We start from the raw sequence: 57,671 nt of genomic DNA on the forward strand, positions 1-57,671 counted from the left end.
CATCAAGCGCAAGCATTACCGTGCCTACCTTAAGTCAGCCCGTCAGGGTGATGTCGATGCCTGTAAGGAAATGGCAGAAGAGCTGGCCTTGATCCATGGGCTGCCAACAGATTGCAGTGAAGAAGCCCGTCTGAGAGAGCTGCAAAATGCACTTCTCTGGATCAACTACCGCTACTATCTCGGGCCGTTGTTCTGGTTCGTGGTCTGCGGGCCTTACGGACCGATAGCGTTGGGCGGTTATGCCGTATTGCGGGGTTATCAGACCTGGCTGGCGCGTCACATGCCACCACTGAAACGTTCCCAGTCCGGGGTGGATGCACTGCTGCATATTCTCGACTGGATCCCGGTTCGTCTGGCTGGCGTTGCTTATGCATTGCTTGGTCACGGGGAAAAAGCCTTACCGGCCTGGTTTGCTTCGTTAGGCGATATTCATTCCTCACAATATCAGGTCTTAACACGGCTGGCGCAGTTCTCTCTGGCGCGTGACCCGCATACTGATCCGGTACAGACGCCTCGTGCGGCCGTGAGTCTCGCACGTAAAGTGACGATGATCATTCTGGTGGTTGTGGCACTGCTGACGATTTATGGCACCCTGATTTAGCGCATTTTGCCATCCACTATTTTGTGACGCTTAGCGCATTAAAAAAGCCCGGTACATTTTCATGGTCCGGGCTTTTTGCTTTTTGTCAGTGCTGTTTTTGTAACGTCAGCGGACGGTTATCGGCGGCGGGTTCTCCGAAATCGGGCATGCCATTCTCATCCCAGCGGAAGGTTTTAATGCGCGTATGTCGGTTCGGGTCGTACAGCGGATCACCCTCAATTTCGGTGTAATTGCGGGCGTGATACACCAGCACATCTTCGCCCTGTTCATTACGGGTGAAGCTGTTATGACCAGGGCCGAACTGCCGGTTCTGCGCCTGAGTACTGAATACCGGACGCTGGGATTTATGCCAGCTCGCCGGATCCATCAGGTTGCTGTTGATATCTGCGGTAAGAAGGCCGATACAGTAATTTTCGTCGGTAGCGCTGGCGGAATAGGTGATGAAAATTTTATCACCATGTTTGATCACGGCCGGCCCTTCGTTAACCCAAAAACCGATAGTTTCCCAGTCCAGTTCAGGCTTACTGAGCATGACGGGCGGTGATTTCAGCGTCCACGGGTTTTCCATTTCAGCCAGATACAAATTGGAGTTTCCGCGAATTGTTGGGTCTTTTTGAGCCCACAGATAATAGCTTTTGCCCTGATGCTCAAAATGAGTGGCATCGAGCGAAAAACTGTCAATCGGGGTCTGGATCTGACCTTTCTCCTGCCAGGTTCCGCTGAGCGGATCAGCATCCTCACAAACCAGCGCATACATTCTGTGCTGGAATAAGCCATCGACAATTTCTTGTGACGGGGCGGCCGCATAGTAAATGACCCATTGTCCGTCGATGAAATGCAACTCCGGTGCCCAGATCAGCGCACTCATCGGGCCGGTATCTGGCTTGTGCCAGACGAGGGTAGCCGGAGCTTGAGCAAGCCCTGTCAGCGTTGACGAGCGGCGGATCTCCAGCCGGTCATATTCAGGTACTGATGCGATAAAGTAATAGTTTCCGTCGCTGTGCAGCCAGATATGTGGATCGGCACGTTGCTCAATCAGCGGGTTGGGGTAATTACTCATGTTTCAGCTCCTTGCTGGTCAGGGGGACGCTGATTATTTCTGCGTCTTGTGTATTTTTCGCGTCATGATATTCATTCAGTTCGCGGTAATTACGGCGGCGAATCTCCAGATCTGCCTGAATGGTACGCATGGTTTCGCGGTCAACTTTCAGCAGACGTACAACACCGGCGGTAATGAAATAACCCACGCCCGGAATGACAGTGAATAACAACATAATGCCGTTAATGGCATGGTCGCTTTGCTGTGTTGCGCTGGCATTGTAGCCGTACGCAGAGAGCAGGAAGCCGACCATCGCGCCTGCTACCGCCAGTCCGCATTTCAGGAAGAACAGGTTACCGGAGAAGCTGATGCCGGTGACGCGCTTGCCAGTTTTCCATTCGCCGTAATCGTCAACGTCAGCCATCAGCGACCAGTGTAGCGGGGAAGGGAGTTGGTGCATGATGTTGAGGATAAAGTACGCCACCAGAATAAGTGTCGTGGCGTGCGGGTCGAGGAAATAGAATCCGCAGGAGAAAATGGTCAGGATGATGTTGGCCCAGAAGAACACTTTCAGTTTGCAGTATTTATCTGTCAGTGGTTTTGCCAGCGCGCTGCCGATCATCATGCCCACTACGCCGAGGCTGATAAACATACTGGCAAATGAAGTGGATTTTTCCATCACCCAGGTAACGTAATACATGGTGGCGGCCATACGGATGAAGCCCGGGCACACGTTGCAGAATGTCAGCAGCAGGATGCGTACCCACTGATCGTTTTTCCATACATCCTTAAGGTCAGATTTTAAGGCGTGTTTTGACGGTACTGCGGGCTGGATCCGTTCTTTTACCGAGCTGAAGCAGAACAGGAACATGAACAGCGCGATGATCGCCATCACGCCCATCGACATCTGGTAGCCCTTGGCTTTGTCTGCGCCACCGAAAAAGTCGGCCATCGGCAGCAAGGTGGAAGAGAGGATCAGTGTCGCGATCCCTACCATAAAGAAGCGGTAAGACTGACAGGCAACACGCTCATGCGGGTCGGCAGTAATGACGCCACCGAGCGAGCAATAAGGAATGTTGATGGCCGTGTAAGTCAGTGACATCAGGAAGTAAGTGACAAAGGCATAGATAACTTTGCTGTTGTAACTCCATTCCGGTGTGGTGAACATCAGCACGCTGAACAGTACATACGGCACTGAAACCCACAACAAATACGGGCGGAAACGTCCCCAGCGGGTGGTGGTACGGTCGGCGATCGCCCCCATTATCGGGTCGGTTACCGCGTCGATAACACGCACCGACAACAGCAATATCCCCACCAGCGCGGGGGCTAAACCGAAAACATCGGTGTAAAAATAATTAAGAAACAGCATGATGGCGCCGCCAATCATATTGCAGCCCGCATCCCCCATTCCGTACGCTACTTTCTCTTTAAACGACAGTGCGCCTTCCTTCATGGATGTTCACTCCGGCTATTGGATAAAAGGATTTTGTTAAAAAACTGTTTGATAGCTCAGAGTATTGGTCGGAGTGAGACAGAGTGGTCAGGAGGTAAGAGTCATGAAGATGGACATTTTAGTCATACGGGAGGAAATGTGACCCAGATAACAAATACCCTTCATACTTCGAGCTGCAGGTGCGTTGGCTACGATCTTTCACCCGAATCAATTACCAGAGTAAGTTCATCGGGTTCTCTTGCCTGCCGCCTTCCTGCAACTCGAATTATTTTGGGTATCTCTTAACTATTTAACTTAAGCGTTAACGGATTTCCCGCTTTGCTGATTTTTGATCCAGTAACCGATGCCCAGCACCACCAGCCACACAGGGATCAGCCACACGGAGATCGCCATGCCTGGCGTGATAGCCATGATCACCAGAATTGCTGCCATAAACAGCAGGCAGATATAGTTACCCAGCGGATACAGCAGCGCTTTGAACTTAGGTTCCACGCCTTCACGACGTTTCGCCTGACGGAATTTCATGTGCGCAAGGCTGATCATTGCCCAGTTAATCACCAGTGCAGACACCACCAGGGCCATCAGCAAGCCAAACGCCTCACCCGGCATCAGATAGTTGATCAGAACACACAGCGCTGTGGTGGCAGCAGAAACGAGGATGGAAGCCACCGGAACGCCGCGTTTATCGACATTGAGCAATGCCTTAGGTGCGTTGCCTTGCTGAGCCAGGCCAAACAGCATGCGGCTGTTACAGTAAACACAGCTGTTATAAACCGACAGCGCGGCTGTCAGGATCACCACGTTCAGGGCGTTGGCCACCAGTGCATCTCCCAGGTCATGGAAGATCAGCACAAACGGGCTGGTATCCGGTCCGACACGGGTCCATGGCATCAGCGAAAGCAGTACAGCCAGTGAGCCTACATAGAAAATCAGGATGCGGTAGATAACCTGATTGGTCGCTTTAGGGATGCTGACTTCCGGATTATCCGCTTCAGCAGCAGTAATCCCGACCAGTTCCAGGCCACCAAAGGAAAACATGATGATCGCCATCATCATCACAAGCCCGGTCATGCCGTGAGGCAGGAAACCGCCTTGCTCCCAAAGGTTACGTACTGTTGCCTGCGGGCCTGCCGTATCGCTGAACAGCAACCAGCCACCGAACAGAATCATCGCCACCACGGCAACCACTTTAATGATCGCAAACCAGAACTCCATCTCACCAAACACTTTAACGTTAGTAAGATTGATGGCGTTGATCAGCACGAAGAATACTGCGGCAGAAACCCATGTCGGGATTTCCGGCCACCAGAATTGGATATATTTACCGACGGCAGTGAGTTCGGCCATCGCAACCAGAACATACAGAACCCAGTAGTTCCAGCCGGAAGCAAACCCGGCAAATCCGCCCCAGTATTTGTAAGCAAAGTGGCTGAATGAGCCTGCAACCGGCTCCTCAACAACCATTTCCCCTAACTGACGCATAATTAAGAATGCGATAAAACCCGCAATGGCGTAGCCAAGAATAATCCCCGGCCCCGCGGACTGAATGACGGAAGCGCTGCCCAGAAACAGCCCTGTACCGACGGCCCCGCCTAATGCAATCAACTGAATATGACGGTTTTTGAGGCCGCGCTTCAGCTCATCGCCTTGTTGTTGATCAACCATTTACCTGTCCTCTGTCATAGGGGCAAAACCCATAACATTCTGTGTGTTAGAGAGAATGTAAGGCGATAATTACACTTTTTGTATCTAATTATTTACGGCTGGATTGAGCCTAAAAATCAGGATCATCTACCGTTCGGGCAAGAATAATGTTATGCGGAAAAGTTTGCACGGGGTTTATGCGCCATCCGCATAACAAATAATCAAATTGACCGGAAATTTGTTCTGGATCTCTAAAATGAGATCTCACGCAGCGTAAAAACGATAAATGATAAAAATTTGTTAAAATGTGCGGGGTCGACGCATTTACTGGGTAGCCATATGGACACAAGGTGAATACTTTGTTACTTTACGGCCACGTTTTTTAAATTGGTATTACCAATTGACTCCGGCAACTTACAGAGTCGCTACTCGCAGAGAACCGCACATATATGGCTTACAGCAAAATCCGACAGCCTAAGTTATCCGATGTGATCGAGCAGCAACTTGAGTTTCTGATCCTCGAAGGCACCTTGAGGCCTGGGGAAAAGCTTCCGCCAGAGCGCGAACTGGCCAAACAGTTTGATGTATCGCGACCTTCTCTCAGAGAGGCAATCCAAAGCCTGGAAGGGAAGGGGCTACTCCTGCGCCGTCAGGGTGGTGGCACTTTCGTACAAAGTAACCTGTGGCAAAGCGTGAGTGATCCGCTGGCCGAGTTACTGGCCGACCATCCTGAATCACAATTCGATCTCCTTGAAACACGACATGCCCTTGAAGGGATCGCTGCGTATTACGCGGCGCTTCGTGGCACAGAGGAAGATCTGCAGCGCATTCGCGATTGTCATGTGGTTATTCAGACCGCACAAGACAGCGGAGATCTGGATGCAGAAGCCGATGCGGTTATGCAGTATCAGGTCGCTGTAACAGAAGCAGCCCATAATGTGGTGCTGCTGCACCTGGTCCGCTGTATGGGGCCAATGCTCGAGAAGAATGTTCGACAGAACTTTGAATTGCTTTACTCACGCCGGGAAATGCTGGCGACAGTAAGCAACCACCGCGCCAGTATTTTCGAGGCGATTGTTGCACGGGAACCAGAAATAGCGCGTGCCGCATCTCACCGTCACCTGGCGTTCATTGAAGAAGTTTTGCTGGATCTCAGCAGGGAACACACCCGGCGGGATCGGTCTTTACGACGACTCCAGCAACGAAAAGATGAAAGTTAACCATCAGGGTTAATTTTTAGAGCCCTCATTTGAGGGCTCACGGCAACTACATGACGGGCCTGTCTTCGTGCGCTCTCTTAGCGGCGAAGCGCGTTTTTGAAAGAGTGCAGGAAGACAGGCTCCAGATAAACCAACGTATTAGAGACAGATAAGGAAAAGCACCATGTCAGAACGTGTAAATAATGACGTGGATCCGATCGAAACTCGCGACTGGCTACAAGCGATCGAATCGGTCATCCGTGAAGAAGGTGTTGAGCGTGCACAGTTCCTGATCGATCAGGTTCTCAGTGAAGCGCGTAAGGGCGGCGTAAGCGTCGCTGCTGGCGCAGCCAGCCGTAACTACGTCAATACCATCGCTGTTGAAGACGAACCTGAATACCCGGGTAACCTGGAGCTGGAACGTAATATTCGTACCGCTATCCGCTGGAACGCCATCATGACCGTTCTGCGTGCCTCCAAGAAAGATCTGGAACTCGGTGGTCACATGGCTTCCTTCCAGTCTTCTGCGACTGTTTATGAAGTGTGTTTCAACCACTTCTTCCGCGCGCGCAACGAAAAAGACGGCGGCGATCTGGTGTACTTCCAGGGCCACATTTCTCCGGGCGTATATGCACGTGCTTTCCTTGAAGGCCGTCTGACTGAAGAGCAGATGAACAATTTCCGTCAGGAAGTTCACGGTAAAGGTCTGTCTTCTTATCCGCACCCTAAACTGATGCCTGAATTCTGGCAGTTCCCGACGGTATCGATGGGGTTGGGCCCGATTGGTGCCATCTACCAGGCTAAGTTCCTGAAATATCTGGAACACCGTGGCCTGAAAGATACCTCCGCACAGCGCGTTTACGCATTCCTGGGCGACGGTGAAATGGACGAACCAGAATCCAAAGGTGCGATCACCATCGCGACCCGTGAAAAACTGGATAACCTGTGCTTCATCATCAACTGTAACTTACAGCGTCTTGATGGCCCGGTAACCGGCAACGGTAAAATCATCAACGAACTTGACGGCATCTTCTCAGGCGCTGGCTGGAACGTGATTAAAGTGATCTGGGGCAACCGTTGGGATGAACTGCTGCGTAAAGACACCAGCGGTAAACTGATCCAGCTGATGAACGAAACCGTTGATGGCGACTATCAGACCTTCAAGTCCCGCGACGGTAAATACGTTCGTGACCATTTCTTCGGTAAATACCCTGAAACTGCGGCGCTGGTCAAAGATATGACCGACGACGAAATCTGGGCACTGAACCGTGGTGGTCATGATCCGAAGAAAGTTTTCGCTGCACTGAACAAAGCACAGAATACCAAAGGCCAGCCGACCGTTATCCTTGCGCATACCATTAAAGGTTATGGCATGGGCGACGCTGCCGAAGGTAAAAACATTGCTCACCAGGTGAAGAAAATGAACATGGATGGCGTGCGCTATATCCGTGATCGTTTCAGTGTGCCAGTCACCGATGAAAATCTGGAAAAACTGCCGTACATCACGCTGGAAAAAGACTCTGCAGAATACAAATACCTGCATGAGCGTCGTGCTGCGCTGAAAGGCTACCTGCCGACTCGTCTGCCAAACTTCACTCAGAAGCTGGAAATGCCGAAACTGGAAGACTTCTCACCACTGCTGGAAGAGCAGAAGAAAGAGATCTCTACCACTATCGCCTTCGTCCGTGCCCTGAACGTGATGCTGAAAAACGACTCCATTAAAGACCGTCTGGTCCCGATCATCGCCGATGAAGCGCGTACTTTCGGTATGGAAGGTCTGTTCCGTCAGATTGGTATTTACAGCCCGAACGGTCAGCAATACACCCCGCAGGACCGTGAGCAGGTTGCTTACTATAAAGAAGACGAGAAAGGTCAGATCCTGCAGGAAGGTATCAACGAACTGGGCGCCGCATCTTCATGGCTGGCCGCAGCGACGTCTTACAGCACCAACGATCTGCCAATGATCCCGTTCTACATCTACTACTCTATGTTTGGTTTCCAGCGTATCGGCGACCTGTGCTGGGCAGCGGGTGACCAACAGGCGCGTGGCTTCCTGATCGGCGGTACTTCAGGTCGTACTACCCTCAACGGTGAAGGTCTGCAGCATGAAGATGGCCACAGCCACATTCAGTCTCTGACTATCCCTAACTGTATTTCTTACGACCCGTCTTACGCTTACGAAGTGGCTGTCATCATGCATGATGGTCTGGTACGTATGTACGGTGAAGCGCAGGAAAACATTTATTATTACATCACCACGCTGAACGAAAACTACCACATGCCAGCCATGCCAGAAGGCGCGGAAGAAGGCATCCGTAAGGGTATCTACAAGTTAGATACGCTGGAAGGTAGCAAAGGTAAAGTGCAGTTGCTGGGCTCAGGTTCTATCCTGCGTCACGTACGTGAAGCCGCTGAGATCCTGTCCAAAGATTACGGCGTAGGTTCTGACGTTTACAGCGTGACCTCCTTCACTGAACTGGCCCGCGACGGTCAGGATTGTGAGCGCTGGAATATGCTGCATCCAACCGAAACACCACGCGTTCCGTACATCGCCCAGGTAATGAGCGATGCGCCAGCGGTAGCGTCAACTGACTACATGAAACTGTTTGCTGAACAGGTTCGTACATACGTTCCGGCCAGTGATTATCGCGTTCTGGGTACGGATGGCTTCGGTCGTTCAGACAGCCGCGAAAACCTGCGTCACCACTTCGAAGTGGATGCATCGTACGTTGTGGTTGCTGCGCTGGGTGAATTGGCTAAACGCGGCGAAATCGAAACGTCTGTAGTGGCTGAAGCCATTAAGAAATTCGATATCAATCCAGAAAAAGTTAACCCGCGTCTGGCATAAGAGGTAAAGACAGATGGCTATTGAAATTAACGTACCGGATATCGGTGCAGATGCAGTGGAAGTCACCGAAATCATGGTGAAGGTGGGCGATAAAGTTGAAGCTGAACAATCGCTGATCACCGTTGAGGGCGATAAAGCTTCTATGGAAGTGCCTTCTCCACAGGCTGGCGTGGTCAAAGAAATTAAAGTTGCGGTTGGCGATACCGTTGAAACCGGCAAACTGATCATGATCTTCGACGCCGCTGATGGTGCTGCTGATGCGGCACCTGCGAAACAGGAAGCCAAAGCAGAAGAGAAAGCGCCTGCCGCCGCACCTGCTTCCAGCGAAAGCAAAGAAGTGAACGTGCCTGATATTGGTGGCGACGAAGTAGAAGTCACTGAAATCATGGTGAAAGTAGGTGACACCGTGACAGCTGAACAATCGCTGATCACCGTAGAAGGCGATAAAGCTTCTATGGAAGTCCCTGCACCGTTCGCGGGTAAAGTAAAAGAGATCAAAATCGCTGCGGGCGATAAAGTCAGCACCGGCTCTCTGATCATGGTCTTCGACGTGGCAGGCTCGGGTGCAGCCGCACCTGCCGCTGCTGCAGAAACCAAATCAGACGCGGCACCTGCGGCTCCGGCTCAGTCCGGCAGCAAAGAAGTGAACGTACCTGATATCGGTGGCGACGAAGTGGAAGTCACTGAAATCATGGTGAAAGTCGGCGACAAAATCAGTGCTGAACAGTCACTGATCACCGTTGAGGGCGACAAAGCCTCAATGGAAGTCCCGGCACCGTTCGCGGGCACGGTGAAAGAAATCAAAATCGCGGCGGGCGATAAAGTCAGCACCGGTTCTCTGATCATGGTCTTTGAAGTAGAAGGCGCTGCGCCTGCTGCTCCGGCGGCTAAGAAAGAAGAAGCGGCTGCCCCGGCGAAACAGGAACAAAAAGCCGCTGCACCTGCTGTTAAAGCAGAGAGCAAAGGCGAGTTCGCTGAGAACGATGCTTACGTTCACGCCACGCCGGTTATCCGTCGTCTGGCCCGTGAGTTCGGCGTTAACCTGGCGAAAGTCAAAGGGACCGGCCGTAAGGGCCGTATCCTGCGCGAAGACGTGCAGACTTACGTGAAAGATGCGGTCAAACGTGCGGAAGCCGCGCCGGCAGCCGCAACGGGTGGCGGTCTTCCTGGCATGTTGCCTTGGCCGAAAGTGGACTTCAGCAAATTCGGTGAAATTGAAGAAGTCGAACTGGGCCGTATCCAGAAAATCTCTGGTGCGAACCTGAGCCGTAACTGGGTGATGATCCCGCATGTTACGCATTTCGACAAAACCGATATCACTGAGCTGGAAGCGTTCCGTAAACAGCAGAACGATGAAGCCGCTAAACGCAAACTGGACGTGAAATTCACGCCGGTGGTCTTCATCATGAAAGCCGTTGCGGCTGCGCTTGAGCAGATGCCACGCTTCAACAGTTCTCTGTCCGAAGATGGTCAGAAACTGACGCTGAAAAAATACATCAACATCGGTGTGGCGGTCGATACGCCAAACGGTCTGGTTGTTCCGGTCTTCAAAGACGTGAACAAAAAAGGCATCGCCGAGTTGTCCCGTGAGCTGATGGCGATCTCCAAGAAAGCCCGTGACGGTAAGCTGACTGCCGGTGAAATGCAGGGCGGTTGCTTCACCATCTCCAGCCTCGGCGGTATCGGGACGACCCATTTCGCGCCAATCGTTAATGCGCCGGAAGTGGCTATCCTGGGTGTCTCCAAGTCTGCCATTGAGCCAGTCTGGAACGGTAAAGAGTTCACACCGCGTCTGATGATGCCAATGTCGCTCTCCTTCGACCACCGTGTGATTGACGGGGCTGATGGTGCGCGCTTCATTACCATCATCAACAACGTGTTGTCTGACATTCGCCGTCTGGTGATGTAAGCGAAAAAGCCGGCCAGACGGCCGGCTTTTTTCTGATAATCTCTTCATGCTGTTTGGGATTTTCAGGCACTAAGCACAAATCGTATGCCGTTTGTTGTTTCAAATTTGTTAACAATTTTGTAAACTGCGGGCGGATAGAACGACCCGGTGGATGATGGGCGTTGCAACACAAAAATGACGTCAGACCCGCCGGACATAAATTAAGAGGTCATGATGAGTACTGAAATTAAAACTCAGGTCGTGGTACTTGGGGCTGGCCCTGCGGGCTATTCTGCTGCTTTCCGTTGCGCTGATTTAGGTCTTGAAACCGTTCTGGTTGAGCGTTATTCCACGCTCGGTGGCGTGTGCCTGAACGTAGGTTGTATCCCTTCTAAAGCTCTGCTGCATGTCGCGAAAGTGATCTCTGAAGCAAAAGCACTGGCTGAACATGGCATTGTTTTCGGCGAGCCGAAAACGGACATCGATAAAGTCCGCGTCTGGAAAGAAAAAGTTATCAACCAGCTGACCGGCGGTCTGTCCGGTATGGCGAAAGGCCGTAAAGTCAAAGTCGTGAACGGGCTGGGCAAATTTACTGGCGCGAATACTCTGGTTGTTGAAGGCGAAAATGGTCCGACGACCATCACTTTCGACAATGCCATCATTGCGGCGGGTTCCCGTCCAATCAAACTGCCATTCATTCCACATGATGATCCACGTGTCTGGGATTCCACTGATGCCCTGGAGCTGAAAAGCGTCCCTGAGCGTTTGCTGGTGATGGGCGGCGGTATCATCGGTCTGGAAATGGGCACCGTTTACCACGCACTGGGTTCTCAGATTGATGTGGTAGAAATGTTCGATCAGGTGATCCCTGCGGCTGATAAAGACGTCGTGAAAGTCTTCACTAAGAAAATCAGCAAGCAATTCAACCTGATGCTGGAAACCAAAGTGACCGCAGTAGAAGCCAAAGAAGATGGTATCTACGTCACGATGGAAGGTAAAAAAGCCCCGGCAGAACCACAGCGTTATGACGCCGTGCTGGTGGCTATCGGCCGCGTACCTAACGGCAAACTGCTGGAAGCAGGCGCTGCAGGTATCGAAGTGGATGACCGTGGTTTCATCCACGTCGACAAACAAATGCGCACCAACGTGCCACATATCTTTGCTATCGGCGATATCGTCGGTCAGCCAATGCTGGCACACAAAGGTGTTCACGAAGGTCACGTGGCTGCCGAAGTTATCTCCGGCAAGAAACACTACTTCGATCCGAAAGTCATTCCATCCATTGCCTACACTGAGCCGGAAGTTGCCTGGGTTGGCCTGACGGAGAAAGAAGCGAAAGAAAAAGGCATCAGCTACGAAACCGCCACATTCCCGTGGGCTGCTTCCGGCCGTGCTATCGCGTCCGACTGTGCAGAAGGTATGACCAAACTGATCTTCGACAAAGAATCTCACCGTGTTATCGGTGGTGCAATTGTCGGTACCAACGGCGGCGAGCTGCTGGGCGAGATCGGCCTGGCTATCGAAATGGGTTGTGATGCGGAAGATATCGCGCTGACCATCCATGCTCACCCGACGCTGCATGAGTCTGTGGGTCTGGCAGCAGAAATCTACGAAGGCAGCATTACTGACCTGCCAAACCCGAAAGCCAAGAAAAAGTAATCTTTGGCTTTTGCTGATGAACGCCTCTCCGGAGGCGTTTTTTTTTGCTGACGCAGCGCAGCCCGGTAATTATCTTCTCTGTGAATCTATCTTCTCATACCCCAATGTCCCCTTCTATTGAGTGATACGAGTAGGTTGCCAATATTAAGCATCACTGCCAGCATTATTTTTTTGTTATTCTTCATGCGTTATTTTCAGACAGAGTGAATGAAAATGATCACTCCGATCAATGTATTTAATCTCTTACCAAATAATTTAATATAATCACAGAATTAATGTTTTTTTCATTTTGCATGTGAATTTTTATTGATAATGGATATGGCGGTATTGATGTATAAAATATATATCTTTAACCGATGTTTGTGGTTGCGATTGATAATTAATATTAATTATATAAACAGCAAATTAATAGCTTCTAAGAGATTAATTAACATATGACTAAAAAGTAATTTTAAATCAAGGTTAATTTAACTTAAAGACTGAATGCAGTGGTGAGTGAATTCAAAATATCATATAGTTAGCATGCTTTACGTTACAAAATAATGAAAAACCTTAATGCGTGAGAAACCAGGAATGGATCCTGGTGATTTCTTATGTTTAAAACATGGAGAATACAAAATGAAATCTATGATTAAATTTGCCCTGCTGCCATCGGTTCTGCTGATGTCTGCCGGCGCTTTTGCCACCTCCACCTTAGATCAGGCCCAAATAAACCTTACTGGATCGGTTACGAATAATGCATCCACCTTTTGCAATATGAGTGTACCGAAATCCATTGATTTGGGTCAGGTCGATTTAAATGACATCATTTTAGCGCCCGCCGGGAAGGATATTCATCCGGTTGATTTCCAGGTAAAAATCCGCAACTGTGTGGCAAATAAGCCTGTCCATATTCGCTTCATGGCAGTGTCAACGACAGAAAATTCATATATAGCTCAGAACGCGCAGGGAGTAGATGGTGCGCAATACGTAGGGGTTGCTTTCAGGGAGGTAATCGGTGGTCAATCAACACCGCTTGATCCTATGGGGACTTCAACACCAGACCAAACAGACAGCGATGGCATGGCGACGCACGATTTCACTGCAAGCATAGTAAGGACGACGAGCGCAAACGAACCTACTTCGGGCCCTGTTTATGTTTCGGCGACGTTGACCTTAGAAGCTATTTAACTTAAGGGCAGTAAATAATCTCCGTCGGTAATACATCATTACCGACGCTTTGGTATGAAAATTATATCATGAAAATATCAGTTAAATATTTCATAACATGTTTATTGCTAGGCTATGCCTCTTACGGCCAGTCTGCGGTTGACCTTGATTCCAGCCGCGTCATTTATCATGCGGAAAATGATGGTGAAGATTCAAGGGTAAAGAATAACGGCGATATCACCTATCTGGTACAAAGCTGGGTGGACAAGGGGTGGAACATAAAAGGGGCACCTTTTACCGTGACGCCGCCCATTTTTAAACTCGAGAAAGGTAACGAAAGTAAAATTAGTGTTATTTATACGGGGAAAGGTGAAGCAAGTGATCGGGAAAGTTTATATTGGCTGAATGTTAAATCAATACCGGCTTTAGATAAAAAAGCGCTGAAAAATAAGGTCGTCATTGCGGTCAGCCATCGGGTGAAACTTATTTACCGACCAGAGGGCTTGCCCGGGGACCCGGCCGCAGCCATCGGCACTCTGGAATGGACAAAAAAATCACCTGATACTGTCCATGTAAAAAATAATAGTCCTTACTATGTCACGCTGAGTCAGGTAATCCTGAATGGCAAAAAAATTCCCATTAGCCTGAAACCTGACAATTCTACGTTAGCGCCCAATAGTGCAGCAGATTATTCAGCACATACTGCTTTGGGCGAAAAAGTAAAAATAAGCTGGTGGGCAATAGGCGATACAGGTACTCAGAGTAAAGAGTTTGTCAAAAATTTGTGATTGTCATTATTGATATTGACTATTTTCTTGCATCAGCGGCGCGATATGTATGTTCCATCCGTTAAAAATGGGTATTGTTTTTTTATTGGCAGTAATTTCAGTTTCATCTCACGCTGATGAATATTTTGAACCTACATTACTTGAGACATTCGATGAGAATACCCCGCCACCAGACCTGACACATTTTTCAACTAAGCAACTCGCTCCGGGGAAATATCGCGTCAAAATCAGTATAAATTCGGATTTTTATGACCGACGCATGGTGGATTTTATCATGGATGACCATGAGCGGCTGACGCCTTGTTTTAGCGAGGACGAATATACGGAGATGGGGATAGATAAACATTCATCATTGGTGACAATGAACAAAACGCCTGCGCCTTGCCGCCCTGTTTATAGCGTCATTGAAGGCGCTACAGTGCACACTGATTTATCGCAGTTACAGCTCGATTTATCTATACCTCAGTTAGCATTGCGGTCACAGGTCGCAGATGATGTGCCTGAAACGCTGTGGGATGAAGGGATTACGGCCTTTATTTCCAATTATCGTCTGGACGGTTCTTCCACCCGGAATAACGGGGAAAGCGCCTTATCTTCCCGGGAGAACGATAATTTCCTCAACTGGAATAACGGGCTGAATGTGGGGCCCTGGCGTCTGCGAGATTCATCGTCATGGTCAAATTCCAACGGATGGAACAACCTGTCGATGTATGTCAAACGCTCGATCCGCCCGCTTAAAAGCAAACTGACCATGGGAGATTTCTCCACACAGCAGGATATCTTTGACCCTCTGGCTTTGTTAGGCGTTCAGTTATCTTCTGATAGTGCAATGCTTCCTAACAGCATCAACGGCTTTTCGCCTATCGTGCGCGGCATTGCAAAAAGCTATGCTCAGGTCACAGTGAGAAACGCCGGAGATATCATATACCAGACTAACGTACCACCGGGGCCTTTTGCTTTAAAAGATATTGTCCCTGTTTCTGATGGTGGAGAACTCGATGTTACGATTAAGGAGTCCAATGGTGCGGAAAATCACTACATTATTCCTTACGCATCGATACCTGAACTCCAGCGTGAAGGGCAGTTGAAATACAGTTTGTTAGCGGGCCAATATAAGGATGAGACAGTAGGAAATAAGCCGAATGTTATTCAGGCCAGTACCGCCTGGGGGTTGCCTTATAACCTGACATTACTCAACGGATTGCAATGGAGCCAGCACTACCAGGCCGCCAGTCTTGGTATCGGTGTTGATGCCGGCCATTTGGGTGCATTGTCACTCACTGCTGTTCATCAAAAAACGCAACCGGAGTATGAGAATCAAAAAAAGTCGGGTACTGCCGCACGTTTATCCTATGCAAAAGTTATTTCAACAAGCGATACCACTGTTCATGTTGAAAACTGGTTATATAGTAATAATTATTTATCTTTTCAGGATGCTTATAACCCTAATCAATATGAGAGTAAAATACGCAACCGGCAGTCAGTGAATATAAATCAACCCGTGAGTGATGAAGGAGAAAGTATATACTTCACACTTAGCCGGACGGGATATGAAGAATCCTCTGATATCATATATCAGACCGGTGTCAATGGCTCCATAAACGGAATATCTTACTCAGTTGCCGTCAGTAAAAGTAAAATGAGTAATAACAATGAATGGGATAAGCAGCTGGCGCTGACAGTTTCTGTTCCGTTTTCAGTGTTCTCATCTGATGCCAGTTACGGTTCAATATCATATTTAATGACGCAAAGTGGCGGTAAAGATAACTCCCAGCTAGTGACTGCTTCCGATGCGCTAAATGATAAACAAACACTTATTTATACCGCCAGCACGTCATACGAAAATGATAATAGTGGTGCAAAAGGCGCTGTCAGTCTGGATTATAAAAACAGTTCAGGCCAAGAAAAAATTGGTTATAACTATGACGAAATGCAGAAACAGTTAACATACGGCATGTCCGGAGGCGTATTATTGCATCAGGGGGGGGTTACTTTTTCTCAGTATATGGATAATGCTTCAGCATTAATCAGCATCCCTAATGTCAGTGATATTAGCATTGAGGGATATGATGGAATTAAAACAGACAGTAACGGGTATGCTGTCTTACCTAATATTATACCTTACCGTAAAAATGACGTTAAGGTTGAACCTCCGGCAGCGCGGGACAGTGAAGTCGAAATTACGGCTCTCGTTAATACCGTTGTTCCGACAAAAGATGCTATTGTTTTGGCAGAATTCGCAGCCCGGGTTGGACGAAAAGCCATTGTGATTCTGAATTACCATTCATTACCGTTGCCCTTTGGCACGGAAGTTAAACTAGTGCCTGGCGACCAGGAATTTTATGTTGCTGATAATGGCCTTGCTTATATCACCGGGATGCCTGAAGAGGGTACTCTCAGTGCAGATTTTGGTAATGGTCAACATTGTCAAACTGACTATAAATTGCCTCAAAAGAAAAAGGCTGGCAAATCCTCAATGGTAAAAATGGTGCTGGAATGCAACTAACTAAGATCCCTTTAATGTCAGTACTATTTTATGCGCTTATTTTTTTATCAAGTGCTCATGCTTGTAAAGGGCATTTAAACATTAATATTTTACCAAAAATCAATACATCCTTCAGCAGCGCCGTTATCGGCGATGTGCTTTACAAAAAAGAAGGCACGCTTTCTACGCTGGCCGGTAAAGATATAAAATTTATTTGTAATGAAGGGAACGGATTGCAGCAAATAACAGCCATTGGAAAATTACACAGTTTATCCCTTGCGAAAAATACCTATGCGACTAATCTTAGCGGCGTGGGTATTAGAATCACGATGGCCTTGCAACAAAAAGAGGGGTTCAAATGGAAAAAGCTCCCTTTTTATTTCTCAGAGAAAGTTACTTCTACTTTCGGTGCGGATGATATCTATATGCGTATTGAGTTGATTAAGACCGCAGATGAGGTTGCACCAGGTCAGTTAAACTATGATGAAAATAATGCGTTGCTGATAAGTGTCAATAATCAGCAATCCGTTTATAGTGTTGGCATACATCTTTCCGGCCTCATGACTTCAGGCACTTGCGATATCTTAACTGATTTAATAAATGTCGATATGGGGGTGCTAACCGTAGATAAGTCGAAAGGATATAACGGAGATACAGGACGTACAGATTTTGCTGTGCCTGTAAGTTGTGAAAATGTTCATGGCGTATTCATGACGATTAAAGGTAATCTTTATAAAGGGTTAAAGGATACCATTGCATTGATGGATATGCCCGGCAGCGCCAAAGGTGTCGGCATAAGACTAACTTATAAGGATATTCCGGTGGTTCTCGATAAGCCCGTTGATATTTCTGATCTCTTTCAACAAACGACGAAAAATAATATTCTTCTTTCAGCTAACTATTTTGTTTCGGATAATGAAATCGAGCCCGGGCTTGTCACGGCTATGGCCACATTAAGGATCGACTATTTATAATGAGCGAAACGTCGGAGCAGGGTTCCGGCTGTCTTTGGATAATATATGAAGAGGCAATTTTTAGAAGTGCTGACCCGACAAATTTGACGCCTGTAACCGTCAAACCTGATAGCGCTGCTGATGCAGCAGATAACCCGCTACGGCGAAGCGCACAGCACCGGGAAATTTACAATGATTTATTCGTTAAAAAGGTTGCTCTTACCGGCAACCTTTAGCGCATCTTGTTCCGGGGGAGTACACGTTGATGTGAATATTAGCGCTGGCGACTGATCACACGTCGGATGCAGTTTGTTATCTTATCTATCATCAAAACCATACTGGGGCTGCTTTGGAATGAGGGGGTAGGATCTGAGGTTTTTATTTTTTAAGCGTGTTTCAAGCTCCGTTCTGGTTTTTAAAGGAAAGCTTTCATATTCTCTTTCTAACCTTATATTTCCGGCAGGTAAAAGGGCAAAAATGTCATGATGTCTTCATTGATATGCGCAAAAGAAGGGGATGCCATCGTGAGCATCAACATCAGGAGGATTTTTTTCATACTGAACGTTCCTTGTTATTTAAACGCTTTTTCCATGCATCCCCAAAACTTACCCTGACTTTGATATGAAATATCAATGATTAAAGTTCTCTCATAGATTTCATGTATTAAGCAAACCTGTAATTACCTGTTGAGGCATCAATAAAGAATAAATATAGGGAAGTTGTTTTTCTGAGCAAGAACTATTTCCATTTCCTATGAATAGGGTGTTTTGCGATCCGAAGATCAATTCGGCGATTATAAGTTTGCGTTTTACGCCATTCCTGGTCGCTATTCCATTCATCTGATGATGCTTTGAGAGTATTCAGACGTTAACGTTTTTCCCTGACTGCTGGCACGTCGAAGAGACAAATCTGACGTATTTTTGAACGATTTTTTTGCCCCTTTTTTCTGCATTTACTGCCATTTATTCCCTTGTATGATCAGGGTTGTTGTGATGATCTGGAGGGCGAATCGGGATGAACAGCCGATCCGTCTGTGCTCAACGATTCAGCAAAGATTTAATGTTGCTTTTATGTGAACGAATTAACAAGCGGGCAAAATCCTGCTATGCTGCCCAGGCGCTAAAGGGCACTGTGCTCAGGTTCAGGACGTATAGTTTCAGAACAAGAAACCCTCTTACCCGCAGTGTCCCCGATTCATCAGACCGCTTGAATTCCCCTGTCCCTACAGGCATGACGCGATGCTGATGATGGAAGCCAGGCATAATAAATGACAATGAGAGCGAGGAGAAAGTCGTGCTAGAAGAATACCGTAAGCACGTAGCCGAGCGTGCTGCAGAGGGCATCGTCCCTAAGCCACTTGATGCTTCACAGATGGCAGCGTTGGTTGAGTCCCTGAAGAATCCGCCGCAAGGCGAAGAAGACACTCTGTTAGACCTGCTGATTAACCGTGTTCCACCGGGCGTCGACGAAGCCGCCTATGTTAAAGCCGGGTTCCTGGCCGCCGTCGCCAAAGGCGAAACTACCTCTCCGTTGGTCACTCCTGAAAAAGCTGTTGAACTGCTGGGCACCATGCAGGGCGGTTACAACATTCACCCGCTGATCGACGCACTGGATAACGACACGCTGGCACCTATTGCCGCGAAAGCGCTGTCCCACACGTTGCTGATGTTTGATAACTTCTACGATGTGGAAGAAAAAGCACACGCGGGCAACGAACACGCGAAAAAAATCCTTCAGTCGTGGGCGGATGCCGAATGGTATCTGTCGCGCCCGCAACTGGCCGAAAAAATCACCGTCACCGTGTTTAAAGTGACCGGCGAAACCAATACCGATGATTTGTCACCTGCTCCGGATGCCTGGTCCCGTCCAGATATTCCTCTGCATGCGCTGGCAATGCTGAAAAATGAACGCGAAGGCATTCATCCGGATCAACCGGGCAGTGTCGGTCCGATCAAACAAATCGAAGAACTGAACAAAAAAGGTTTCCCGCTGGCTTATGTGGGTGACGTTGTCGGTACCGGTTCTTCGCGTAAATCAGCCACTAACTCCGTGCTGTGGTTCATGGGTGATGATATCCCTCATGTGCCAAACAAACGCGGCGGCGGTGTGGTGCTCGGCGGCAAAATTGCGCCAATCTTCTTCAACACCATGGAAGATGCCGGTGCCTTACCGATTGAAGTGGACGTGTCCAACCTGAACATGGGCGATGTTATCGACATCTATCCGTATAAAGGTGAAGTGCGTCATCACGAAACCGACGAAGTGCTCGCCACTTTCGAACTGAAAACCGACGTACTGCTCGACGAAGTGCGTGCAGGCGGTCGTATTCCATTGATCATCGGCCGTGGTTTAACCACCAAAGCCCGTGAATCCCTGAAGCTGCCACAGAGCGAAGTGTTCCGCATTGCGAAACCTGTCGCTGCAAGCAACAAAGGCTTTTCGCTGGCACAGAAAATGGTGGGCCGCGCCTGTGGCGTTGCCGGTGTTCGTCCGAACGAATATTGCGAACCCAAAATGACATCGGTGGGTTCTCAGGACACCACCGGTCCGATGACCCGTGATGAACTGAAAGACCTGGCGTGTCTGGGCTTCTCCGCCGATCTGGTGATGCAGTCATTCTGTCATACCGCGGCGTATCCTAAGCCGGTTGATGTGACTACCCACCATACGCTGCCTGATTTCATCATGAACCGTGGCGGTGTTTCACTGCGCCCGGGCGATGGCATTATTCACTCCTGGCTGAACCGCATGCTGCTGCCTGATACAGTTGGCACCGGCGGTGACTCCCATACCCGTTTCCCGATTGGGATTTCTTTCCCGGCGGGTTCCGGTCTGGTGGCCTTTGCGGCAGCGACCGGCGTGATGCCTCTTGATATGCCGGAATCCGTTCTGGTGCGTTTCAAGGGCAAAATGCAACCGGGCATCACCCTGCGTGATCTGGTGCATGCGATCCCTTACTACGCGATTAAAGAAGGCCATCTGACCGTTGAGAAGAAAGGTAAGAAAAACCTCTTCTCTGGCCGTATTCTGGAAATCGAAGGCTTGCCGGAACTGAAAGTAGAACAGGCATTTGAACTGGCGGATGCATCCGCAGAGCGTTCAGCGGCAGGTTGTACGATCAAACTGGATCAGGCACCGATCAAAGAATACCTCAGCTCCAACATTGTATTGCTGAAGTGGATGATCTCTGAAGGTTACGGCGATCGTCGTACTATTGAGCGTCGTATCAAAGGCATGGAAGAGTGGCTGGCGAATCCTACCCTGCTCGAAGCGGATGCGGATGCCGAATACGCGGCTGTGATCGAAATCGATCTGGCGGACATCAAAGAGCCAATCCTTTGTGCGCCGAACGATCCGGATGATGCGCGTCTGCTGTCTTCCGTACAGAACAGCAAAATCGATGAAGTCTTTATCGGTTCGTGCATGACTAACATTGGTCACTTCCGTGCGGCCGGTAAACTGCTCGACAGCCATAAAGGCGCGTTACCAACCCGTCTGTGGGTTGCACCACCGACTAAAATGGATGCGGCACAGCTGACTGAAGAGGGCTATTACAGCGTCTTTGGTAAGAGCGGGGCGCGTGTAGAAATACCGGGCTGTTCACTGTGCATGGGTAACCAGGCGCGTGTGGCCGACGGTTCTACCGTGGTTTCCACGTCAACGCGTAACTTCCCGAACCGCCTGGGTAACGGTGCCAATGTCTATCTGGCTTCCGCAGAACTGGCCGCGGTGGCGTCCCTGCTGGGTCGCCTGCCAACACCGGAAGAATATCTCGGTTATATGGCAGAAGTGGATAAGACTGCGGTGGATACCTACCGTTATCTGAACTTCGACAAACTGAGCGAATATACGGATAAAGCTGACGGTGTGATCTTCCAAACCGCAGTCTAAATCGCTATATTTGCGCCAGTGTTGAAAGGGAGCTTCGGCTCCCTTTTTTATTGTGATTTTTCCAGAGGACTGCGCCATGGATTACGATTTTTTACGCGACATCACCGGTGAGGTCAAAGTGCGTTTTTCAATGGGCCACGAAGTGCTGGGCCACTGGCTGAATGAAGAAGTGAAGGGCGACCTGAGCGTGCTCGATCACGTTGAAGCCGCGCTGAGTGAGCTGAAAGGCAGCGAACGCCAGACGCAAATGGTTGGTCATGAATACACGCTGTTGTTAGCCGACGATGAGGTGATGATCCGCGCCAATCAGCTGGATTTCGACGGTGATGAGATTGAAGAAGGCATGAGCTATTACGACGAAGAGAGTCTGGCATTTTGCGGTGTCGAGGACTTCCTGCAAGTCCTCGCTAAATACCGTTCTTTTGTGACAACCTATCGCTAAAACTTATTTACCCCGCGAGGCGGTCCAGCAGAGCAGCGAACCGCCGACTACCATCAGCACCCCCGGCCAGAAACTCGCGCCCGGCAATGTGTGCAGCCATAATCCGGCAATCAGAATCGATGACAGCGGCGTGAAGTACGACAACGCGGCCACCAGCGTCGCATTGCCTTTTTTCATCGCGATATCCCAGCACTGATACGAAATGGCCGTCACCGCGCCCATTGCCAGCAGTTCAAGAATCGCCGGTAATCTCAGGCTGATGCGGTTCGATGAATAGGTAAAGTACAGCACCCACAGCACGGCACCGGTCGCCAGCAGAAACAACGGCAGCACGCCTTTACCTTTACACAATACCCGCACCAGATTGGAATACAGCGCCCATGAAACGGCAGCACCCAATGCCAGACCATAAGCAACCGGGTTGCCGTGCACATTACGCATTAGCTGACGAATATCCAGCCCGTGACCGCCGCTGATCGCCCATAACACGCCTGCAAACGCCAGTACTGCCCCCGGCCAGATCCACCAGCGTACGCGTAATTTCAGCAACGGAACCGCAAACAGCAGCATCAGACTTGGCCACAAATAATTGATCAACCCGAGTTCCAGCGTTTGCTGACGGGTATGCGCCAGACCAATCGCCAGCGAAAACGCCACCATATAAAAGATAAATAACAGACCGCAGATGATCAGATAGGCCGCAGATTCGCCGCGCAACGTTGGCTTGCCGCCGACCATCCAGACTAAAATCCCACTGACAGTATAAATTGACGCGGCCGCGCCAAAGGGCCCCAGAGATTCGGACAAACTGCGGGTGAGCGCCACGCTCATACTCCACAATAAAATGGCGAGAACGCCACACAGCGTTGCAAAACGATCCATAAGAAAGGTAAGCCTCTGGAAAAGGAGGCTTTTAAGATAAGCGATTGTCCCGGTTATTTACACCGGAACAATCCGCTTGAGGGGCGCTGAGTTGCTGAAATCATCAGAAGTAGAAACCGACTTCCAGACCCACGGTGGAAGTGGTGGTCGCGGGCTGATAATAACCGACGGTACGTCCGTTCAGATCACCTTGTTTCTCGTCAGACTTACCGTATTTCTGATGCACATAACTGGCTTTCACAAAAACATCTTTGTTGATATTCCAGGTCAGGCTGGTAAATGGCGAAAGCCTGGATTTCGGCTCCAGCCAGACCGAGCCCTGATTGCTGTGCGTCCAGGTTTTAATCGGATACAGCGCACCGCCTTCCAGACTCAGACGTGAATCTGTGGTCATTTGCCAGTTCGCACCCAATGACGCTTTAGCGTAAGGTTGCACAGTCACTTCCACGGCGGTGTACTGCCGCGTGGCATTTTCTGAGGCGATATAAACATCATTAGAGCGGATATTTCTCAGCCATGCCTGGCCGCCAAGCGCACCTTTCATATCGAAAGAAACACTGTCGGATGCCCGGTAACGGTAGCCGCGGGTCATGTCCGCACTGTAGCCGGTGTAATAGGTTTTGCCCTTGAGCGATCCGTTTTGCACGTTGGCCTGATCGTCAAGCGTACTGCCTTTATAACGGACGATCCCGAACATGACGCTCATGTCCCAGGCTTTTAATAAGCCGCTTTGCGTATCAAGATAATTATTGGATCCGAAATTAACGCGCAGGCGCGGGCCATGTTCAGCAACATATTTACCGTCCATATTATCGACGGATTCGTCCCACTTATAATATTCAGCACCGTAACTCACATAGTGCCGCATCCCTTCAGTATTGCTGCTTAACAAATTTTCCCCGGCCCGGGAAACCCCGGAAACCAATAAAGAACTCGCGACCAGCAGGCTGGGTACGGTCTTTAATTTAATCATTTTCATGTTTTATTTCTGCTTGCGGTGGATGGAGCTGTTTGCTTAGTAAGCAATGACGCGATGCTAATGGGCGGGCGGGGATAATTAAAGCAATTTATCTGTTTTTAATAAAAAAGCGATCTTTTGATCTGTCATAAGCTAAATTATTAGTTATAGATAAATTATATTTGATTTAGGGTTTGTGTATTGTTTTTTAAATTTGGCTTAATAGCTAGATCGATTGACGATAAATTTGACTTAAATAAAAATTTAATCACTCTTTAACTATTAATTTGCCTTAAGAAGTATAGCCGGTTTTTATACCGGCCAGGATATTTTACTTAAGGATTGCTTATTGAGTTACAGCGATGCGCCGCCGCAAATGATTAATTGCTGACCGGTAATCGCAGCCGCAGAAGGAGAAAGTAAATAACAGACTAAATCGGCAACTTCCTGAGGCTGAATAAACCGGCCAATCGGTGGCAATTTAGGCGGAGAACTTTGCCGTTGCGGATTATCCAGCATCGGGGTTTGCGTCGCGCCGGGAGCCACAATATTGACGGTAATGCCGCGCGGCGCCAGCTCTGCTGCCCAGCTGCGCGCCATGCCGGTCATGGCGGATTTTGTGGCGACGTACTGGCTGCGACCGGCGGCACCCGATGACGTCCGGCTGCCCAGCAATACGATGCGCCCGCCGTCGGGCATTTTATCTACCAGCCGGTCAGCCAGCACTTCTGCCACGCCAATATGCAGTTTCCACAATGCTTCGCTGGCCTGCAGATCCAGTTGCCCCAGCGGTGCTGCTTGCATCAGGCCTGCGGCGTGAACCACGGCATCCACCTGAGGCAGTGTTTCCAGAAATGCCGTCAGTTGTGTCGTGCCGGTGATATCCAGCAGGATACCGGTAAAGTGAGGATGAGAAAAACTCACTTCACGGCGCGCCAGTCCGGTCACTTTCCAGCCCTGCGCCAGCAGTGTCAGGCACACCGTTTCGCCAATGCCTGAGCTGCATCCTGTCACCAGCGCGTGTTTACTCGGTGTTGGGTTCATGGCTTACTCCTGACAATGAGGCCGGGCCGGTATCAGCCTTTTACCCAGGATTCTTCGACGCAGACGTATTTGATCGCCTGCCTGTAGTAGGTGAAGGCGATATGCAGTTCGCCGTTCAGCCCCTGCCTGATGCTGGGATAAGAAAATTCGCGGTTCAGTTTTTGCTGTGAGTTATTGGTCATGCAATAGCCATCGCCGGTTTCCAGATCGCGCAGGTATGGCCACGAGCGGCCACCGTCTTCCGAAATCGCCAGTGTCATCGGTGCGCGCGGAGCGCCCCAGAAGGCTGTGCGGCCACCGGTTTCCCCCGGCGTTTCGGTACGTACGTCGTCGTCTTCATCTTCAATCTCGTCATACAGCGAGGCCCGGCGTTCACTGGCATCGGCGGCGCTGAGATTATTGAAGACCAGCGCCAGATGCCCGTTGGCGAGCGTCGTCACCTGAATCGATGAGTTATTGTTAGGCAGTGCGGTCGGTTGCGGCGCGCTCCAGCTATTGCCGCTATCCACGGAACGGCTCTGGTAGATGAAATCTGCCCAGCGGCTGCGGTACAACGCCAGCAGGCTGCCGTCGTGCAGCGGCGTGATGTTCATATGCACGCAGCCGGTGCTTTCTGGCACTGCCACGTCACGCCAGGTTTTGCCCTTATCACTGGAAATTTTGACGGCGCTGTCGTCATTGTTGCCGACCCATTTTTCACCGGGCTGTGTGCGGCAATAAAATACCGGCAGCAGCCAGTCACCGTTGGCCAGCACGGTGAGCGGCTGACGGATAAAAGTGCCGGGCTCACCGAGTAATGTACCGATTTCTCCCCAGCTTTTTCCCATGTCGTGGGACTGACGAAAACGCACAATCGCGGTGTCCTGATTGCCGGATTTCTGTGCGGTGTACATCAGCCAGAGCACATTATCCGGGTCAAGAAACAGCACCGGATTTTGCTCGGAACGGCTGGCATCCTCTGAAAGTTTCACCGGCCGGCTCCAGACCTGCGCACCTTTTTCCAGGCGCGACAGGTAAATGGAAATATCAGCGATACCTTCCTGGGTACCGGCAAACCATGTGCATAACAGGCTGCCGTCGGGTAAAGGCAGCAGATTGGCGGCATGATTTTGCGGACAATCCGACGGCAACATAGCCTCACGGCGCGCGGCGTCATGTTCAGCAGTATGAACTTTGCCGCTGCGTTCGACGGTTAGCGTTTCAGTGATCATCTTAAGGCTCCAGACTTTTGAATAATGTGTGCATTTTTGTTTTTATTGGTGCGCTGTGGGATCAGACGGTCAACCAACATAATGATGGCCGGTGTGACCAGCGCGATATACATGTTGTTGATACCAAATGGATCGCCGAGCAGGTACCAGACGGAGGTCACTACGCAGGCACCAATCAGGCCGGCATTTGCACCGCGCGCACTTTTAAAGAACGGCAGATAAAAGGCCATCACCGCGACCACGGAAATCGACAGACGGATAGCGCGGGTGAAGAACGACAGCTTCAGCACTTCCGGCACCAGTAACACGAAAATCAGCGGCAGGAAGCCAATCAGCAGCGACAGCCAGCGGGGCATTTTGAACTCGCGCTCCGGCGTCGGGTTGCGGTAAGGCACGTAGAAATCTTTCACAATCAGCGAGGCAATGGCCAGCGCGACGGTACTCACGCTGACGAAAATCGACGCCACCAGCGAGGTAGTGACCAGACCGGCAAGCCACGGATTCATGTCCTGAATGAAGATTGGCAGGGCATACAGGCTGTTCATTTCAGGATGCAGGAACTTCGCCGCGACACCGATCATGCCAATCGCCAGCGCAATCGGAATGCAGAAGAAGAAAGCAACCCAGGTTGCGCGTTTGGCAGACTCGGCGCTTTTGGTCGATGAAATCGCCTGAATGACGAATTGCGTACAGAAGATGGAGCCGATGGTGCCGATCAGCCACGCGAAGATGGTGCTGGCACCGATGCTGCCGTCCCACGTCCAGTAGAAATCAGGCATCTCTTTGACCATCGGCATCACGCCGCCGGTCATGTGCAGTGCGATGCCCAGAATGATCAGTACGCCGATGTACTTGATGGCGCTGTGCAACATGGTGACCCACGCCATGCCTTTCATGCCGCCGAAGGCGAAGTAGAAGGTACTGACCACGGCGGTGATAAACGCCGCGACCGGCAGGTTCACTTTCAGCACGGTGGAAATTGCCGCCGCACCGCTGACGTAGTTACCGACGTTCACCAGCAGCAGGGCGTAAATCATGATGAGCGAAATAATGTTCTTGGTGGTATTGCCGTACTTCTCGGCAATCGCCCCGGAAATGGTGATTTTCCCGGTGTTATAAATGCGTTTTACCAGCAGTAAACCGAATATCGGGAAGCCGATGGCCGCACCCAGGATCGACCAGGACGCGGCGAAACCGCCTTCAAACGCCGCCTGTGCGGTACCGATGGTGGATTTTGCGCCGATGTATTCCGACATCAGCAACACGCCGACGATAAAGGCCGGCATTGCACGCGAGCCTTCCATGAAATCGCCGTTGGTTTTACTGCGTAACCGGTAGGTCAGCCAGGTGGTAAACACGATGTAGGCCAGAACTATACCGATGATAATTAACGTATCTGATGAGCTAAATTCTTTCATTTTTTCCTCACACAGCGCGTAGGGGACCCTGCCTGCGGATTTTCATGCGCAGGTGTCGGTGGATTCAGAAGGTGTAAGGCGCGTTTAATCGCGCAAATTAAAGGTCTTAATAACGGTCAGGATCTTTTGTGTATCGTCCTGCGTGAATTCGACCGGATACCGGCTTTCACCCACGTTAAAACCGAGCAGATTCACGGCTTTTTTAACCACAGCCGGGGAAAATGCGATGCTGTAAAGATCGGTTCGGATCTGATTGATATCGGCCTGAACGATTTCGGCCGCTGGCGCATTGTTTTCCTGCCAATGGCGGTAAACGGCATTCACCTGAGCAGGAATAATATTGGCGATACCGGAAATACATCCGGCACTGCCTTCGGTGAAACCTTTGTAAATCAGTGAGTCCGGCCCGGTCAGCACATCAAAATCCGCAAACTGACGACTGACCTCATGGAAGCCGTGCAGGCTTTCCCACGAACCGGCGCTGTCTTTAATGCCTTTGATGTTCGGATGGTCGGCCAGCACGCGCACGACCTCTGGCGTCAGCGTATTGCCGGTGCGGGCGGGAATATTGTAGAGATACACCGGCACGGTCAGCGCATCGGCCACCGCGCGAAAATGCGCGATCAGTTCCTGCGGACGCAATGCCGCAAACCACGGTGTAATCACTGACACGGCGCGCACGCCGAGTTTTTCAATCTGTTTGCCCAGCCTGAGTGTGTCACGGGTAGAAATCTCGCCGACATGCGACATCACGCCCGTGTCATCCCCTGCGGCTTCAAGACAGATTTCTGTTACCTGAATTTTTTCCTGCTCGCTGAGCATAAAAAATTCCCCGTTGGTACCGTTGCAGAAAATATTATTACCTGCCTGTTTCTGGCGTTTTACCTGCTGGCGCAATGCGTCGCTATCGAGTTTTCCGTCAGCGGAAAAGGGCGTCACAATCGCGGTATAAACTCCGGTAATGTTATTCATCTTATTCTCTTCACGTCGTTGTCGTCGGATACGAAATAAGGGGTTATCTGATGCTGCGGTAAATTTCTTCTATTTGATTTTTCTCTACCGGCATGGGCACATTTTTAATCAAACGTTGTACCTCTATTGCCCCCTGCGACAAATAGGGAATGTCGTCAGGTGTGATATTCAGCTGGCTTAATTTGACCGGTAAATCCAGGCGATGTACCAGTGCGTCAAAATATTCCACCAGCGCATAGGATTTTTCTTCCTCACTTAATTTCAGGTCAGCGTCCGGAATTAAATCCCAGGCGCGGGCGAATTTACTGACCGCCGACGGTCGTACAAACGCCATGCACGGTGCCAGCAGAATGGCATTCGCAATCCCATGAGGAATGTGATATTTCCCGCCGAGCGGATAGGACATCGCATGCACCATATGCGTACCGGCATGGGCAATCGACGCGCCGCCGTAATAAGACGCCCACAGCATATCCAGCCGTGCTGCCAGATTTCCCGGCTCAGCGACGGCCGTTTCGATACTGGCGAACAGTTTCTTCATGCCGACCAGGGCAAAGTTGTCACTGACCGGACTGGCGATCACTGACGTAAAGCATTCGAACAGATGGCACAGCGCATCAATGCCGGTGGAGGCCGCGATGTGCGCAGGCATACTGGTGGTCAGTTCCGGCACCAGCGCCACATAATCAGGCAGCATCACTGGCGTAATAATGCCGACTTTGGTTTCCTTTTCCGGGATAGCCAGAATCGCGTTTGGCGTGGATTCTGACCCGGTGCCGGCAGTGGTCGGGATCAGCAAAGACGGGGTGCGGCGCTGCGGCTTTTCACCGGCCAGCAGGCTTTCCAGCGTGACGTTTTCATCGCCCGCACAAAGCAGGGAAAGCAGTTTTGCCACATCCAGCACGCTGCCGCCGCCTGCGCCAATCACCAGATCTACGACAGGCTTTTTCAGCGCGCTTAGGATCGCCGTCACGTCATGCTGGCTTGGCTCCGGCGGCACGTTATCAATTACCGTCACCTGACAGCCTGCTTTCTGCATCTGTGCTATCAGCGATTGCACCGGCGGCAGGCCGATAATGTTCTTATCGCTGACCAGTAGCACCTGTCGTTTTCCGGTCAGAAGGTAGCCAATGTCCTGTAATGACTGATAACCGCTGATGATCGTACTGTCTATATTCATGCCTGATTCCTGCCGTCTGAGTCTTTTGTAAGAGTGAGTTCAATCACCAAAGGTCGATATGCCTCACATCGTCAGGGCAATTTATAGGCGAAATTGAAGTTGAATAATTTGATGTTGCTCACATATAATCAATCATGATTGAATATAATCATATCCAGCAAGATTAACCCAACCCGATCCTTTACGGAGCCATGATGGCTGAAACACTGACAATCCCGGCGTATCGCACGCCTGCTGCGCTTCTGGTTATCGCTGACGATTTTACCGGCGCGAATGACACCGGCGTGGCGCTTGTCCGCCAGGGACTGACCGCGCATGTGCAGTTTGATATTCAGACGGAAGTGGAGAGGGGCAGCAGCGCAAGCGCGGTGATTTACAGCAGTGACAGCCGGGCGCTGAGCGCGGCACAGGCGGCACAGAAAGTGACCCTGGCTGTGCAGGCGGGAATGGCGGCCATCTCTGGTCAGCATTGGGTGTTTAAGAAAATTGATTCCACTCTGCGCGGTAATTTAGGGGCAGAAACCGAAGCGGCGCTGACGGCGCTCCATTGCCCGCTGGCGATTGTCGCTCCCGCTGTGCCTGCACTTGGTCGTGTGGTGGCGGATGGTAAATGTTACGTCAACGGCCAATTGCTGACTGAAACCGAATTTGCAAGCGATCCGAAAACGCCGGTGCATACCGCCAGCATAGCAGAGCGACTGGCTGAACAGACGTCGCTGAAACAGCACCACGTCAGCCTTGAAGCGTTACGAAGCGGTGATTTGCACAAAGTGATATTTGCTCTGGTGGCGTCCGGCGTCCGCATTCTGATAGCGGACAGCGAGACGCCAGAAGATCTGAAGCTGATTGTTCAGGCCGCTGAAAGCCTGCCATTCAGACCGCTGATGGTGGGGGCTTCGGGTCTTATCCATGCGCTGACCGATGCCGCGTTGCATGACAATGAACATCCTCCGGTGATATCCGGTAAGAAATTGCCGTTGCTGGCAGTGGTCGGTTCGATGAGTGAAATCGCCTTGCAACAGGTGGCCTGCGTAATGCAGCACAGAGCGATTTCGCTGCTGGATATCGATGTTATGCCTTTGTTTTCAGATGAATTTATCGATATGCAGCAAACGCTGGTCGCGCAGATTTCTCAAGCGCTGGCGCAGGGCAAACACTGTGTGATCCGCACGTCGCAGGGCGCAGAACAGCGGCACCGGATTGCGCAATTTTGCCAGCAACATGACATCAGCCGCTCGCAGATGGGCGAGCGGATTGCCGCCTTTCTCGGGCAACTGATCCGGCACGTCTTACAGCAGACGCATCCGGGCGGCATTTACCTTACCGGCGGTGATATCGCGCTGGCGGTGGTTCGTGCGCTCGGGGCTAAAGGTTTTGAAATTAAAGGACAAATTGCAGGCTGCGTTCCCTGGGGATATCTGCAAGGCAGTCAGATTCACCGGCTGCCGGTCATGACCAAGGCCGGAGGGTTCGGTACCGAAAGTACGCTACTTGAAGTTTTACGCTTTATTGAGGAGAAGTTGAGTGACTAAAATTATCGCAGTAACGATAGGTGACCCTGCCGGTATCGGCCCTGAAATTATCATTAAAGCGTTGGCTGAAGGTGAGCTTTCCGGCACGAAAGCGGTGGTGGTCGGTTGTGCCGCCACATTCCGCCGTATCCTTGGCTTAGGTATCACGCCTGCAGCGGAACTGCGTATTATCGATGACGTCTCGCAGGCGAATTTCGCGCCCGGTGTGATTAACGTTATTGACGAACCGCTGGCAAATCCTGATGCACTGGTGCCGGGCAAAGTGCAAAAAGAGGCCGGGGATCTGGCTTATCGCTGTGTAAAACGCGCGACAGAACTGGCCATGGCCGGACAGGTGCACGCCATTGCTACCGCACCGCTGAATAAAGAAGCGCTGCATTCTGCCGGGCATATTTATCCGGGACATACCGAACTGCTGGCGAAACTCACTGACAGCCGCGACTACGCGATGGTGCTTTACACCGACAAACTCAAGGTTATCCACGTCAGCACGCATATCGCGCTGCGTAAATTCCTCGATACGCTCAGTCACGAGCGGGTAGAAACGGTGATTCAGATGGCGGATACCTTCCTGCGTCGCGTCGGTTATGAAAATCCACGTATCGCTGTCGCCGGTGTGAATCCGCATGCGGGTGAAAACGGGCTGTTCGGTGATGAAGAAATTAAGATTGTCGGGCCGTCGGTAGAGAAAATGAAAGCCAAAGGAATTAACGTCTACGGTCCATGCCCGCCGGATACGGTTTTCCTGCAAACTTATGAAGGGATGTACGATATGGTGGTCGCGATGTATCACGATCAGGGCCATATCCCGCTGAAACTGATGGGATTCTATGACGGGGTGAACATCACCGCCGGTCTGCCGTTCATCCGCACGTCGGCTGACCATGGCACCGCGTTTGATATTGCGTGGACAGGAAAAGCCAAGTCTGAGAGCATGGCGATCTCTATTCAGTTAGCCGTACAACTGGCGTAATTTCGCGCCAGTGGCGCAGAGCAAAAAGGAATCACGTTGACCGGACAAAGCCGCCTCGATCAGATTATGGATTATCTGAAAAGCCATAATCTGGTCACCGTAGAACAACTGGTTGCCGCCATTGCGGCATCTCCGGCGACTATTCGCCGCGACCTGATAAAACTGGATGAACAGGGCGTGATCAGCCGCAGTCATGGCGGTGTGACGCTCAACCGGTTTATTCCCAGCCAGCCGACCACCAATGAAAAACTGCAGCGCAGTTTGCAGGAAAAGCAGGCCATAGCAGAAGTCGCCGCTGCGATGGTGAAACCGGGGGACGCTGTGGTGCTGGATGCGGGTACCACGATGCTGGAACTGGCGCGTAACCTGACGCATTTGCCACTGCGGGTGATCACCGCCGATCTGCGTATCGCGCTGTTTTTATCAGAGTTTAAGCAAATTGAAGTCACGATTATCGGCGGACGTATCGACGACAGCAGTCAGTCTTGTGTTGGCGAACATGGCCGTCGTTTGTTGCGCAGCGTTTACCCTGACATTGCTTTTGTCAGCTGCAACTCGTGGAGTCTGGATAAGGGCATTACCACGCCGACGGAAGAAAAAGCCGGGCTGAAGCAGGATCTGGCGGTGAATGCACGTCGCCGGGTGTTGCTGGCCGACAGCAGTAAATACGGTGCGTACTCGCTGTTTTGCGTCACGCCGCTGGCTGAGATGACGGATATTATTACCGATAAAGGGCTGAACCGGGATATTCAGCAGGCACTGGGCGAACAGCCCTTTACGCTGACACTGGCCTGATTTACTCCCCCCGCCAAAACCAAAAAGGCCGGACATTGTAAACATGCCCGGCCTTTTCTTTATTCAGCCCTGATCAGACTGACGGAAGATTGCGACCGTAATAAATTTCCTGCATTTCTTTGTACAACAAATCGGTGATTTCCTTGCGTTCTGCGGCACTCAGTTCTTCCGGTTTGGCATTAAACAAATAATGCTTCAGATCGAATTCTTTCAATAACATCTTGGTATGAAAGATATTTTCCTGATACACGTTGACGTCCATCATGTCGTACAGCGCTTTTATATCCTGCGACATGAAGTTCTGAATCGAATTAATGGAATGGTCGATGTAATGCTTAACGCCGTTCACGTCACGGGTGAAACCACGCACACGGTAGTCGATAGTGACGATATCCGATTCAAGCTGATGAATCAGGTAGTTCAGCGCTTTCAGCGGTGAAATCACCCCACAGGTCGAGACTTCGATGTCGGCACGGAAGGTGCACAGGCCCGCTTCAGGATGGCTTTCCGGATAGGTATGCACGCAGATATGGCTCTTATCCAGATGCGCGACCACCGAATTCGGCAACGGGCCCGGATGCTCAGTGTTATCCACATCACGGGGATCCACCGGCTCTTCGCTCACCAAAATCGTGACGCTGGCACCCTGTGGTTCGTAATCCTGTCGCGCTACGTTGAGAATATTGGCACCGATAATGGAGCAGGTTTCGGTGAGAATTTCCGTCAGACGGTTGGCGTTATATTCTTTGTCAATGTAGGCAATATAGCCGTCACGATCATCTGCGGTTTTGGCGTAGCAGATATCGTAGATACAAAAACTCAGGCTTTTGGTCAGGTTGTTGAAACCGTGCAGTTTCAGCTTTTGCAATTTAGTTCACCCCCTTATGGATGCGGTATCAGCGCGCGGCTGACAGGGCATTCAGTAAATATTGCGGCAGGGCAAAGCTGCCATGATGAATCGCCGGATTGTAATAACGACAGGTGATGTCTGCGGCGTCGAAACGCGCCTGCAAGGTGTGGTTATCCATCTGGCGATATTCCGGGCTGTTTGTCGCCCAGGCGAAGGTCATGATGCCACCGTAATAAGTCGGGATCGCAGCCTGATAGAAACTGACATCACTGAAGTAATGACTCAGTTTGGTGTGGCTGTTCACCGCTTCATCCTGCTGGAGGAAACATACGCCATTTTGTGCCACAAAAATGCCGCCCGGATTAAGACAGCGGGCACAACCTTCGTAGAACGCCGACGTAAACAGGCTTTCGCCGGGACCGATAGGATCGGTGCAGTCGGAGATGATCACATCGAAGGTTTCAGCACTCTGATTAACGAAGTTCACACCGTCGTCGATCACCAGTTTGAAACGCGGATCATCATACGCACCGGCATTATGGTTGGGCAGATACTGGCGGCAAAACTCCACCACACCGGCATCAATTTCCACCATCGTGATCGCTTCCACGCCTTTATGGCGGCACACTTCGCGCAGCATGGCGCCGTCACCGCCGCCAATGATCAACACCTTTTTAGCGTGGCCGTGAGCGAACAAAGGCACATGGGTCAGCATTTCATGGTAAATGAATTCATCACGCTCAGTGGTTTGCACCACGCCGTCGAGTGCCATGACGCGACCCAGCGCCGCATTTTCGAAAATGACCAGATCCTGGTGATCGGTTTTTTCACGGTATAACTCTTTATCGACGCTAAAGTACTGACCAAAATGATCGTGCAGCGTCTCATGCCATATTTCTTTGGATGACGAGTTCCGGGACATGTCGTTGTTTCTCCTGATCAATCGCAGCCATAAAAATGGGCGCACATGATAGCTAACTCTGCCTGTCCATGCACGGTTGAATTTCAGACAGGTGAATGTAGGTTAAGTGTAGACGAGGCTGTCGTGGCGCGAAAAGTTGGGGAAAGCGGGGGAAGGGAACAGGCTCCGGCATCACAATGACGGAGCACACGGCTGAAAAACTGGCTGACGGAATTCAGTTGGTATAGGCCAGTAAACTCAGCGAGTCACGGGCCAGAGACTTACATTTTGTCGGTTTAGGCACGGCGATCCCGCTCAGATCACGGTAACTTTCTTCGCCCATCGACTGCATGTTAAAGCTGTTGTAATTGCTCAGATCCCAGCGGTTTTGCTGTGCGAAAAATACGATAGCCCGTTTGATTTGGGTATTCGGCAGTTGTTCGTAACCGCAGTTATTTTTCAGATAAACGAAGACGGCCGTCAGGTCCGCCAGATCTTCCGCTTCGGATTCACTCAGCGCCTGACTGGCGGAGGAGAAACCGAGCAGCGACAGTAATAACAAACACAGTGTTGTTTTTTTCATGGGTGTGTTCTTGTTCTTGTAGATTGAAAGTCAGGAAGACTTGGCTCACAGGCAGTTAAAAGGACGTTACCATATTTGCGCTGAGCGGCACCAAATTTCTTTTGCCGCGAAGGCGCTTGACCTTCCCCTTAGGGGAAGGGGTAGGCTGTTGTACTATTATGGCACGTTTGCGCCATCCGTCTGGTCACCCCCTCATAAGGACTGAAAAATGAACCGTCGCGATTTCGTGAAGTGGACGACCCTGATGGGCGCTGCCACTACGCTGCCTGGCTGGAGCCGCTTCGCGCTCGCTGCAGACCGCCCGGCATTGCCTGTTCCTGCATTACTTGAACCGGATATCCACAGCGCCATTATGCTCACATTACAACGCGGCCAGAGCCAGTTTCTGCCCGGTGTGAACACCGAAACCTGGGGCATAAACGGTAATCTGCTTGGCCCCGCGCTGCGTATCCGTCGCGGTAAACCGGTCAGTGTCACCATCAATAACCGGCTGGATGTGGCCAGCACCGTTCACTGGCACGGGCTGGAAATTCCCGGTGATGTGGATGGTGGTCCGCAAGGTCTGATCGGACCCGGTGAGAATCGCAAAGTCAGCTTGCAACTCGATCAGCCCGCGTCGACCTGCTGGTTTCACCCGCATCCGCATCAGACCAGCGGTTATCAGGTGGCGATGGGGCTCGCCGGGCTGGTGCTGATTGAAGATGAAAGCAGTGATCTGTTACAAATCCCGAAACGTTGGGGCGTGGATGATATTCCGGTCATTTTGCAGGATAAGCGCTTAAACGATGCCGGTAAAATCGATTATCAGATGGACGTCATGACTGCCGCCGTCGGCTGGTTTGGGCAGCACATGCTAACTAACGGCGCGGTGTATCCGCAGCACGGGATCTCCCGTGGCTGGGTACGTTTTCGTTTACTCAACGGTTGTAATGCCCGCTCACTGCATATCGCCACCAGCGATCAACGGCCGATGTATGTCATCGCCAGTGACGGCGGTTTCCTGCCTGAGCCGGTGAAAGTCAGTGATCTGCCGTTACTGACAGGCGAGCGTTTTGAAGTGCTGATTGATTGCAGCGACGGCAAAGCGTTTGATCTGGTCACGTTGCCGGTGAAGCAGATGGGCATGACGCTGGCACCGTTCGATAAACCATTGCCGGTGTTGCGTATTCAGCCGACTTTGACTCAAAGCGGCAGCGCATTGCCGGACACGCTGGTGCCGCTGCCCGCGCTGGTGTCAGTCGATAATCTGCCGACCCGCTGGCTGCAACTGATGATGGATCCGCAGCTCGATCAGCAAGGTATGGCGGCGCTGATGAAACGGTACGGACACAATGCGATGACCGGAATGCGCATGGATCATGGCGGGGACGAGATGGCAGCCATGCCGGGAATGTCTGATTCTGCCCACGACGGGCATGGCGGCATGGCCGGGATGGACATGGGTAAATCATCCGCGGGTTACGATTTCATGCAGGGCAATAAAATTAACGGTAAAGCCTACGACATGAACGTTCCTGCTTTCGATGTGAAACAAGGCCGGTATGAGAAATGGACTATCTCGGGCGAGGGCGACATGATGCTGCATCCTTTCCATATCCACGGCACACAGTTCCGTATTCTTTCTGAAAACGGTCAGCCCGTGGCGGCCCATCGTCAGGGCTGGAAGGACATCGTGCGCGTTGAAGGTGCCCGCAGCGAAGTGCTGGTGCGTTTTAACCATCTTGCCGGTAAACAACATGCCTACATGGCGCACTGCCACCTGCTTGAACACGAAGATACCGGCATGATGCTTGGCTTCACAGTATCAGCGTAATCCGTATAACTGCTTTTCTTTCTGTAATTTCTTAAAAATCAGCGGGCCGGAGCCATTATCCGGCCCGCCCCTTTCCGTATCTTCCCTCGTCCCTGTCTTTACCTGTGCGCTCTCATGATTTTCAATCTTTCAAATTGAAAGATTAAACTTTCAAAATGTGATCAATATATAATTAATATTAATTCATAATGATTATATTTCCTGCGTGGAGTGACAAAACATGAAAGCTTAAACCCACGTATCCCTACAGGAGAAGATGATGATTGACGTAATAACGCACGGTGCCGGGTGGTTTATCGGCCTGTTTCAAAAAGGAGGAGAAGTGTTTGTCGGGATGGTCACCGGCATTCTGCCTCTCCTGATTAGTTTGCTGGTGGTCATGAACGCGCTGATCGTTTTTGTCGGACAGCGGCGGATCGAACGTCTGGCGCAGCGCTGTGCCGGGGATCCGGTTTCACGGTATCTGCTGTTACCGGTGATTGGCACCTTTGTTTTCTGTAACCCGATGACCCTCAGTCTTGGCCGTTTTATGCCTGAAATCTACAAACCCAGTTATTACGCTGCTGGCTCTTACAGCTGCCATTCCATGAACGGCCTCTTCCCGCACATTAACCCCGGTGAGTTGTTTGTGTATCTCGGCGTTGCCAGCGGGCTGACCACGCTGGGATTACCGCTCGGACCGCTGGCCGTCAGTTATTTCCTGGTCGGCATGGTGACTAACTTCTTCCGCGGCTGGGTCACGGATCTCACCACACGCATCTTTGAACGCAAGATGGGCATTCAGCTTGATCGTGAGGTTCGGCTGTAATCAGCGTCAATTCTAATCAGGTCAAATTCTAAAAAGCGGAGCAGAAAATGAGCGTTACGATTCGCATTAACCGGGGTGAAGGTGGCTGGGGTGGGCCGTTGTTGATTGACGCGGTGCCCGGCAAAAAAGTGATGTATATCACGGCGGGCACGCGCCCGGCGATCGTCGACAAGCTGGCAGAACTGACCGGCTGGGAAACGGTAGACGGTTTTAAAGAAGGTGAACCACCGGCAGAAGAAATCGGTGTGGCGGTGATCGACTGCGGCGGCACGTTGCGCTGCGGCATCTACCCAAAACGGCGCATCCCGACCGTTAACATCCATTCGACCGGTAAATCAGGCCCGCTGGCACAGTTTATTACCGAAGACATTTATGTTTCCGGTGTCCGTGAGCATGACATCGTGCTGGAAAATGCAGACGCCGCTGAACCGGCCACGGTGACGGCTAAACCCGCACCGGCTGGGGCAGGGCGTGATTACGACACCACAAAAAAAATCACCGAACAGAGCGACGGCCTGCTGGCGAAAGTCGGTATGGGCATGGGCTCCGGCGTGGCCGTTTTATTCCAGGCCGGGCGCGACACCATCGATACCGTGCTCAAAACCATCCTGCCGTTTATGGCCTTCGTGGCGGCGCTGATCGGCATCATTATGGCCTCGGGTCTGGGCGATCTGGTGGCGCACGGGCTGACGCCGCTGGCGAAAAGCCCCGTCGGGCTGGTGTTGCTGGCGCTGATCTGTTCCTTCCCGCTGCTTTCTCCTTTCCTCGGCCCCGGCGCGGTGATCGCCCAAGTCATCGGTGTACTGGTCGGGGTGCAGATCGGGCTGGGCAATATCCCGCCACATCTGGCACTGCCTGCACTTTTCGCCATCAACGCTCAGGCGGCGTGCGATTTCATTCCTGTCGGGCTTTCATTGGCTGAAGCCAAACAAGACACCGTGCGCGTCGGTGTGCCTTCGGTGCTGGTCAGCCGTTTTCTGACCGGTGCGCCGACGGTACTTATCGCCTGGGCCGCTTCCGCTTTCATTTATCAGTAAGGAGTCACTGTGCAAACCATTTATCAAACCACGATTACGCAAATCGGCGACTTCGCCCGTGAAGCCTTAACCGACCAGATGCTGATCACCTTCCGTGAAGGTGCGCCGGCGGATATTCAGGATTATTGCTTCATCCACCGGCACGGGGACATGCAAGGGGAACTGCACCGTGGTGCGTACATGGAACTGGCAGATGTGCGTTATCCGGTGACTGCCGTGGGAGAGGTGGCAATGCAAAATTTGCGTGAACTGGGGCATATCACTTTGCGTTTTGACGGCAGTGCCGAAGCGGAATTTCCCGGCAGCGTACATGTAAAAGGCACCGCGCCCGACGATATTCCGCTGGGCAGCGTATTGAAATTTATCGATTAACTAGCAGAGTCAGGAGTCAGTAATGGAACAGGTTGCAGTCGTGATCGGCGGGGGGCAGACGCTGGGCGCATTTCTCTGTCAGGGGCTGGCTGAATCCGGCTATCGCGTGGCGGTGGCGGATCTGAATGAGGAAAATGCTGCCTCCGTGGCAGAGCAGATTAACCGGCAGTTTGGCGGGGAAAGGGCATTCGGGTTTGCTGTTGATGCTACCCGTGAAGCCAGCGTAGTCCGGCTGGCGAAAGCGGTGGATCAGACGTTCGGCAAGGTCAGTTTGCTGGTGTACAGCGCGGGGATGGCGAAGGCATCGCCGATCACGGATTTTGCCCTCAACGATTTTGACCTCTCGTTGCAGGTCAATCTGGTGGGGTACTTCCTCTGTGCCAGGGAGTTTTCCCGTCTGATGATCCGCGACCGTATTCCGGGACGCATCATCCAGATCAATTCTAAATCCGGCAAAGTGGGCAGCAAACATAATGCCGGTTACAGCGCGGCCAAGTTCGGCGGCGTGGGGCTGACGCAGTCTCTGGCGCTGGATCTGGCGGAATATGGCATCACCGTGCATTCACTGATGCTGGGCAATTTACTCAAATCGCCGATGTTTCAGTCATTATTGCCGCAGTACGCCAAAAAACTGGGCATTCAGGCCGACGAAGTCGAGCAGTATTACATTGATAAAGTGCCGCTCAAACGCGGGTGTGACTATCAGGATGTGCTGAATATGCTGCTGTTTTATGCCAGCGATAAAGCCTCTTATTGCACCGGTCAGTCGATCAATATCACCGGCGGTCAGGTGATGTTCTGATGTGTTCCGCCTCTGTTTACAGGGGCGGATTTTTGACATAAAGGAGAAGATAATGACCCCGACTTCGGCATTAATACTCTGTGCGGTACTGGCCTGGGTGGCACAAATCGCACTCGGCTGGTGGCAGTTGCAGCGCTTTAACCGGGCATTTGACAGGTTGTGTATGCAGGGAAAGGTGGGCGTCGGGCGTTCCGGCGGACGTTTCAAGCCGCGAGTGGTACTGGCGCTGGCTTTCGATAAACAGGAAAAAGTCTGTGACGGATTTTTACTGCGCGGCCTGACAATTTTCGCCCGTCCTCAGCCGGTCACGACGCTTAAGGGCATGAGCCGGGAACAATTGATGTCAGGTGTGATCTTCCCGAAAGATCCGAATATTCAAACTGCACTATCATTAGCGATTGAACCGAAATCATGATATTTTCACTTTAAAAGCTATTATCTTTCAAAAAGAATGATGGCTGTGAATTTATCTTAAAATTTGAGCGAAAATCGTGATGAAACCTAAGCAACGGCAGGCGGCGATACTGGCGCATTTGCAGCAATTTGGAAAAACGGCGGTGGACGATCTCGCCGCGCATTTCGCCACAACCGGCACCACTATCCGCAAAGATCTTACCCTGCTGGAAGAAGAGGGCGCAGTGATCCGCACTTATGGCGGTGTGGTGCTCAGTCGTGAAGAAGGCGACCAGCCTATCGACCGTAAAACCCACATCAATACCGGCAAAAAACTGCGTATCGCCCGCGCAGCTATCGGGGAGATCCAGGACGGCGACTCGCTGATTTTTGATGCGGGCAGCACCGTGATGCAGATGGTGCCTTTTCTCAGCCAGTTTAATAACATTACGGTTATGACCAACAGCCTGCATATCGTCAATGCGCTGGTCGAGCTGGATAATGACCAGACCATTTTGATGCCGGGCGGCACCTACCGCAAAAAATCCTCTTCCTTCCACGGCAGTCTGGCCGAAAGCGCGTTTGATAAATTCAATTTCGATAAGCTGTTTATCGGTGCTGATGGTGTCGATCTGGATGGCGGCGTCACGACATTCAACGAAGTTCACGGTGTCAGTCAGGCAATGTGTAAAGCGGCTGAACGTATTTTCCTGCTGGTGGATTCATCAAAATTTGGTCGTAAAAGCCCGAATGTGGTGTGCCATTTAGGTAAGGTCGATACGCTGATCACGGACAGCGGGCTTAGCAGCCAATACCGTGATGCCATCGAAAAATTAGGGATCCGCATTATTCTGGTCGGGGAAGACGATGAGTGACGCATTACTGAATTACGCCCGTGAAACGCTGGAAATTGAAATTGAAGAAGCCCGCCGGTTACTGACGCGTCTGGATGATAATTTCCTCTGCGCCTGTCGCTTGTTGCTCAATTGCACCGGCAAAGCCGTCGTTTCCGGCATGGGAAAATCCGGTCATATCGGCAAAAAAATTGCTGCTTCACTGGCCAGTACCGGCACACCGGCGTTCTTTGTGCATCCTGCCGAAGCATTGCACGGCGATCTGGGTATGATCGGCAGCGAAGATGTGCTGATTTTTATCTCTTATTCCGGCCGGGCAAAAGAGCTGGATCTGATCCTGCCGTTGCTGAAAGAAAACCGAACCCGCCTGGTTGCCATCACCGGCGGCAAAGACTCTCCGCTGGCGCTGGCGGCAGATTGTGTACTGGATATCAGTGTCGAGCGCGAAGCCTGCCCGATGGGGCTGGCACCGACCTCGAGCGCGGTGAATACCTTAATGATGGGGGATGCGCTGGCGATGGCACTGATGCGGCATCGCGGTTTTGGCGCAGAAGACTTTGCCCGTTCCCATCCCGGCGGCAGCCTGGGTGCGCGGTTGCTGAACCGCGTACATCACCTGATGCGCACCGGCGATCGTCTGCCGGTGGTGGACAGCCGGAAAAATGTTATGGATGCGATGCTGGAACTGAGCCGCACCGGTCTGGGTCTGATCGCGGTATGTGACGCCAGCCTGCACGTTGCCGGTGTGTTTACCGATGGTGATTTGCGCCGCTGGCTGGTCAAAGGCAATAGCCTGAACGATCCGCTGGTCAGCGCCATGAGCCGTCCGGGATATCTGCTTCCGGCGCAATGGCGGGCTGGTGAGGCGCTTGAAGCACTGCATCAACAGCATATCAGCGCCGCGCCGGTGGTCGACAGCGAAGGCGTGCTGGTCGGCGCGATCAACCTGCATGACCTGCATCAGGCCGGGATCGGCTGACACCAGCGTTACCCATCAACCGGTTCTTTGATATAATCCATTCCACTATATGGTCGCTGTTTTTCTGAAAAGCAGCGATAAATATTCTTAAATCAGGTGGCTAGTCTTTATATGAAACATCGTGTTGACGTCATGATTTCCGAGCAGGAAGTCAAAACCCGAATTGCCGAATTGGGCCGTGAAATCACCGACCACTACCGCGACAGCGGCAGCGAAATGGTGCTGGTGGGATTGCTGCGCGGTTCCTTCATGTTCATGGCTGACCTGTGTCGCGCCGTAGATGTGCCGCATGAAGTGGACTTCATGACCGCCTCCAGCTACGGCAACGGCATGTCCACCACCCGCGACGTTAAGATCCTTAAAGATCTCGATGAAGATATTCGCGGTAAAGATGTGCTGATTGTTGAAGACATCATCGATTCCGGTAACACGCTGAGTAAAGTACGTGAAATCCTGCAACTGCGCGGTCCGAAATCCCTGGCCATCTGTACCCTGCTGGATAAACCTGAACGCCGTGAAGTGGACGTAAAAGTGGAATACGTGGGTTTCCCGATCCCCGATGAATTCGTTGTCGGCTATGGCATCGATTACGCCCAGCGTTACCGCCATCTGCCGTATGTCGGCAAGGTTGTGATGCTCGACGAGTAGTGATTAGCTACCCGATTTAGCTATTTCCGGCGAGGGTAACAGTGAATTTAAATGAAAACGGCCTTCAGATTTGGAGGCCGTTTTTTTAATTGCTTAAAAAACAAATAATATATTTACCTAATCTATTTTCATTCCATAAACATAAAATTGAAATCCATAGGGTTTAAGTATAAGTTATTTTTAATGATCACATACATCATTATAGTTTTGTATAAGCTCTGGTTTTTAATGGAACGAATAATGAAAAGATGTTTGTCAGAGATGAAATTATAAATAAATGATAATCTTCTGGAAGATTAACGACGTCAATATGAATGATGCATGAGGCGATTTTATGGGTCATGCCGATAGTTTATATTCATGATATCTATGATTGTTTCATAAAGTCTCAAAAAAATCACCATGATTAACCAAACAAGGATGGATATCATGACATGGGAATATAATCAACGTACCGGGGAGTTGAGCCATAACGGACAACTTTTTAGGCAGGGCTATAGCGGACATGGTGCAGGGATAAATAATCCAGCTATGGAGTCTGTGAGCAGTCAGGGTCCAATCCCAAAAGGTTATTATCGTATAACTGGAGCACATAATACCGTTACGCCTGTCACCATCATATTGGAACCTATTTTGGGGACTAATACATATGGGCGAGACCTGTTCAGAATCCATGGCGGTTCAAGGGGAGGCGGACGCAATGCATCGAATGGTTGCATGATCATTGATGGCGTAAGTAATCGTGAACAAATCATGAATAGCGGTGACACGATTCTGGTGGTCAGATGATGAAAATTTTACTGTCTTTTTTATTAATGTTTTCATTTTCGGTAGCCGCCACGATGTAAAAAACTTCCATGCAGTTAACTCATCAGATAAAAAATCAGGGTGCTCTCCCTTCTTAAAGGTGGGGCTTTACCCTTCAGTACCGATAATGTATGTGCTTTACCCTTTTATAGCATCAAAGAACCGGAATTTAACCAATATGTCGTTGATGCAATTCAGGCTCTTTATAAGGTTCCGAACAGCAAAGCGTGTATCGATACTATTGTAAATACTATCGGACAATCAAATGGATTTATAGATGACAATTAATATGGGCATTCCTGTTTATATGTTTTTGTATGATGATGGCGGCAATATTATTAAGGGTGGCGTTGACATTCGAGGCCGTGAATACAGTGTGGAAGTGTTAGGACTGCATCACAGTGTACATATACCAACCGATAACCATAACGGTAAGTTCACCGGAACCTGCCAGCACCTTCCATTCCTGATAGAAAAAGAAATCGATTCATCTTCCCCCTATCTCTACAAAGCGCTTTCTACGGGGCAAACGCTGACGCGTGTGGAACTGAAATATTATCGAATCAACGATGCAGAGCAAGAGGTGGTATATTTTACTATTCTGCTGGAAAACGTGAGAGTCGTTAACCTGATGCCCGTGATGTTTGATATCAAAGATCCCGCGAAAGAAAGATTTAATCATATGGAAATCGCAGAATTCCGTTATGAGAAAATCACCAGGAAGTATGTGGATGGTAATATCCAATACGCAGATGCCTGGAATGAAAGGGCGACGGCATAGTTAGTGTGCAGATAATGGCGTAAAAACTACGCGAAAAACCTCCTATTCTTGGACTTAAGTTAGGATATTAATCAATTAAATTAAATGGTTTTTATTTCAGTAACCATGCATTGACCATATCGACATTCTCCTTCAATGTAAAACATCCTTGCGGGTACTGCATGCAGTACCCTCCATAAACCCAGGGGTGGAATTCACTTACATTACAAAAAATATTTTAAACTAAATCAGAGGGTTCTTTTTCCTCCAAATGAAATTATCCCTATTTTTTATCCTGAAAAATAACCATGGTATAACCCAGGCGAGTAAAAATAAAGGTATCGCTAAAATGACAGAAAGATTAACAAGATTATAGATTTGGTAGAGTAACAGAACTAAAAGAGCGGAAAGAGAAATCAGGATGATTCGCAAATATAGAATTAATTTCCTCGTAGGTCTATCAATATAGGCCATGATTATTTCAGCACCACAATAAGGACATAGGGTACTGTTTTTCTCTAATTTACTCTCACAAAACCCGCATATGGCATGCTCATCAATAGGATTGCTTTTCACGTAAACCTCTCGAACTAACTTTTGCTGTGTATGAATTATTGCTAAATATTATTTTATTTTAATTATTCTAATTGCTACTCTTTAATTCAATTGTACTTTACATAACTTCTTTTGAAATTTGCAAGGGGATTTTTTACCAACCTTAAGTGAATATGTAAGGGTTTTGTTCGTTTTTGGTGATGACTTTTCTGGCCAAGATTTTTCTTATTTTAAAATTTTAGATATAACCCTTGTTCTAACATGATAATGAGTTTTTAAATATAAATTGTAACTAAGAGGTTTCCTAGTGAAGGCGCTTTATGAAATTTTTGTTTTGTAATAATTACTCAGGGTTTTATTTATGATGAGTTTTTCTGACAGATACAAGTGGTGCAAATGCGGGGCGTAGAGTCAGACATCTACAGGTTTGTACAGTACCGGAGAGACGCGCATCAGTTTCAGCAGACAGTAAATCCGGTGTATGCGTTTGTATTTCCAGACATGCCCCTGCCTGTGAAGCACCTTGCAAAACTTCTTAAAGCCGTAGCGCGGATAACGTTCGGCCATCTCTGTCAGCACCTGGATATCACCGATGCATCCCGCCATATTTCGCCTTCCGGCTGTAATAACGTGAAGGCGAAATATGGCCTTGCTGCAGATGTCTTTGACGGTGCGCCCGGCTTTTACAGATTTCAGAATGGAAATGGTCTGATACCCGGTGAGGCGGATTTTATGCATGGTGGCCTCCTCAGGGAACATAATCAGTATGCCGGAACATCTCTAAAAGAGAATGGCGCGGATTGCAGGGATACTTACACATGACCATCTCAGCGCCTACTTCCATGATCCTGTATTGAACAAAAGTGACGCGTGTGGGTATGCCAGAAAGTGTACCGATTGTTTTAGGAAGTGGCTGACAGGGGATTTGTTATCTAAATCTGATTTATTCAACAAAGCCGCTCGCTTTTTCTCTTAGGATACTTTTGCCTCATAGGAAGGTTTTAAAAAAGGGCGGGTAGTCTGCTTTTTCACACAGGAACGAACCGAGCAACAGAGTGGAACTTCATCAAAGTAAAAAATAGAATTCATCCATTTCTGAGGTCAACACAGAATCAGAAAAAATACTCGTTTAAATATGGGTGTGGTGGCTGTAGCAAGCGAGGAAGAATATTGTATTCGAGCCGGTGAAGATATGCTAAAAGCTCGGACATTGGCTCATCCAGTGAGCCTCGATTAGGCAGTTACGCTAGGTATATCCAGTAACTGTTCCTTTGAATATTTATTTCCCCTGTAACATGCCAGATTGTTGTCAGAAGTAATATAGCCTAACCTTATTGAAGGGGGCGATTATACTAACATTCCTCCTGATAAAATTAAATTGTAATATGTTTCATCATTAAATTGTATTGTTTCTTGCCCCTGGAATTTTTGGATAGAACCAAAAAGAGTATTGGAATAAACGAAACCCGAAGATTCATTTTCTCGGGGCCCTCTGATAGGATAGAGTTCATCTGCAAGCCCTTGATTTTTCATTGATAAAACTTTCATTTTGCGAATAGTTCTTTCATCAATTCTATCATTGGTTGCACCACCTTGATACTGCATAACCCATATGGGGAATTTTTTAAATGAAATGATTACTTGCCCGTAAATACTCCTCCCCTCCGTAAAGTAATTTCTATAGGTATAGCCACCATCATTATACTCAATGATTTTCATATCACCCCCTGTTAATGAATTTATAATTACATTTTCAGGGTTTCTATAAAGAAAACGATTTGCTTTTATTAAAAACTCTTCCATTTACACTCTCGAAATTTTAATCTCATGCAGATAATAAGTCCTTAGAATTGTCAATGTATTAAAAAGATATGAAATTTAAAAATACTTAGCATTCATAAAGGTTTTTTTATAAATATGTCGAAATTTTCGCTTCCCATGAAATTTTAACGTCAATTATGAGAGTCCGTATTACTCATGATGCTAACTGTGCATGAATAACCTTAGAAAAACCTTAAGAACAGAATTTATTTGAATCTTTTTTTACGAAATTAATCTAAATAATACATCTCATTACTAATAATTCCCTATGTATTCAATTTTTTCAATTATTCCTATGGCTGGATACAAGCTTTTAGCACCATTCCTGGCTTTGTTGAATAAATTAGACTTTTGGCCGCAATCAGGAGCAGATCATTCATGATGACCTGCTCCCTGTTGATTAAGTTTTTTCTGATACGATTTCCATATATTTCTGAATGTTATGCATGGCAATTATCTGCCATCTGAATACTTCGCCTGCAAAATGGAAAAACCCTGCCTTGCGGTAAAAGTCCATATTGTTCAAGTGGTTTTTGGGTATATGTTTTCCCTACAAAACATAAGGAGTTGTTAACAATGGCTATACCAGCGTATTTATGGTTGAAGGATGACGGCGGGGCAGATATCAAAGGTTCTGTCGATGTGAATGGACGTGAAGGTTCAATTGAGATTCAAGGTTTTGGACACTCTCTGCATCTTCCAACTGACGGGGCTACAGGCAAGATCACCGGCACGCGTATACATGCGGCATTAGGTTTTGAGAAAGAATTCGACAGCTCTAGCCCTTATCTCTACAAAGCAACCGCCACCGGTCAAACTCTCCAATCTGCCGAGTTTAAATGGTACAAAATCAACGATGCAGGCCAGGAAGTTGAGTACTTCAACATGTATCTCGAAGGCGTTAAAATTGTATCAATCTGTCCAACAATGCACCATATCAAAAACCCAGCCTTCGAAAAGCATAACCACAACGAAAGTGTTGAGCTTCGCTATGAAAAAATCACATGGAAATATTGTGACGGTAACGTAATTTTTGCCGACGCCTGGAATGAGAGAGTGACCGCTTAAATGGCTATCACCTGTAGCTATGTATTAAATGGGATGGAAACATCAATTCTGAGTTGTGCTGGTGTCGGCAATTTCCCTGCCTTCTCAGGCCAGTTAGTGGGGCGAAATAACCCGACATTAACTAATATCGCTGATCTGGGACCACTTCCTACAGGGCGTTACTTTATTGTCAGTCGCGTATCTTGGGGGCGCTTAGGCGGCATACGAAATGCTGTCCTTAAATATGGTTACGGCACTGACAGAGAAACATGGTTTGGGCTCTATCGCGATGACGGAAAGATAAACGATGAAACTTTTATTGAAGGAGTTAAACGTGGAAGTTTCCGGCTTCATCCAATCGGACCACAGGGGCTCAGTGAGGGGCTGTATTACCATGACATCACAATCCGATTTTGATTATCTTCGGACTGCATTGCTGGGTACCTCAATGATCGGTGTACCTGGGTCTTCGCTCAAGGCACACGGTACGATCAGGGTTACACTCGGATGAAGTGGATTAAGTATTTTTTTGCCGCATTGGGCTACCTTGTGGCGTTCTGCATACTTATGATCATCTTTACCCAAGTGATTGACAGCTATGTTACAGGTGAACAGATAGAAGGTTTCGCTCAATTTTGGGGAGTACATGACATAGAGGGAACGCTAGACCTTTATGTCGATGCCTCACTAATTATCTCCGGCTTAGTATCTATTCTGGTAATTCTGCTTTGTCGCATTTATATCCGGCGACATTTAAGATCATCAGACTAAGATCATCAGCAATTAGAATACAACGCCCACCAGGGCGTTTCTTTTAGCTAAACTCCGGACAATCCTCAACCATTCCGAAATGTAATTCTGTATCACCTATTTTCAACGTAGCCCCGCGGCTTAATGCCTCCAACTCCCAGCGCGCAGCAGCGATTTTGCATTTCATCAATTCTCGCTCAATTTCAGGCAATCGCGCCCGTTCCTCAGCAGTCAGTCTTGCCGATGGAGCAACATCCCGGGCTTTTGTTGGGTCAAAACTTCGCTGTAACTTACTCACCTTCGGTGTTTCTTCCCGTATACGCGCCACAATCGCCCTCACGGCGGCAGTGTCTGTCCGAGCTGATAGAACTGTGGTGGCTCTGTCACGGGCAGAACGTGAAATACGGCAAGCTCGACAAAGCCAAACTGGAATTCATCTGCAACCTGATGGATGACCCGTGTTCTTTCCAAATTGATAGCCTGGCTATTACAAAATTTAAGTCTTTGAGATTGGCGAAGGGCGTTAAGGCAACAACGGTAAAGCGGGGCTGGAGTGTCCACATAGTGTCCAAACCTGAGCATCTTTATAGGGTTTGTAGCTGCTTACACCGCATATAACTCGTTGATTTATCGTGATTGCGTTGAAAGTACAGGAAAAATAAATGACAAAAAAGGCACATTTTTGTGCCTTTTGTTTTTTGAATTTCTGTAGAGTAGGGCGGCTTGTTATTGCGGGTCGCCGTTGAGCAGGGCGGAGACGCCCTGACGGTAGCGCTGTTCCAGCGTTTCGCGGCTGGTGGCGTCTACCTGGAGGTTGCGCAGACGTCCGTCCTGAATGCCGTAAACCCAGCCGTGCAGCGTGACTTTCTGGCCACGTTTCCAGGCTGATTGCATTACGGTGGAGTGGCCGAGGTTGTAAACCTGCTCAACCACGTTCAGCTCGCATAACTTATCGAGTCGCTTTTCCGGCGACAGTTCGCCCAGCAGTGAGCTATGTTTGTACCAGATGTCCCGGATATGCAACAGCCAGTTATTAATCAAACCCAGTTCAGGGTTTTCAACCGCCGCCTGTACACCGCCACAGCCGTAGTGACCGCAGATAATCACGTGTTCAACTTCCAGCACGTCGATAGCATATTGCACAACGGACAGGCAGTTAAGGTCAGTATGTATGACCAGATTGGCGACGTTGCGGTGAACGAACAGTTCACCCGGTTCAAGGCCGGTCAGGCGCTCGGCGGGGACGCGGCTGTCAGAACAGCCAATCCACAGGAAACGGGGTTTTTGCGATTCGGAGAGCCGCTCAAAGAAACCAGGATCTTCGTCGATCATGGTTTTGGACCAGGCTGCGTTATTAGCGATAAGTCTTTCTATGTCGTTCATGGAGGTTAATAGCCTGTAGCGAGCTAACTGCGATGGGGTAATATAGGGCAATGCCCCGACTTTTCAAGCTGATTCGGCATCTCCATTTACTCATTCTTACAACAGGGTTTTCACAAGAAGGTACGCTCCCTTTATGAATTATGCATTGGAACTGGAAAAGTTAACCAAAACTTACGCCGGTGGTGTACAGGCTTTGCGTGGAATCGATCTGCGCGTCGAAGCTGGCGATTTTTATGCCCTGCTTGGGCCGAACGGTGCGGGTAAATCCACCACCATTGGTATCATCAGTTCACTGGTCAACAAGACTGCCGGCAAAGTGCAGGTGTTTGGCTATGACATCGATAAAGATATCGTTAACGCCAAGCGTCAGCTCGGGCTGGTGCCGCAGGAATTTAACTTCAACCCGTTTGAAACGGTCATGCAGGTGGTGGTCAATCAGGCCGGTTATTACGGCGTGCCGCGCCCGCTGGCGCTTGAGCGTGCAGAAAAATACCTGACGCAGCTGGATCTCTGGGGCAAACGCAATGAGCGTTCGCGCATGTTGTCCGGCGGGATGAAACGCCGTCTGATGATCGCCCGTGCGCTGATGCACGAGCCTAAACTTTTGATCCTCGATGAGCCAACGGCGGGTGTGGATATTGAGTTGCGTCGCTCAATGTGGGGCTTCCTGAAAGAGCTGAACGCACAGGGCACGACCATTATTCTGACCACGCACTATCTGGAAGAAGCGGAAATGTTGTGCCGTAATATCGGCATAATTCAGGGCGGTCAGCTGGTGGAAAACACCAGCATGAAGGAACTGCTCTCGAAGCTGAAATCCGAAACCTTCATTCTGGATTTAGGGTCGAAAAGCCCGCTGCCGGTGCTGGAAGGGTATCGCAGTAAACTGACAGACACGTCAACACTGGAAGTGGAAGTCATGCGTGAGCAGGGACTGAACGCCCTGTTCAGCCAGCTAAGCAAGCAGGGCGTGCAGGTATTGAGTATGCGTAACAAGGCGAACCGTCTGGAAGAGCTGTTTGTCACGCTGGTGAACGGCAGCGAGGAAAAGAAATAATGTCGCAATTGTATTGGGTGGCACTGAAAAGTATCTGGATGAAAGAGATCAACCGCTTTGGTCGCATCTGGATCCAAACGCTGGTTCCACCGGTCATCACGATGACCTTATATTTCATCATCTTTGGTAATCTGATCGGCTCACAGATTGGCAACATGCATGGTTTCACCTACATGCAGTTTATCGTGCCGGGGCTTATCATGATGGCGGTGATCACTAACTCCTATGCCAACGTGGCCTCGTCATTCTTCAGCGCCAAATTCCAGCGCAATATTGAAGAATTGCTGGTGGCACCGGTGCCAACGCACGTGGTGATTGCCGGTTATGTGGGCGGCGGCGTGGCGCGTGGGATCTGCGTGGGGATCCTGGTGACGGCGATCTCGCTGTTCTTCGTCCCGCTGGTGATCCACTCCTGGTGGATCATCGCACTGACATTATTGCTGACTGCAATCCTGTTCTCACTGGGCGGTTTGCTGAACGCCGTGTTTGCGACAACGTTTGACGATATCAGCCTGATCCCGACCTTTGTGTTGACGCCGCTGACCTATCTGGGGGGCGTGTTCTACTCTCTTTCCCTGCTGCCACCCATCTGGCAGGCGATTTCCAAGCTGAACCCGATCGTTTATATGATCAGCGGATTCCGCTACGGTTTCCTGGGGATTTCTGATGTGCCGCTGGTGTTTACCATGAGCGTGCTGGTGGCATTTATTGCGGTGTTTTACTTGCTGGCGTGGTACTTGATCGAACGCGGCAGAGGTTTACGTAGTTGATTTTTCTGTGCTCCCTCCCCGGTGAAGGGGAGGGTTGGGGTGGGGTATTAATGACCATATCTGAATCTGAAGTTGTCTGCTAAACCCCCTCCCGGCCTTCCCCTCTTTCAAGGGAAAGGCGTTTTATCAGGCCAGTTGAACCGGCACGGCTTTGGCGGTGCGTTTCAGCTGGTTTTCACCTTCGAAATAGGCCACTTTCGGCTGGTGCTGGCGGGCCTGTTCATCTGACATCTGCACGTAAGAACAGATGATCAGCAGATCGCCGACACAGGCACAACGCGCTGCCGCGCCGTTGACCGAAATAATCCGTGAACCGCGCTCTGCCGCGATGGCGTATGTCGAGAAACGCTGACCGTTATCAACGTTATAAATATCAATCGCTTCATATTCCAGAATGCCTGAGGCATCGAGAAAATCCTGATCGATGGCGCAGGAACCTTCGTAATGCAAATCAGCCTGGGTTACGTGAACCCGGTGCAGTTTGCCTTGCAGCATTGTACGTACCATTGCGTGTGTACCTTCGTGCGTAAAGAGTCTGGGGATCCGCCGTGCAGACGGACTCACAGTCCGGGACATCCGGCGGCCAACATAGTTGCCGATTTGACCTGCGCTGTCTACTGCGTCAGATCAACCTCCTGGTTATCAATCAGTCGCGCTTTACCGAGCCAGGCCGCCATCAGGATCACGGCAGAGGTGCTGTCGACAGATAACTCCTGCAAGGTTTTCGCATCACGGATAAACAGTTCATCCGGCGTGAAACCCGCTTCGCGAAGCTGCTGCGCTGTTTCCTGTAACATTTCATCAGTATGGCGTTCACCCTGGCTCAGCCGTTCCGCCAGCATGTTCATAATTTTAAACAGCTGGGGCGCGATTTTACGTTCCTCATTGGTCAGGTAGCCATTGCGTGAACTCAGAGCCAGACCGTCTTTAGCGCGCACAATCGGCACGCCCACTATCTCAATATCGTAGCCCATGTCTTCCGCCATGGTGCGCAGCAGCGCCAGTTGCTGGAAGTCTTTCTGTCCGAAACAAGCCACCTGCGGCTGCACCAGATTAAACAGTTTGCTGACGATGGTTGAAACGCCACGGAAATGCCCCGGACGGCTCGCGCCTTCCAGAATGGTGGAGATCACCGGCACGTCGACCTGGGTCTGCCTTGCCAGCCCTTTCGGATACACTTCCGCCGGTGACGGTGCAAATACCAGATCCACGCCGCGTTTATTGAGCTTTTCGCAGTCTTCCTGCAAGGTTCGCGGATAACGTTCAAGGTCATCCGGACGCTCAAACTGCATCGGGTTGACGAAAATACTGACCACGACCACATCACCACGGGCTTTGGCTTCTTCCACCAGCGTCATGTGACCTTCGTGCAGATTGCCCATAGTCGGCACCAGCGCGATACGTTTATTATTCTTGCGGAACTCGCGGATTTCGCGACGCAGCAGCGCCACGCTGTCAATTATCAACACCAGCCTTCTCCCGATTATTTAAAGGAATGTTCTTCACCCGGATACACGCCCTGCGTGACCTGGTCGACATACAAACGTACCGCGCCACGAATATCGCCCGCTTCGCTGAGGAAATCTTTGGCGAATTTCGGTGTGTGACCACCGGTGATACCGAAGGCGTCATGCATCACCAGAATCTGTCCGTCGGTCACATTACCCGCACCAATGCCGATCACCGGGATGCTCAGTTCTTCGGTGACGCGCCGCGCCAGGTCAACCGGCACACATTCGAGTACCAGCAACTGCGCACCGGCTTCTTCCAGCATCATCGCATCTTTGATCAGCTGGTTCGCAGCCACTTCATCGCGCCCCTGTACTTTATAGCCGCCAAAAATATTGACCGATTGTGGCGTCAGCCCCAGATGCCCACAGACAGGCACGGCGCGTTCGGTCAGCATTCTGACCGTATCACACAGCCAGCTGCCACCTTCCAGTTTAACCATGTTACCGCCCGCGCGCATCAGCACTGCTGCGCTCTCAAAGGCCTGTTCCGGCGTGGCATAACTCATGAATGGCAGGTCAGCCAGTAATAACGCATGAGGTGCACCACGACGTACGCAGCGGGTGTGATAAGCAATGTCTTCTACGGTGACCGGCAGCGTGGAATCCTGGCCCTGAACGACCATACCCAGCGAGTCGCCGATCAGCATGACAGAGATGCCCTGTTCAGCAAACAGCTGTGCGAAACTGGCGTCATACGCAGTAATGGTCGCAAATTTATGTTTTTCCTGCTTCCATTGGCGAAGCTGGCTCAGCGTGGTTGGTTTCATGAACACGTTCCTTTGAATAATTCATCGGATAAATATGATGCCGGTATTCTACTGTATGAGCCGAAAGTCAGACAGCAAGTTCGGCAGATAGCCGGTTGACCGGTGCCTTAAGAAGTGATTAAGAAGCACCGGCTATAATGGCAAAAACGGAGGGAACCATGCGAATTCTGTTAGTTGAAGACGACAAAATGATCGGCGACGGCATCAAAGCCGGGCTGGCGAAACTGGGTTTTACGCTCGACTGGTTTACCGACGGGCTGACCGGCAGGGCTGCGCTCGACAGTGCGCCTTACGATGCCGTGATCCTCGATTTAAGCCTGCCGGGTATGGACGGTATGCAGCTTTTGCGCGAGTGGCGAAAGGCTGGCCGGGATACGCCAGTGCTGATCCTCACTGCGCGTGATGCGCTGGAAGAGCGCGTCAGCGGATTGCAGGCCGGTGCTGATGATTATCTGTGTAAGCCATTTGCGCTGGTGGAGGTCGCAGCCCGGTTACAGGCGCTGATCCGCCGTCGCCACGGCGTAATAACGCCGAAGGTCACCCATGGCGCGGTGGAATTTGATCCCGCAGCTCGCAGTGTGAAGCTCAACGGAGAAACCGTGACGCTGACGCCGCGTGAGGTGGCCGTGCTGGAATTGTTCCTTAACAACAAAGGCCGGGTATTGGCACGTACACTTATCCAGGAAAAGCTTTACAACTGGGATGACGAGGTCAGCAGCAACGCAGTGGAAGTGCATATTCACCATCTGCGCAGCAAACTCGGCAAAGGTTTTATTCGCACCGTGCATGGTGTGGGATACACGCTCGGCGATGAGGTAAAACCGGGTGAGGGAGGGGAGGCGTGAGGCGGCTGGATAAACTGAAAAAGTTGCAGAATCTCAGTCTGCGACTGCGCCTTATTCTGCTTTTTTCCATGCTGGCACTGCTGACCTGGCTGATTGCCAGCGGCGTGGCGTGGCATCAGACCCGCAAACATATCAATGAAGTTTTCGATACCCAGCAGATGCTGTTTGCCAAACGTCTGGCAGCCACCGGCTTAGGCGACCGCCTTAATCGGCAAAAAGACACTGAGCTGCCGGACACCAAAAAAATGGTACGCAAAGGCTCACGGGGCCATACCGATGATGACGCGCTGACATTTGCTATCTTCAATCGTCACGGGCAAATGTTGCTCAATGATGGTGAGAATGGCAAACACATCCGTTTTGACGGTGACACGCAGGGGTTTAATGATGTTGAACTCAGAGGGAACAGCGATGCCTGGCGTATGGTCTGGCTGACCTCGCCGGACGGGCAATATCGCGTGGCTGTCGGGCAGGAGCAGGATTATCGCAATGATATGGCGTGGAGCCTGGTGAGCGGCCAGCTGACGCCCTGGCTGGCCTCTTTACCTGTGTTATTGCTGGCGCTGATAATTATGGTGACGCTGGAGCTGCGGCCGCTGCGACGGGTCGCGGAAGGTCTGCGGCAGCGCTCACCGGAAGATGCCACACCTATCGGGACGCATCAGTTACCCGGTGAGGTTCTGCCGCTGGCAAATGCGCTCAATTCCCTGTTTGACCGCACCCGTCAAATGCTGGTGCGCGAACGGCGGTTTACGTCTGATGCCGCTCATGAGCTGCGCAGTCCGCTGGCGGCCTTACGTGTGCAAACGGAAGTTGTACAGCTTTCCGGCGATGATGCCCGGATGCGTGAACATGCGCTGGAAAACCTGATTACCAGTATCGATCGCGCCACGCGGCTGGTGGATCAGTTGCTGACGCTTTCCCGGCTGGAAAGCTTTTCCGCACCTGAAGAGCTGGAGCCCATCGACTGGCCGATGCTGATCGCACAAAGTCTGGCAGAGCAGGATTACCGCGCGCACAGTAAAGGCATTGAATTACGGTTTGAGGAGCAGGGGACGGCACCCGTTATGCGTGGTCAGTCACTGCTGCTTTCGCTGATGGTGCGTAATCTGCTGGATAATGCCATTCGTTATTCTGCCGCCGGGACCTGCGTCACGGTGCGGCTCGATGCGCGGGGATTCACGGTAGAGGATCAGGGGCCGGGCATCAGTACCGAACACCTGTCGCGGCTGGGGGAACGTTTTTACCGGCCACCGGGACAGGAACAGACTGGCAGCGGATTGGGAATTTCGATCATACAAAGGATCGCGCAGTTACATCATCTGAACGTTGTATATCACAATAAAGCAGAAGGCGGACTGGAAGTGCGGGTCAGTCACTGAAGGAATTACCACCGCGTCAGGCCGTTAAGCGGCACGCGTGCGAGCAGACTGTGCAAGGTCTCGCCGTCAGGGAATACCAGTTCCGGTGCCAGATCGGCCAGCGGGTACAGCATGAATTCGCGGTTTTTCATGTCGTAATGCGGCACCGTTAATCGTTCTGTGTTGATCACCTGATCGCCATACAACAGCATATCAAGATCTAACGTACGTGGCCCCCAGCGTTCAGCTTTACGAACGCGTCCCTGATTTTGCTCGATCCCTTGTGTGCAATCGAGCAACTGTTCCGGCGGCAGCAGCGTGTCAAGCGCCACCACAGCATTCAGATAATCAGGCTGATCTTGCGGCCCCAGTGGTTTACTGCGGTAAAACGGGGATGCAGCCACAAAGCGGGTGCGCGGCAGATGTGCCAGCGCCTCCAGCGCGCAGTTTACCTGGTCAAGCGGACGGGCAAGATTACTGCCCAGAGCCAGGTAAACGCGGATCACTGACCGCCATCCTTGCGCGGAACCCGTTTACGCGGACGGCGCGGACGTGCACGGCGGGCCGGTGCCGCGTCGTCACCCAGCGTACCGAGCATGCTCTTCTGGGAGGCCGGAGTGGCTTCCTGGAACTCACCCCACCATTGCGCCAGACTCTGCAATTCGCGGTGCTGTTCCACTTCCGCGCGCAGTACCAGTAAATCATACGCCGCGCGGAATTTAGGATGTTCCATCAGCTTGTGCGCACGTTTACCCTGACGGCGTGACAGGCGCAATTGCAGCGCCCAGATATCACGCACCAGTGTGGTAATACGTTTCGGAATGGCCAGCGTACGGCATTGCTCATCAAGCACATCGTTCATGGCCAGTGCGAAGGCGTCGTAGTAGGTCAGCCCGCCTTCCTGCGCCAGCTTCTGCGCATGTTCAATCACCGGATACCACAGCATTGCGGCAAACAGGAACGCCGGATTGACGCGCTGATCGTTATGCAGACGGTGGTCGGTATTTTTCAGCACCTGGAGCAGAATATGTTCCATCGGGCTGTCACCCTGCTCAGTAAACTGGCGGGCAATCAGCGGGAACAAGGGCTGGAAGAGCTGGTATTCGCAAAGCTTTTTATACGTCTCTAAGCCGTAACCGGCCTGCAACAGCTTTAGTGATTCTTCAAACAGACGTGCGGGCGGAATTTCC

The 57,671-nt window shown here is 50.5% G+C and carries 54 protein-coding genes and 1 pseudogene (2 of these 55 running past the window's edge); 33 read left to right on the plus strand and 22 right to left on the minus strand.

All coding sequences use genetic code 11. The features are described 5' to 3' along the window. Window positions 1–601 carry the 3' portion of a beta-lactamase regulator AmpE gene (gene ampE / locus ACOZIO_RS09680; RefSeq protein ID WP_129953182.1) on the plus strand. Its footprint begins 254 nt before the window's first position, so 601 of the gene's 855 nt are visible here — the last part of the coding sequence; the start codon falls outside the window, past its left edge; it ends in the stop codon at window positions 599–601. Between the two features lie 85 nt (window positions 602–686). On the opposite strand, the gene ACOZIO_RS09685 is transcribed toward ampE, so the two are convergent. From ACOZIO_RS09685 to aroP, 3 genes are all read right to left on the minus strand, one after another. Then, window positions 687–1,661, minus strand: coding sequence for a family 43 glycosylhydrolase (locus ACOZIO_RS09685; protein ID WP_129953181.1), 975 nt, complete (start codon window positions 1,659–1,661; stop codon window positions 687–689). Beyond that, the gene (locus ACOZIO_RS09690) at window positions 1,654–3,096 is read right to left on the minus strand and encodes an MFS transporter (protein ID WP_129991321.1); all 1,443 of its coding nucleotides are present in this window, start codon (window positions 3,094–3,096) and stop codon (window positions 1,654–1,656) included. Before ACOZIO_RS09690 ends, ACOZIO_RS09685 begins: the two co-directional genes overlap by 8 nt. Before the next feature lie 294 nt (window positions 3,097–3,390). Then, window positions 3,391–4,761 (minus strand): aromatic amino acid transporter AroP, encoded by a 1,371-nt coding sequence (aroP, locus tag ACOZIO_RS09695; RefSeq protein ID WP_129953179.1) that lies wholly within the window; start codon window positions 4,759–4,761, stop codon window positions 3,391–3,393. Between the two features lie 428 nt (window positions 4,762–5,189). On the opposite strand from aroP, the gene pdhR reads away from it, so the two are divergent. The 11 genes from pdhR to yacL all read left to right on the plus strand — a co-directional run bounded on the left by pdhR (window position 5,190) and on the right by yacL (window position 22,042). Further along, window positions 5,190–5,960, plus strand: coding sequence for a pyruvate dehydrogenase complex transcriptional repressor PdhR (gene pdhR / locus ACOZIO_RS09700; protein WP_013576986.1), 771 nt, complete (start codon window positions 5,190–5,192; stop codon window positions 5,958–5,960). 163 nt (window positions 5,961–6,123) lie between these two features. Beyond that, window positions 6,124–8,787, plus strand: coding sequence for a pyruvate dehydrogenase (acetyl-transferring), homodimeric type (gene aceE / locus ACOZIO_RS09705; RefSeq protein WP_129953178.1), 2,664 nt, complete (start codon window positions 6,124–6,126; stop codon window positions 8,785–8,787). 13 nt (window positions 8,788–8,800) lie between these two features. Continuing rightward, window positions 8,801–10,696 (plus strand): pyruvate dehydrogenase complex dihydrolipoyllysine-residue acetyltransferase, encoded by a 1,896-nt coding sequence (gene aceF / locus ACOZIO_RS09710; protein ID WP_421595221.1) that lies wholly within the window; start codon window positions 8,801–8,803, stop codon window positions 10,694–10,696. Between the two features lie 213 nt (window positions 10,697–10,909). Continuing rightward, on the plus strand, window positions 10,910–12,334 hold the full coding sequence (gene lpdA, locus ACOZIO_RS09715; protein WP_421595222.1) for a dihydrolipoyl dehydrogenase: 1,425 nt from the start codon (window positions 10,910–10,912) through the stop codon (window positions 12,332–12,334). Between the two features lie 573 nt (window positions 12,335–12,907). Continuing rightward, window positions 12,908–13,504, plus strand: a complete 597-nt coding sequence (locus tag ACOZIO_RS09720) for a fimbrial protein (RefSeq protein ID WP_165385179.1) — start codon at window positions 12,908–12,910, stop codon at window positions 13,502–13,504. A 68-nt stretch (window positions 13,505–13,572) separates the two neighbouring features. Next, window positions 13,573–14,271, plus strand: a complete 699-nt coding sequence (locus ACOZIO_RS09725) for a molecular chaperone (RefSeq protein WP_421595223.1) — start codon at window positions 13,573–13,575, stop codon at window positions 14,269–14,271. 49 nt (window positions 14,272–14,320) lie between these two features. Then, a complete protein-coding gene (locus tag ACOZIO_RS09730) occupies window positions 14,321–16,777 on the plus strand; it encodes a fimbria/pilus outer membrane usher protein (protein ID WP_421595224.1) in 2,457 nt (818 codons plus the stop codon). Then, a complete protein-coding gene (locus tag ACOZIO_RS09735; RefSeq protein WP_129991326.1) occupies window positions 16,768–17,730 on the plus strand; it encodes a fimbrial protein in 963 nt (320 codons plus the stop codon). The genes ACOZIO_RS09730 and ACOZIO_RS09735 overlap by 10 nt, the downstream gene beginning before the upstream one ends. Further along, a complete protein-coding gene (locus tag ACOZIO_RS09740; RefSeq protein ID WP_129991327.1) occupies window positions 17,730–17,945 on the plus strand; it encodes a hypothetical protein in 216 nt (71 codons plus the stop codon). Before ACOZIO_RS09735 ends, ACOZIO_RS09740 begins: the two co-directional genes overlap by 1 nt. Window positions 17,946–19,002: 1,057 nt before the next feature. Next, the gene (gene acnB / locus ACOZIO_RS09745) at window positions 19,003–21,600 is read left to right on the plus strand and encodes a bifunctional aconitate hydratase 2/2-methylisocitrate dehydratase (RefSeq protein ID WP_129953173.1); all 2,598 of its coding nucleotides are present in this window, start codon (window positions 19,003–19,005) and stop codon (window positions 21,598–21,600) included. Between the two features lie 76 nt (window positions 21,601–21,676). Then, window positions 21,677–22,042 (plus strand): protein YacL, encoded by a 366-nt coding sequence (gene yacL / locus ACOZIO_RS09750; protein ID WP_129953172.1) that lies wholly within the window; start codon window positions 21,677–21,679, stop codon window positions 22,040–22,042. A 3-nt stretch (window positions 22,043–22,045) separates the two neighbouring features. On the opposite strand, the gene yddG is transcribed toward yacL, so the two are convergent. From yddG to ACOZIO_RS09785, 7 genes are all read right to left on the minus strand, one after another. Then, the gene (yddG, locus tag ACOZIO_RS09755; RefSeq protein WP_421595225.1) at window positions 22,046–22,924 is read right to left on the minus strand and encodes an aromatic amino acid DMT transporter YddG; all 879 of its coding nucleotides are present in this window, start codon (window positions 22,922–22,924) and stop codon (window positions 22,046–22,048) included. A gap of 103 nt (window positions 22,925–23,027) precedes the next feature. Further along, entirely contained in the window at window positions 23,028–23,903 is an 876-nt protein-coding gene (locus tag ACOZIO_RS09760; protein WP_421595226.1) for a hypothetical protein, read from the minus strand. Between the two features lie 333 nt (window positions 23,904–24,236). Next, entirely contained in the window at window positions 24,237–24,926 is a 690-nt protein-coding gene (locus ACOZIO_RS09765) for an SDR family NAD(P)-dependent oxidoreductase (RefSeq protein ID WP_421595227.1), read from the minus strand. A 32-nt stretch (window positions 24,927–24,958) separates the two neighbouring features. After that, entirely contained in the window at window positions 24,959–26,137 is a 1,179-nt protein-coding gene (locus ACOZIO_RS09770; RefSeq protein ID WP_421595228.1) for a sialidase family protein, read from the minus strand. Then, window positions 26,134–27,555, minus strand: a complete 1,422-nt coding sequence (locus ACOZIO_RS09775; RefSeq protein ID WP_421595229.1) for a sodium:solute symporter family protein — start codon at window positions 27,553–27,555, stop codon at window positions 26,134–26,136. Before ACOZIO_RS09775 ends, ACOZIO_RS09770 begins: the two co-directional genes overlap by 4 nt. An 84-nt stretch (window positions 27,556–27,639) precedes the next feature. Continuing rightward, on the minus strand, window positions 27,640–28,527 hold the full coding sequence (locus tag ACOZIO_RS09780) for a dihydrodipicolinate synthase family protein (protein ID WP_129953166.1): 888 nt from the start codon (window positions 28,525–28,527) through the stop codon (window positions 27,640–27,642). A 43-nt stretch (window positions 28,528–28,570) separates the two neighbouring features. After that, window positions 28,571–29,707, minus strand: coding sequence for an iron-containing alcohol dehydrogenase (locus ACOZIO_RS09785; protein WP_421595230.1), 1,137 nt, complete (start codon window positions 29,705–29,707; stop codon window positions 28,571–28,573). 191 nt (window positions 29,708–29,898) lie between these two features. On the opposite strand from ACOZIO_RS09785, the gene dtnK reads away from it, so the two are divergent. From dtnK to ACOZIO_RS09800, 3 genes are read left to right on the plus strand one after another with little or no spacing between them, the layout of a single operon-like run. Continuing rightward, on the plus strand, window positions 29,899–31,239 hold the full coding sequence (gene dtnK / locus ACOZIO_RS09790; protein ID WP_421595231.1) for a D-threonate kinase: 1,341 nt from the start codon (window positions 29,899–29,901) through the stop codon (window positions 31,237–31,239). Continuing rightward, window positions 31,232–32,212, plus strand: a complete 981-nt coding sequence (locus tag ACOZIO_RS09795; RefSeq protein ID WP_421595232.1) for a D-threonate 4-phosphate dehydrogenase — start codon at window positions 31,232–31,234, stop codon at window positions 32,210–32,212. The genes dtnK and ACOZIO_RS09795 overlap by 8 nt, the downstream gene beginning before the upstream one ends. 36 nt (window positions 32,213–32,248) lie before the next feature. Next, the gene (locus tag ACOZIO_RS09800) at window positions 32,249–33,007 is read left to right on the plus strand and encodes a DeoR/GlpR family DNA-binding transcription regulator (protein WP_129953163.1); all 759 of its coding nucleotides are present in this window, start codon (window positions 32,249–32,251) and stop codon (window positions 33,005–33,007) included. A 73-nt stretch (window positions 33,008–33,080) separates the two neighbouring features. Here the strand turns inward: ACOZIO_RS09800 and speD are convergent, their stop codons facing one another. The 3 genes from speD to ACOZIO_RS09815 all read right to left on the minus strand — a co-directional run bounded on the left by speD (window position 33,081) and on the right by ACOZIO_RS09815 (window position 35,341). Beyond that, window positions 33,081–33,875 carry an adenosylmethionine decarboxylase gene (gene speD, locus ACOZIO_RS09805; protein ID WP_129953162.1) on the minus strand — a complete coding sequence of 265 codons (795 nt, stop codon included), beginning with the start codon at window positions 33,873–33,875 and terminating at the stop codon, window positions 33,081–33,083. A 28-nt stretch (window positions 33,876–33,903) separates the two neighbouring features. Continuing rightward, window positions 33,904–34,779, minus strand: a complete 876-nt coding sequence (speE, locus tag ACOZIO_RS09810; RefSeq protein WP_129991334.1) for a polyamine aminopropyltransferase — start codon at window positions 34,777–34,779, stop codon at window positions 33,904–33,906. A gap of 214 nt (window positions 34,780–34,993) precedes the next feature. Beyond that, window positions 34,994–35,341: a YacC family pilotin-like protein gene (locus tag ACOZIO_RS09815; RefSeq protein WP_013576967.1), complete on the minus strand. Its 348-nt coding sequence runs from the start codon at window positions 35,339–35,341 to the stop codon at window positions 34,994–34,996. Window positions 35,342–35,549: 208 nt separating this feature from the next. On the opposite strand from ACOZIO_RS09815, the gene cueO reads away from it, so the two are divergent. From cueO to ACOZIO_RS09870, 11 genes are all read left to right on the plus strand, one after another. Continuing rightward, entirely contained in the window at window positions 35,550–37,154 is a 1,605-nt protein-coding gene (cueO, locus tag ACOZIO_RS09820) for a multicopper oxidase CueO (RefSeq protein ID WP_421595233.1), read from the plus strand. A 259-nt stretch (window positions 37,155–37,413) separates the two neighbouring features. Then, window positions 37,414–37,962, plus strand: a complete 549-nt coding sequence (srlA, locus tag ACOZIO_RS09825) for a PTS glucitol/sorbitol transporter subunit IIC (RefSeq protein ID WP_129953159.1) — start codon at window positions 37,414–37,416, stop codon at window positions 37,960–37,962. Between the two features lie 47 nt (window positions 37,963–38,009). Beyond that, window positions 38,010–38,999, plus strand: a complete 990-nt coding sequence (srlE, locus tag ACOZIO_RS09830) for a PTS glucitol/sorbitol transporter subunit IIB (RefSeq protein ID WP_217139491.1) — start codon at window positions 38,010–38,012, stop codon at window positions 38,997–38,999. A gap of 9 nt (window positions 39,000–39,008) precedes the next feature. Continuing rightward, window positions 39,009–39,371, plus strand: a complete 363-nt coding sequence (srlB, locus tag ACOZIO_RS09835) for a PTS glucitol/sorbitol transporter subunit IIA (RefSeq protein ID WP_129953157.1) — start codon at window positions 39,009–39,011, stop codon at window positions 39,369–39,371. A 22-nt stretch (window positions 39,372–39,393) separates the two neighbouring features. Continuing rightward, the gene (gene srlD, locus ACOZIO_RS09840; RefSeq protein WP_129953156.1) at window positions 39,394–40,173 is read left to right on the plus strand and encodes a sorbitol-6-phosphate dehydrogenase; all 780 of its coding nucleotides are present in this window, start codon (window positions 39,394–39,396) and stop codon (window positions 40,171–40,173) included. Between the two features lie 52 nt (window positions 40,174–40,225). Continuing rightward, window positions 40,226–40,588 carry a transcriptional regulator GutM gene (gutM, locus tag ACOZIO_RS09845; RefSeq protein ID WP_129991337.1) on the plus strand — a complete coding sequence of 121 codons (363 nt, stop codon included), beginning with the start codon at window positions 40,226–40,228 and terminating at the stop codon, window positions 40,586–40,588. A gap of 79 nt (window positions 40,589–40,667) precedes the next feature. After that, a complete protein-coding gene (srlR, locus tag ACOZIO_RS09850) occupies window positions 40,668–41,441 on the plus strand; it encodes a glucitol operon DNA-binding transcriptional repressor SrlR (RefSeq protein ID WP_129953154.1) in 774 nt (257 codons plus the stop codon). After that, a complete protein-coding gene (gutQ, locus tag ACOZIO_RS09855) occupies window positions 41,434–42,399 on the plus strand; it encodes an arabinose-5-phosphate isomerase GutQ (RefSeq protein ID WP_129953153.1) in 966 nt (321 codons plus the stop codon). The genes srlR and gutQ overlap by 8 nt, the downstream gene beginning before the upstream one ends. Before the next feature lie 111 nt (window positions 42,400–42,510). Further along, window positions 42,511–43,047, plus strand: a complete 537-nt coding sequence (gene hpt, locus ACOZIO_RS09860; RefSeq protein WP_129953152.1) for a hypoxanthine phosphoribosyltransferase — start codon at window positions 42,511–42,513, stop codon at window positions 43,045–43,047. A 429-nt stretch (window positions 43,048–43,476) separates the two neighbouring features. Further along, window positions 43,477–43,836 carry a tlde1 domain-containing protein gene (locus ACOZIO_RS09865; protein ID WP_129991339.1) on the plus strand — a complete coding sequence of 120 codons (360 nt, stop codon included), beginning with the start codon at window positions 43,477–43,479 and terminating at the stop codon, window positions 43,834–43,836. A gap of 307 nt (window positions 43,837–44,143) precedes the next feature. Next, window positions 44,144–44,635, plus strand: a complete 492-nt coding sequence (locus ACOZIO_RS09870) for an Hcp family type VI secretion system effector (protein ID WP_129991439.1) — start codon at window positions 44,144–44,146, stop codon at window positions 44,633–44,635. A gap of 987 nt (window positions 44,636–45,622) precedes the next feature. On the opposite strand, the pseudogene ACOZIO_RS09875 reads toward ACOZIO_RS09870, so the two are convergent. Further along, a pseudogene (locus ACOZIO_RS09875) lies at window positions 45,623–45,907 on the minus strand (transposase); the annotation flags it as partial. A gap of 609 nt (window positions 45,908–46,516) precedes the next feature. Beyond that, window positions 46,517–46,972: a DUF5680 domain-containing protein gene (locus ACOZIO_RS09880; RefSeq protein WP_129953149.1), complete on the minus strand. Its 456-nt coding sequence runs from the start codon at window positions 46,970–46,972 to the stop codon at window positions 46,517–46,519. A 594-nt stretch (window positions 46,973–47,566) separates the two neighbouring features. Between ACOZIO_RS09880 and ACOZIO_RS09885 the strand changes: the two genes are divergently transcribed. Further along, window positions 47,567–48,058, plus strand: a complete 492-nt coding sequence (locus ACOZIO_RS09885; protein WP_047607110.1) for an Hcp family type VI secretion system effector — start codon at window positions 47,567–47,569, stop codon at window positions 48,056–48,058. Continuing rightward, the gene (locus ACOZIO_RS09890) at window positions 48,059–48,454 is read left to right on the plus strand and encodes a DUF2778 domain-containing protein (RefSeq protein ID WP_421595234.1); all 396 of its coding nucleotides are present in this window, start codon (window positions 48,059–48,061) and stop codon (window positions 48,452–48,454) included. A gap of 397 nt (window positions 48,455–48,851) precedes the next feature. On the opposite strand, the gene ACOZIO_RS09895 is transcribed toward ACOZIO_RS09890, so the two are convergent. Then, window positions 48,852–49,085, minus strand: coding sequence for a hypothetical protein (locus tag ACOZIO_RS09895; RefSeq protein ID WP_421595297.1), 234 nt, complete (start codon window positions 49,083–49,085; stop codon window positions 48,852–48,854). Here ACOZIO_RS09895 and ACOZIO_RS09900 point away from each other — a divergent pair. Further along, window positions 49,031–49,405: a phage integrase gene (locus tag ACOZIO_RS09900; RefSeq protein ID WP_421595293.1), complete on the plus strand. Its 375-nt coding sequence runs from the start codon at window positions 49,031–49,033 to the stop codon at window positions 49,403–49,405. The genes ACOZIO_RS09895 and ACOZIO_RS09900 overlap by 55 nt on opposite strands. 108 nt (window positions 49,406–49,513) lie before the next feature. Here ACOZIO_RS09900 and can read toward each other — a convergent pair whose 3' ends face one another. Continuing rightward, window positions 49,514–50,170 carry a carbonate dehydratase gene (gene can, locus ACOZIO_RS09905; RefSeq protein WP_129953147.1) on the minus strand — a complete coding sequence of 219 codons (657 nt, stop codon included), beginning with the start codon at window positions 50,168–50,170 and terminating at the stop codon, window positions 49,514–49,516. Window positions 50,171–50,303: 133 nt separating this feature from the next. Between can and ACOZIO_RS09910 the strand changes: the two genes are divergently transcribed. Further along, a complete protein-coding gene (locus ACOZIO_RS09910) occupies window positions 50,304–51,227 on the plus strand; it encodes an ABC transporter ATP-binding protein (protein WP_129953146.1) in 924 nt (307 codons plus the stop codon). Continuing rightward, window positions 51,227–51,997 carry an ABC transporter permease gene (locus tag ACOZIO_RS09915; protein WP_129953145.1) on the plus strand — a complete coding sequence of 257 codons (771 nt, stop codon included), beginning with the start codon at window positions 51,227–51,229 and terminating at the stop codon, window positions 51,995–51,997. The genes ACOZIO_RS09910 and ACOZIO_RS09915 overlap by 1 nt, the downstream gene beginning before the upstream one ends. A gap of 126 nt (window positions 51,998–52,123) precedes the next feature. Here the strand turns inward: ACOZIO_RS09915 and panD are convergent, their stop codons facing one another. The 3 genes from panD to panB all read right to left on the minus strand — a co-directional run bounded on the left by panD (window position 52,124) and on the right by panB (window position 54,275). After that, entirely contained in the window at window positions 52,124–52,504 is a 381-nt protein-coding gene (gene panD, locus ACOZIO_RS09920; RefSeq protein ID WP_129953144.1) for an aspartate 1-decarboxylase, read from the minus strand. 107 nt (window positions 52,505–52,611) lie between these two features. Continuing rightward, window positions 52,612–53,466, minus strand: coding sequence for a pantoate--beta-alanine ligase (gene panC / locus ACOZIO_RS09925; RefSeq protein WP_129953143.1), 855 nt, complete (start codon window positions 53,464–53,466; stop codon window positions 52,612–52,614). A 14-nt stretch (window positions 53,467–53,480) separates the two neighbouring features. Continuing rightward, complete coding sequence (gene panB / locus ACOZIO_RS09930; RefSeq protein ID WP_129953142.1) at window positions 53,481–54,275, minus strand: 3-methyl-2-oxobutanoate hydroxymethyltransferase; 795 nt, start codon at window positions 54,273–54,275, stop codon at window positions 53,481–53,483. A gap of 158 nt (window positions 54,276–54,433) precedes the next feature. Here panB and qseB point away from each other — a divergent pair, with 158 nt between their 5' ends. Both qseB and qseC read left to right on the plus strand, forming a co-directional pair. Further along, the gene (qseB, locus tag ACOZIO_RS09935) at window positions 54,434–55,120 is read left to right on the plus strand and encodes a quorum sensing response regulator transcription factor QseB (RefSeq protein ID WP_129953141.1); all 687 of its coding nucleotides are present in this window, start codon (window positions 54,434–54,436) and stop codon (window positions 55,118–55,120) included. Window positions 55,121–55,143: 23 nt separating this feature from the next. Continuing rightward, window positions 55,144–56,502, plus strand: coding sequence for a quorum sensing histidine kinase QseC (gene qseC / locus ACOZIO_RS09940; RefSeq protein ID WP_205952657.1), 1,359 nt, complete (start codon window positions 55,144–55,146; stop codon window positions 56,500–56,502). A 5-nt stretch (window positions 56,503–56,507) separates the two neighbouring features. Here qseC and folK read toward each other — a convergent pair whose 3' ends face one another. Beyond that, a complete protein-coding gene (gene folK, locus ACOZIO_RS09945; RefSeq protein ID WP_129953139.1) occupies window positions 56,508–56,987 on the minus strand; it encodes a 2-amino-4-hydroxy-6-hydroxymethyldihydropteridine diphosphokinase in 480 nt (159 codons plus the stop codon). Further along, window positions 56,984–57,671 carry the 3' portion of a polynucleotide adenylyltransferase PcnB gene (pcnB, locus tag ACOZIO_RS09950; RefSeq protein ID WP_205951588.1) on the minus strand. It continues 638 nt past the right edge of the window, so only the last 688 of its 1,326 coding nucleotides appear in the window; the start codon falls outside the window, past its right edge; its stop codon occupies window positions 56,984–56,986. The genes folK and pcnB overlap by 4 nt, the downstream gene beginning before the upstream one ends.

Source organism: Rahnella sp. PD4, from assembly GCF_049199325.1.
In the GTDB taxonomy this organism is placed as follows: Bacteria; Pseudomonadota; Gammaproteobacteria; order Enterobacterales; family Enterobacteriaceae; genus Rahnella; species Rahnella perminowiae.

Excerpts from the sequence above, each read along its gene's own strand:
- ACOZIO_RS09685 (WP_129953181.1), bottom strand. The coding sequence starts at position 1,661 with ATGAGTAATTACCCCAACCCGCTGATTGAGCAACGTGCCGATCCACAT.
- ACOZIO_RS09690 (WP_129991321.1), bottom strand. The coding sequence starts at position 3,096 with ATGAAGGAAGGCGCACTGTCGTTTAAAGAGAAAGTAGCGTACGGAATG.
- aroP (WP_129953179.1), bottom strand. The coding sequence starts at position 4,761 with ATGGTTGATCAACAACAAGGCGATGAGCTGAAGCGCGGCCTCAAAAAC.
- pdhR (WP_013576986.1), top strand. The coding sequence starts at position 5,190 with ATGGCTTACAGCAAAATCCGACAGCCTAAGTTATCCGATGTGATCGAG.
- aceE (WP_129953178.1), top strand. The coding sequence starts at position 6,124 with ATGTCAGAACGTGTAAATAATGACGTGGATCCGATCGAAACTCGCGAC.
- aceF (WP_421595221.1), top strand. The coding sequence starts at position 8,801 with ATGGCTATTGAAATTAACGTACCGGATATCGGTGCAGATGCAGTGGAA.
- lpdA (WP_421595222.1), top strand. The coding sequence starts at position 10,910 with ATGAGTACTGAAATTAAAACTCAGGTCGTGGTACTTGGGGCTGGCCCT.
- ACOZIO_RS09720 (WP_165385179.1), top strand. The coding sequence starts at position 12,908 with ATGGATCCTGGTGATTTCTTATGTTTAAAACATGGAGAATACAAAATG.
- ACOZIO_RS09725 (WP_421595223.1), top strand. The coding sequence starts at position 13,573 with ATGAAAATATCAGTTAAATATTTCATAACATGTTTATTGCTAGGCTAT.
- ACOZIO_RS09730 (WP_421595224.1), top strand. The coding sequence starts at position 14,321 with ATGTTCCATCCGTTAAAAATGGGTATTGTTTTTTTATTGGCAGTAATT.
- ACOZIO_RS09735 (WP_129991326.1), top strand. The coding sequence starts at position 16,768 with ATGCAACTAACTAAGATCCCTTTAATGTCAGTACTATTTTATGCGCTT.
- ACOZIO_RS09740 (WP_129991327.1), top strand. The coding sequence starts at position 17,730 with ATGAGCGAAACGTCGGAGCAGGGTTCCGGCTGTCTTTGGATAATATAT.
- yacL (WP_129953172.1), top strand. The coding sequence starts at position 21,677 with ATGGATTACGATTTTTTACGCGACATCACCGGTGAGGTCAAAGTGCGT.
- yddG (WP_421595225.1), bottom strand. The coding sequence starts at position 22,924 with ATGGATCGTTTTGCAACGCTGTGTGGCGTTCTCGCCATTTTATTGTGG.
- ACOZIO_RS09760 (WP_421595226.1), bottom strand. The coding sequence starts at position 23,903 with ATGAAAATGATTAAATTAAAGACCGTACCCAGCCTGCTGGTCGCGAGT.
- ACOZIO_RS09765 (WP_421595227.1), bottom strand. The coding sequence starts at position 24,926 with ATGAACCCAACACCGAGTAAACACGCGCTGGTGACAGGATGCAGCTCA.
- ACOZIO_RS09770 (WP_421595228.1), bottom strand. The coding sequence starts at position 26,137 with ATGATCACTGAAACGCTAACCGTCGAACGCAGCGGCAAAGTTCATACT.
- ACOZIO_RS09775 (WP_421595229.1), bottom strand. The coding sequence starts at position 27,555 with ATGAAAGAATTTAGCTCATCAGATACGTTAATTATCATCGGTATAGTT.
- ACOZIO_RS09780 (WP_129953166.1), bottom strand. The coding sequence starts at position 28,527 with ATGAATAACATTACCGGAGTTTATACCGCGATTGTGACGCCCTTTTCC.
- ACOZIO_RS09785 (WP_421595230.1), bottom strand. The coding sequence starts at position 29,707 with ATGAATATAGACAGTACGATCATCAGCGGTTATCAGTCATTACAGGAC.
- dtnK (WP_421595231.1), top strand. The coding sequence starts at position 29,899 with ATGATGGCTGAAACACTGACAATCCCGGCGTATCGCACGCCTGCTGCG.
- speE (WP_129991334.1), bottom strand. The coding sequence starts at position 34,779 with ATGTCCCGGAACTCGTCATCCAAAGAAATATGGCATGAGACGCTGCAC.
- ACOZIO_RS09815 (WP_013576967.1), bottom strand. The coding sequence starts at position 35,341 with ATGAAAAAAACAACACTGTGTTTGTTATTACTGTCGCTGCTCGGTTTC.
- cueO (WP_421595233.1), top strand. The coding sequence starts at position 35,550 with ATGAACCGTCGCGATTTCGTGAAGTGGACGACCCTGATGGGCGCTGCC.
- srlA (WP_129953159.1), top strand. The coding sequence starts at position 37,414 with ATGATTGACGTAATAACGCACGGTGCCGGGTGGTTTATCGGCCTGTTT.
- srlE (WP_217139491.1), top strand. The coding sequence starts at position 38,010 with ATGAGCGTTACGATTCGCATTAACCGGGGTGAAGGTGGCTGGGGTGGG.
- srlD (WP_129953156.1), top strand. The coding sequence starts at position 39,394 with ATGGAACAGGTTGCAGTCGTGATCGGCGGGGGGCAGACGCTGGGCGCA.
- gutM (WP_129991337.1), top strand. The coding sequence starts at position 40,226 with ATGACCCCGACTTCGGCATTAATACTCTGTGCGGTACTGGCCTGGGTG.
- srlR (WP_129953154.1), top strand. The coding sequence starts at position 40,668 with ATGAAACCTAAGCAACGGCAGGCGGCGATACTGGCGCATTTGCAGCAA.
- gutQ (WP_129953153.1), top strand. The coding sequence starts at position 41,434 with ATGAGTGACGCATTACTGAATTACGCCCGTGAAACGCTGGAAATTGAA.
- hpt (WP_129953152.1), top strand. The coding sequence starts at position 42,511 with ATGAAACATCGTGTTGACGTCATGATTTCCGAGCAGGAAGTCAAAACC.
- ACOZIO_RS09865 (WP_129991339.1), top strand. The coding sequence starts at position 43,477 with ATGACATGGGAATATAATCAACGTACCGGGGAGTTGAGCCATAACGGA.
- ACOZIO_RS09870 (WP_129991439.1), top strand. The coding sequence starts at position 44,144 with ATGGGCATTCCTGTTTATATGTTTTTGTATGATGATGGCGGCAATATT.
- ACOZIO_RS09880 (WP_129953149.1), bottom strand. The coding sequence starts at position 46,972 with ATGGAAGAGTTTTTAATAAAAGCAAATCGTTTTCTTTATAGAAACCCT.
- ACOZIO_RS09885 (WP_047607110.1), top strand. The coding sequence starts at position 47,567 with ATGGCTATACCAGCGTATTTATGGTTGAAGGATGACGGCGGGGCAGAT.
- ACOZIO_RS09890 (WP_421595234.1), top strand. The coding sequence starts at position 48,059 with ATGGCTATCACCTGTAGCTATGTATTAAATGGGATGGAAACATCAATT.
- ACOZIO_RS09900 (WP_421595293.1), top strand. The coding sequence starts at position 49,031 with ATGGAGCAACATCCCGGGCTTTTGTTGGGTCAAAACTTCGCTGTAACT.
- can (WP_129953147.1), bottom strand. The coding sequence starts at position 50,170 with ATGAACGACATAGAAAGACTTATCGCTAATAACGCAGCCTGGTCCAAA.
- ACOZIO_RS09910 (WP_129953146.1), top strand. The coding sequence starts at position 50,304 with ATGAATTATGCATTGGAACTGGAAAAGTTAACCAAAACTTACGCCGGT.
- ACOZIO_RS09915 (WP_129953145.1), top strand. The coding sequence starts at position 51,227 with ATGTCGCAATTGTATTGGGTGGCACTGAAAAGTATCTGGATGAAAGAG.
- panD (WP_129953144.1), bottom strand. The coding sequence starts at position 52,504 with ATGGTACGTACAATGCTGCAAGGCAAACTGCACCGGGTTCACGTAACC.
- panB (WP_129953142.1), bottom strand. The coding sequence starts at position 54,275 with ATGAAACCAACCACGCTGAGCCAGCTTCGCCAATGGAAGCAGGAAAAA.
- qseB (WP_129953141.1), top strand. The coding sequence starts at position 54,434 with ATGCGAATTCTGTTAGTTGAAGACGACAAAATGATCGGCGACGGCATC.